The organism is Bacillus sp. NPDC057893 (assembly GCF_042796455.1).
In the GTDB taxonomy this organism is placed as follows: domain Bacteria; phylum Bacillota; class Bacilli; order Bacillales; family Bacillaceae_G; genus Bacillus_A.
Map to the genome: position 1 here is coordinate 305,582 of NZ_JBHVNG010000004.1, position 56,347 is coordinate 361,928.

The following is a 56,347-nucleotide window of genomic DNA, read 5'->3' on the forward strand; positions in this document are numbered from 1 at the left end:
GTATCTTTATATTTTGCTACTTCTTGTTCTAATCGGTGCATTTCATGCGACATATTAAATAGTTTTTCATTCAAAGCGACTTGATTTGTAACATCAGTTTCAGAAACGACTGCTCCTATAATTTCATCGTTACAATAAACTGGATTTGAATTAATTAATACGAACAAGTCCGGACGAGGCTGATGGAACTGAGCGATTATGCTTTTTCCGTCATGTAATGATTGTAAAATTTCTAAATCTTTATAATCAAAAAAACGTGTAATCGGTTGTCCGATAATTTCGTTATGTTTGACTGAAAAGATTTTTTCAGCGCCATCTGTCCACGTACGAACGCATTCTTTCTCATCAATGACGGTAACAGAAGAATCAGTCGTTTGAATGACAGTGTTATAAAAAGCTAGCAGATCATTGTAAGATTTATAAAGAAATGGAATCATTTGTTGAGCAGTTATACAGCATATAGGCTCTAGATTTTCGTTCACAATTACAACTGCCGAATTGTTAGAAAAAGCTTCGATTAACGTAGTGAAAGAGTCCTCTTCATAAATAACTGCGCAACTACATTCTTCAGTAGATGAAGGAAGGTAATAAAAATTTTTACCTTCCTGTTTCATGTGCTGAATGGTGCTTGTACAATCAATTGATAAAATTTTTATAAACTCTTTTATTGTTGGAAATGAAAATGTCATAGTGTCCTCCTGGTATGTATAAAAATTTAGACAGTGATAAAGAAATAATACACCTATTTACGATAAATTTAAAATATTTTTACAAATAAAAATTATTTCATATAAATAGTTCTGTATGTAGAGTTGGCACACCAATTGCATAAATAAAAAATGAGAGATTTAGGAGAAAGGAGGAGTGCTATATATGAGGCACTGTGACGTTTTAATAATAGGCGGTGGAATTATAGGATGTTCTATCGCTTATTACACTTCAAAATACGGAAGAGACGTAACGATCATTGAAAAAGGAGAATTTGTCAGTGGAACGTCTTCACGGTGTGACGGGAATATTTTAGCGATTGATAAAGACCCAGGGTTTGATAGCCAAATGTCGTTAGTAAGTCAAAAATTAGTAACAGAACTAAGTGAAGAGTTGGAGCACTCATTTGAATATAGGGCACCTGGAAGCATTCTCGTTTGTGAATCAGACGAAGAGATGGAGGCAGCGCAGCAATGGGTGAATCGTCAAAAAGAAGTGGGCTTACCGTTTCGCATGCTTGACAGGCAAGATATAAGAGAGGAATCACCATTTTTTGCGGATGATTTATTAGGTGGTTTAGAATGCGCAACTGATTCGACTGTAAATCCATATCTTCTTGCTTTTTCCCTACTTGCAGAATCGAAGAAATTTGGTGCGAAAGTTTTTAATCATACAGAAGTAAAAGAAATGAAAAGAGATATAGATGGTTCCTTTATTGTAGAAACAACAAATGGGACGTTTACTGCGAAGCAAGTAGTGAACGCAGCCGGTGTGTGGGCTCCTAAAATTGGACAGATGTTAGATGTGACTATCCCAATTGAACCGAGAAAGGGACATATTATTGTAGCTTCAAGGCAACAACACGTAGGTTGCCGTAAAGTAATGGAATTTGGTTATTTAATTTCTAAGTTTGGTGGAAAACGAAAAGTGGATGCTTTAACTGAAAAGTACGGGGTAGCTCTTGTGTTTGAGCCAACAGAAAGCCAAAATTTTTTAATTGGTAGTAGTAGAGAGTTTGTAGGGTTTCATACGAGGATAAATAATGAGGTTATTAAATGTATTGCGAACAGAGCAATTCGTTTTTATCCGAAAATGGCAGATATGATGGTGATTCGTTCATATGCTGGTTTACGCCCGTGGACAGAAGATCATTTGCCGATCATTTCACGAGTGGAACATATTCCGAATTATTTTATTGCAGCAGGACATGAAGGTGATGGAATTAGTCTGGCAGCAGTTACTGGGAAAGTGATTGAAGAGTTATTAAATGAAAAAGAAACAATCATTCCTATTGAACCACTTCGTTTGAGTCGTTTTACAGAAAGGGTGTTAAACGGATGAGGTCACAAAGAGTCTTTACGACGATTGATACACATACGGGCGGGAATCCAACGAGGACATTAATTAGCGGACTTCCTAAGTTAATTGGAGAGACGATGGCAGAGAAGATGCTACATATGAAAAAGGAGTATGACTGGATTCGCAAATTGTTAATGAATGAGCCGCGTGGTCATGATGTAATGTCTGGAGCATTGTTAACAGATCCGTGTCATCCTGAAGCTGATATAGGCGTTATATACATAGAGACAGGCGGATATTTACCGATGTGTGGCCACGATACAATCGGTGTATGTACAGCTTTAATTGAATCAGGTTTAATTCCAGTAGTTGAACCGATTACTTCTTTAAAGCTAGATACACCAGCTGGCTTAGTTGAAGTGGATATTACTGTTCAAAATGGAAAGGCGAAAGAAGTTTCATTCTGTAACATACCAGCTTTTTTACTGAAAAATATTTCTGTACACGTCGAAGAAATTGGAACTGTAGAGGCTGATATTGCGTATGGGGGGAATTTTTATGCCATTATTGATGCGAAGTCAGTAGGCTTAGAGTTGGTACCAGAAAACGCATCTACAATCATTGATAAGGCTATTCATATTAGAAATACAATTAATGAGAAGTTTGAAGTTATTCATCCAGAGTATTCGTTTATAAGAGGATTAACACATGTTGAATTTTATACAAATCCTACTCATGAAAGTGCGCATGCGAAAAATACAGTTGTTGTTCCGCCAGGAGGAATTGATCGATCTCCATGTGGTACAGGAACATCAGCGAAGTTAGCTGTATTATACGCTCATAAAAAAATTGATATCGATGAAGAATTTGTTCATGAGAGTATTGTAGGTTCTTTATTTAAAGGGTGTGTTATGAATACAACATATGTAGAAAATATTGAAGCTGTAGTAACGAAAATTACGGGATCAGCTTGGCTTATGGGCATGCATAGATTTTTTTACAATGAAAAGGATCCACTTAAAGAAGGCTTTTTGCTAATTCCGCCGATGGAACATGAAACGGAGGATGTAAAATGAACATTCAAAAAATGTATACAGCAGTAGACGTACATGTAAATGGCGAGGCATTTCGTGTAATGAAAGACGTACCATGCAAATACTACTACAGTTTGGAGCAATTAAACGAACAATTTTCAGGTGAATTAGCAGAGGAAATGAAGCTTTTATTAAATGAACCACGTGGTTTTATTGGTTTAAATGGATGCGTTGTCGTTCCTTCTATTCATAATGAAGTGGATGCAGCGGTATTGTTTTTTAATCATGAAGGATCAATTCCTCTTCATTACGGAGGCATTGTCGCAGTAATAACGATGTTACTAGAAAGCGGGTATTTAAAAAAGAGAGAGTCCAATCAATACAAAATCGAAACGCTATCTGGCATATTTTCAGTCGATGCATATGTAGAGAATGATGAAGTTATATCTGTCTCGTTTGAAAGCAAACTATGCTATATGATTGAGGAAAATTTAAAGGTTGGTAATATAAGTTACTCTCTCATACAAGCAGATAAAGTATATGCAGTTGTAGAAAAGGGTGCATATTCGCCAGAAATTTATATTGAAAACATTTCTGAATTAAAAAAATGGGGAGAAGCTACACTTCAAGCTATACAAAAACAGTCACTTATAAAAAGACTTATTTTAGTAGATTCTACGCAAAAAGAAAAGAACCATATAAAGTCGATTACATTTCATGAAGATAACTTTATAGTACGTTCGCCAGGTTTTGTTTCTACTATTGTGTCCTATGTTCATGCTTTATTTAAAAATGATTATATAACGGATAAACCTTTTAAAAACGAAAGTATATTTAATAGTTTTATAACAGTAGAAAAAGTGAAGAAAGAAGAACAAGGATACATTTTTCGATTTGAAAGTAGAGGGTTTATTACAGGAATGCAGACGTTTCTATTAGACCCTACAGATCCGTTTCAAACAGGTTTCTTATTAAAATAAAATGTTAAAGGGAGAGATAAAGATGCAAAAAATTAAAGGGGCATTTCCAGTATTAATAACACCGATGGATGAATTTCAAGAGATTGATTGGAAAGGTGTAAAACAAAACGTAAACTACTTTATTGAGCAAAAAGTAGCTGGAATTATTATTAATGGAAGTACAGGGGAATTTGTTAGTTTATCAAAAGAAGAACGATTTAACATGGTAGAAACTGTATTGAAAGAAGTTGATGGCCGTATTCCAGTCATTGTTGGAACTGCAGCAGAAACGACGAAAGAAACGATTGAATATACGAAACATGCAGAGGCGCACGGAGCGGATTGTGCGTTAATTATAAACTCTTACTATTGTAAACCGAAGGAAGAGGAAATCTATTTTCATTTTAAGGAAATCTCAAACGCTGTAAATATACCAATTATGCTATACAATAACCCATTTACTTCTGGTGTTGATATGAGTAAAGAGCTAATGCTCCGTATTGGAAAAGAGTGTGAAAATGTTACACATATTAAAGAATCTAGCGGAGATATTCGAAAAGCGAGAGATTTAGTAAGACAAGGTGAAGGTGCTTTTCAAGTCTTTTGTGGATCTGAAGATTTAGTTATGGAATCTTATTTAGTTGGTGCAACAGGATGGGTTTCAGTAGCAGGAAATATCGTTCCAGGTCTCGTTACGAAAATGTATGAGCATTTTCAAAATGGTGAATTAGAAAAAGCGTGGGAAATAAACGATGCTATTTTACCTCTTTGCGAGTTTCTTGAAGGATCAGGGAAATATGTACAAATTGTTAAACGCTCAATGGAATTACATGGGCAAGTCGGAGGACCTTCACGTTATCCGAGATTAGGATTAACTGAAGAAGAAGATCAAAAGCTTCAAACGATTTTATCAGAAATTGCAGCTCATGCAGCTGTTTAAATAAGGAGGAGAGCATAGATGTTAACGACAAACATTGAGCTGAAACCAAAAGTCAAAGCGTTTTTAAATAAAGAAATTAAAATGTTTATTAATGGTGAATTTGTTCCTTCTATTAGTGGGAAGACGTTTGAAACTTACAATCCGGCGACAGAAGATGTTCTAGCCGTCGTATGTGAAGCGCAAGAAGAAGACATTGATATCGCAGTAAAAGCTGCAAGACTTGCTTTTGAAACAGGGCCTTGGGCGGAAATGACTACTGCTGAAAGAGCGCATCTTATTTATAAACTAGCGGACTTAATTGAAGAGCATAGAGAAGAATTAGCACAGCTGGAAGCTTTAGATAATGGAAAACCATACCAAGTAGTACTTGATGATGATATTGCAGCGACTGTAGAAAATTACCGCTATTACGCGGGATGGGCTACAAAAATTACCGGGCAAACAATTCCAATTTCAAAAGATTACTTAAATTACACACGCCATGAACCTGTTGGTGTTGTAGGTCAAATAATTCCGTGGAATTTTCCGCTCGTTATGTCTTCTTGGAAAATGGGTGCTGCACTGGCGACAGGTTGTACGATTGTATTAAAACCAGCAGAACAAACACCTTTATCTTTACTATATGCAGCGAAGCTTTTTAAAGAAGCTGGTTTTCCAAACGGTGTTGTAAACTTGGTACCAGGTTTCGGCCAAGAAGTAGGAGCTGCAATAGTAAATCATCATGATATCGATAAAGTAGCTTTTACTGGTTCAACAGTTACAGGGAAATATATTATGCGACAATCTGCGGAAACAATTAAACATGTAACGTTAGAACTTGGTGGTAAGTCACCAAATATCATTTTGGAAGACGCTGACTTAGAAGAAGCGATTAACGGTGCGTTCCAAGGAATTATGTATAATCATGGTCAAAATTGTAGCGCAGGATCTCGAGTTTTCGTTCATCGAAAGCATTATGAAACAGTCGTAAATGAACTTGTGAAAATGGCAAATGACGTGAAGCTTGGAGCAGGTATGGAGGCGGAAACTGAAATGGGACCGCTCGTATCTAAAAAACAACAAGAGCGTGTGCTAAATTACATTGAAAAAGGAAGAGCTGAAGGTGCTACTGTTGCAGCCGGCGGTGAACGTGCATTTGAAAAAGGTTATTTTGTACAGCCAACAGTATTCACAAATGTTACAGACGATATGACAATTGTTAAGGAAGAAATTTTTGGACCAGTTGTCGTTGTACTTCCATTTGATTCGACAGAAGAAGTAATTGAAAGAGCAAACCGCTCTTCATATGGACTTGCTGCGGGTGTATGGACACAAAATATTAAAACAGGGCATCAAGTTGCCAATAAATTAAAGGCAGGAACAGTGTGGATTAATGATTATAACCTAGAAAATGCTGCTGCGCCATTTGGTGGATATAAGCAATCTGGTATCGGACGTGAATTAGGTTCATATGCACTTGATAATTATACAGAAGTGAAAAGTGTTTGGGTAAATATTAAGTGAAAAGCTAGTCTGTGGAAGTCTGGCAGACGATTAATAGTGAGAAGTTAAAAGAATGATGAAATAGTAAGAGAAGCGGACAACTGGTAGGTAGGATAAAGGTTGTCCGTTTTCTTATATATAAAATTATTTTTTCAAAAGAATGATAAGGGGGATTTGGATGGAGAAGTTAGTAGAATGGTTAGTAGGGCAAGTATGGAGTATTGGTTTAGTTGTTTTCGCATTAGGAGCAGGAGTGTATTTCACAATTGCAACTCGTTTTTTACAAATTCGTTATTTTAAAGAGATGATTAAACTATTATTTGAAGGGAAAAGCTCAGAGACTGGGATATCATCTTTTCAAGCATTTTGTTTGGCGTTATCAGGTAGGGTTGGAATAGGGAATATCGCGGGGGTCGCGACAGCTATCGCTTTTGGCGGGCCTGGAGCTGTATTTTGGATGTGGGTGATGGCTCTATTAGGAGCAGCTAGCGCATTTGTTGAATCAACATTAGCACAAGTATATAAAAGTAAAGTAGGGAATGAATACCGCGGTGGTACACCATATTTCATTGAGAAAGGCTTGAAAATGAAATGGTTTGCGGTCATTGTAGCGGTGGTAGTAACACTTTCATATGGGGTTTTATTACCAGGAATTCAATCAAGTAGTATCGCAGTTGGATTTGAAAACTCTTCTGGCATTAGTAAATATGTAACTGGTATATTTTTAGTTGTATTATTGGCAGCGATTATTTTTGGTGGAGTAAAGAGAATTGCAGGCGTTTCACAAATGTTAGTTCCATTTATGGCAATTGGCTATGTAATTGTTACATGCATCATTTTAATTGCAAATATAACGGAAATTCCAAGTATGTTTGCTTTAATTTTCTCAAGTGCATTTGGCGTGAATGAAATGTTTGGCGGAATCGTTGGTGCAGCAATTGCATGGGGGGTAAAGCGTGCAGTATTTTCAAACGTTGCTGGTGTTGGAGAGGCGACATATAGTTCTGCTGCTGCGGAAGTATCTCATCCTGCAAAACAAGGCTTAGTTCAAGCGTTTTCCGTATATATCGATACAATTGTCGTATGTACAGCGACAGCTCTTATGATTTTAATTACAGGAATGTACAATGTAATACCGGAAGGAAAAAGTGCAATTGTACAAAACATAGGAAATGTGGAAGCTGGTCCAATTTATACACAACAAGCAGTTGAAACCGTTATGACAGGATTTGGGTCATTATTTATTTCAATCGCAATCTTCTTCTTCGCATTTACAACTTTGCTCGCTTATTACTATATCGCTGAAACGACGCTTACTTATTTAGATCGTGGGCTCAAATATAGCTGGTTAAAACCAGTATTAAAAATTGGGTTTTTAATTATGGTATACATCGGTAGTGTAGAATCAGCTTCGTTTTTATGGAACCTTGGAGATTTAGGAATTGGTAGTATGGCATGGTTAAACCTTATAGCAATCCTATTGTTAAGCAAAACTGCATTAAAAGTGTTAAAAGACTATGAAACGCAGAAAAAAGAAGGGAAAGATCCGGTTTTCGATCCTAAAAAAGTAGGAATTGAAGGTTTAACGATTTGGGAAGAGCGGAGTAAAGAGGTTGAAAGGAAAAGTTCTAAAGAAAAAGTATCGGCGGATGATAGTGTTAAATTTTAAACATGCAAATTCTAGAGTGAAAAAACTGAAAATTCACTCTTTAATCGAGGTTATCTATGGTTTTTTTTGACCTTAAACAAAAGGTTGTATTGATCTTAGTAAAGGGGTATTAGAAGTTTGTTATGTCTCAGTTGTAATTTCTGGAGAACTAAAATGTGCTGAGAGCGGATTCTAATGCAAGTGTGTATGGTGGAATTGAAAAGTCAAAGTCATTAAACGTGAGAAAGCTCTCCTTAAAATAAGCTTGTAAGGAGAGCTTTTTATTTTAGCCTAATTTTTTTGAAAAAGTTTTAATTGTTTCATATAATCGAGAGCTTTTGTTTTATTCCTCTGTTTAAAAACATATTGTGCCTCATTTACATCTCTATAATAACTATTAACTACTTCTTCAGAAAGTGTACCGTCAGAGATGGCTTTTTTAACCGCGCAGTGTGGTTCATTTGTATGCGAACAGTTAGGAAATTTACATTTCCTAGAGATAAGAACTATATCTTCATATCCAATATTTAAGTTACCTTCATGATTTATTAAGTCAAATCCTATTTTACTAATAAGTAATCCCTCCACTTTTAAATGAGTTTTTTAGAATCATATATACAAATTGTATCGTTTTTAAGTTATGCTTGTTTTAATATTCTGTATTCTTATAAATTGATTTCTCTACATCAGGGAGAAGGGTGTATATGCTCTTCCCAATTAAAGATTCTAATTCATTCTTAATTGTATAGAATCCTTTCCAATGTAAAGAGGTATGAGAGGTTGTGCCATGACGTAAACCAACAGAAACCAATCTTCTTTCAAGCGTAGTAAAACCATCCGCATCAGCGAGAGCGTCGCAAAGAGTAATTACTTTATTGTATAAGTCATAGTCACTATTTTCATTCAATATTTCAATTAACCGGCTTTCCATATAATCGGGAACAAGGCTCCACTCTGCTGCGATATCTATATGCTCATTTTTGCAAGGAAATGAATGCGTCACACATATAACGGCGTTTCCTATATACCCTAAATCATTCATATACATGTAACCATCATAGGAATGAATAACAGATTTAGTAAAACCTTTATATCTTCCTATATCATGCAGGAGAGCGGCATTGTATGCTATGTCAACATCTAAGTCATACCCATTTTTTATAAGTTCTACAATTATTTTTTCAGTTGCATTGGCAACATTAATTGAATGTTCGAACCAAGGACCTGGGTTTTGTTCATATGCCCAATCCAGTAATTCTCTCGCGTATGTTCTGTCTAAAATGTATTTCATAAAGTCATCCTTTCCCAAAAAAATCATATCTTAAATAAATTCATCTTACTATTCAGTTATTCCTTCTTTAATTTTTTCTCTTATAATTAGTGATAATATACAAATATATATTGAGCGAACAAAAGGGGGAAAAGTAATGCGGAATTTAGTAATTGAAGAAATTAAGCAACTAGAAAATGATATTGAAGAGCTTTCTAAACTTTTGAAAACTGTAGTAGATGATGGGGCGTCAATTGGTTTTTTACCTCCACTGGAACAAAAAGAAGCAACAAATTATTGGCAAACTGTATTAGCACCAGAAGTGATATTGTATGTCGCTAAAATAAACAATGAAATGGCAGGAAGCATTCAATTACATTTAGTTACAAAGCCTAACGGGACCCATAGAGCTGAGATTTGCAAGTTAATGACTCACCCGAATTTTAGACGAAATGGTATTGGGCGTTTACTTATGCAAAAAGCAGAAGAACGGGCAAAGCAAGAAAATAGGTCTCTTTTAGTTTTAGATACTAGAGAAGGAGACCCTTCTAATAGATTGTATAAGTCATTAGATTATCAGGAATCCGGCAGAATACCGGGGTATGCAATTTCTCCGAATGGTGAGTTAGATGCAACGGTTATTTATTATAAAATAATTTAGTTTTTTATTTGAAAAGGGAGATAATTTCAAACAACATATTTGTTATTATGTCTGTGTATTGATTTGAAAAAAGATTGATAATTTAAAATAAAGTTTGATAAATCCCTGTATAATAGTTTCTTTCTTTTGACCCTTTACCTTCATCTGGAATGTTTAATTTAAAGGGCCAGTCTGTAGAGAATTTTAACAGTTTTTTTAGATTTTGATTTTGAAGTCTTTGGTGAGTATTAAATGTTAATCTAAAAGATGGAGGGTGTTGAGATGTTAAAACTGTTTCAATATAACTGGCAAGTTCGTGATGAGTGGTTTACATTGTGCGAAGACATGCCGGATGAAGAACTAGTAAAGAAACGGGTCGGTGGGTTCGGCAGTATCCTGCATACCCTATTTCACATTGTAGATGTGGAATATATGTGGATCTTAGGTTTGCGCGGTGAACCAGTGCCTGAGGAGTCGTTGTTTGAAGATTATGCCAGCTTGCAAAAAGTGAAAAATCTTTCCGCTCAATACCACGAGAAAGTGAAGCCATTTGTGACATCTTGGACAAATGAAATGGATTCTCGGAAACTTTCAGAAACTGATTTCAATGAAGAACCGATTAGCTCAAGAGACGCACCAATCAGGCGCCGAGTCATTGAATGTACACACGGAGAGATAATACGTCATGTCATTGTCCACGAAATCCACCATATCGGCCAGTTATCTATATGGGCACGTGAAATAGGAAAGGAGCCTGTTTCCGCAAATCTGAGAGGAAGAGGGCTATTCGATAATTAGACTGCCTTTGCCAATTTCGCATTTAACAACGTAGTGCAAGTTCCATCTGTATTTTAATGAAAAGATTACCTTTGACCATCTAAATTATTTTAGAGGGTCTTTTTTTGTGAAAACGATGAAAAATATAGAAGAAACTGCAATTATTTATAAAAAAATGTGTCTAAAATATTGTCATATTTGCTTCTTTAAGATATCCTTTTCATGAAGAGGTGGAAATCATGGAAAAAGTACTAGTTTTCGGGCATAAAAACCCAGATACAGATGCAATTTGTTCTGCGATTGCTTATGCAGAATTGAAAAAAGAATTAGGAATGAATGCTGAGCCTGTACGTTTAGGTGAAATCAGCGGTGAAACTCAATTTGCGTTAGATCATTTTAAAGTAGAAGGACCGCGTTTTGTTGAGACAGTAGCAAACGAAGTGGACAACGTTATTTTAGTTGACCATAATGAGCGTCAACAAAGTGCTAACGATATCGAATCTGTTCGTGTGTTAGAAGTTATTGACCATCACCGTATTGCTAACTTTGAAACAAGCGATCCTATTTACTACCGTTGTGAGCCAGTTGGATGTACAGCTACAATCTTAAACAAAATGTACAAAGAAAATGGCGTTGCAATTCGTAAAGAAGTTGCAGGTTTAATGTTATCTGCAATTATTTCAGATTCTTTACTATTCAAATCTCCAACTTGCACAGAACAAGACGTAGCAGCAGCTCGTGAATTAGCGGAAATCGCTGGTGTAGATGCAGATAGCTACGGCTTAGAAATGTTAAAAGCTGGTGCTGACTTAAGCGGAAAAACAATGGAGCAACTAATCTCCCTTGACGCTAAAGAATTCCAAATGGGTAACGCGAAAGTTGAAATCGCACAAGTAAACGCTGTTGATACAAACGACGTTCTTGTACACCAAGCGGAACTTGAAAAAGTTATCTCTGCAGTAGTAGAAGAAAAAGGTTTAGACCTATTCTTATTCGTTGTAACTGACATCTTAACTAACGATTCTGTTGGTCTTGCGATCGGCAAAGCAGCAAATGTTGTTGAGAAAGCATACAATGTAACATTACAAAACAACACAGCTACTTTAAAAGGTGTTGTATCTCGTAAAAAACAAATCGTTCCTGTATTAACAGAAACATTCCAAGCTTAATATTATTGAGTATGGATAAACAGAAAGGACAAGTAGTCGGATTGGCTGCTTGTCCTTTTTTATCGTTTATTCATAAGATCGTTTCTTATTTATATAAAATGTAATAATAGCAGCAATAATGAAAATAGGTATTGCGTACGCTTGCCCAACAAAGAATTTCCAACCTGCAGTATTATAGCCCTCAGACGCTGGAATGATAATCGCGATGATACAAACAATAATATAGGCTAATAATGCTGGGAGTATATTTTTCATAGTTGTTCACCTCCTTTTCATACTACATTTATATATTATACTATTGAATAGCGATTGGGAGATTAAGTATGCTTGATTTTACGAAATCTTCACAAATTCACTAAAGGATGAGGTATATGCATGCTGTATGAAAGTGACTTTAGTACGGTGTGTTTATGTAATAATACATATGCTTAATAGACCGTTCTAAAAGAAATTAAACCAAATATAGAAGATAATGTAATTTTTTCTTTCAAGATTAGTATATATTATTCTGTAAAAAATGTACTGAAAAATTGATATTTCATAAGAAATATAGAAGCGGGGTAAGAAATAACGATGAAAAGGTTATGCATAATTCCATGCGGAAAGAAGAAGGTCTGGGATAATTACCCAGATTACGGAGAGGCAGAGGCAAAAGATGTATATATTAGTCCATTCGGAAAAGCATGTCAGGCGTATGCAACTGAGTTTTTCGAGAACTGGGTTATATTATCAGCAAAGCATGGATTTTTAAGACCAAATGATATTGTACAGGAAAACTATGATCTTGCATTTGATTCAAAGAGTGATGAGGTTATTAGTATTGAACAATTAAAACAACAGATGATTGATAAAGGCTTATTTCAGTTTGATGAAATAGTTTTACTTGCAGGGAAGAAACATAAAAAAGTAGTGACGGAGCTATATCCAGAAGAAATCATTACATATCCATTAGAAGGATGTAGAGGGATTGGGTATATGTTGCAGAGGTTGAAGGGGGCTGTGGAAGCACAGCAGGAAATATAGGAATGAATTAGTACTTGATTCAAATTACATCACATTTATACATTTTAATTAGACTAGTAAACAAGCCATTTCATCCTTTTAAACATAGAATATGAGGAATTCTATTATGTATTAGGAGGGAATCATATTCATGGGAAATAATTGTCGTTGTAGACAGTTCCGGGATTGTAATAGATTTTGGGATGATCTAATGTTTGGAAGATGCAGACGTAGAGATTGTGACGATTGCCGTTGTAAACGTAAACGTCATTGTGATTGTGATGAATGTCGTTGCAATCGTAAACGTGATGATGATGACGATAAATGTCGTAAGTGGTAATTTTTTTGAAAGAGTACTTAGAAGTAAGTACTCTTTTTTTGTATGAACCTTTTAGATTCCATTTTGAACGGATTTTTTTACAATTTCCCATGTATCTTGCTTTTTAATCTTTATAGTTACATTAGTTCCGTTAGATTCCTTATAAAAGATATAGCCATTGTTTGAGTTCACATATGTTATGGGTTCACCTATGCAATCTCGTGAACAAGATTTATTGATGAGCTCAATTAATGATAGTTCGCTCGGATCGGTTTTACTTGCATCTATTACGATATCAAGGCTCGTTTTACGATAACCTTGTAAGTTTACATGAAAAGTGTTTTCAATTTCTCCTGTAATGCTAGTATTCATTACTTCAACTGAATTTTTCTTTTCTTGAAGAAATCCGTTTTCATAAAGTAATTTTGTATATCCAAGCCATGCGATTAAAACTAGCATGAAAAACATACCAGACATTTTTAGTGTTCGAAGCCGTTTACTAACAATTGTTTCTGAGTATTTCATTCGGTCTAATCCTCCAATGTTTTTAATTTAAATTATGCCTGGGTACATACATTTAGAAGAGGATGAAAGGTAACGAGTTCTTGATTCAAAAAAGAAAACATCAAAAATTAGATGCTTTCTTTTTGAATGATTATTGTTATCTGTTAGTTACTTGTTTCATAAGCGGTCTTATTTCTTTAACAGGTGGTTTTTTATCATAGGCATCAACGTAAGAAAAGTAATAATTTAAGTTTCTAAGAAGTCCTTTTCCTATTTTAGCGCTTAAGAAGGGGAATACTTGTCCAGTATAATCATCGAGAGATTTACAGTAGTATTTTTCGTCTAAATATATACTGTATTTACATGTTAGTTCTACTAATGAGTTACCTTCATCATCAAATACTTCCTTAGAATCAATAATGTCTATTAATGCGAATTTTTCATTCAGATAAACTTTCTTCTTTTTCTCGTGTTTATTTGTGAGGATAAATACGAGACCAATGGCGTTAATCAAACTATTTCCTCCTATAAAAAACGGATATTAATAAAATATATCGATATACGTTAAATGTAAAGAGGAGTGGTGAAATATCATTGACAGAAAACTAAATAAGCCGATTTGTTTTTTCAAATCGGCTTATTATTATTGAAATACTTGCGGAAATTGTTTTACGACTGCATCTGTTATAGTATCAGCCATTTCTAATGCTTCTTTTTCAATTTTATCGTACAGTTTTATGCTTGCCTCATAATCTTTATTTAGGAAGGCAAGTGCTTCCGCTTTCGTAAGCGCTAAATGTTCATAAAACATTTTTCTAAATTCTTCTTTTTCTATATATGGGTTGATACTGTTTAGAAACTCAACAATTTCGTCGGCATTAGAATACCATTTTTTTTCTATAGATGAAGCGGCATTTTGATCACCAGCTTTTGCGGCTTTAACAAGATCAGCAGCGATTGTTAAGTGGTCTTTAATTAATGCACTATATTTTTTTACTGCATCTTCACCATAGAATGGTTCAAGTGAAAGTCCCATGTGAATTGCGTTTTGTAGAAGACGTCCAACAGTAGCGTTTACGTCTGGTAAATTAAAGATGATACTTATAATAGCTAATCGTGTCCAAGCGACGTGTTGTTCCCATAAAGAACGCATATATCCTTTTAAAAAATTTTCGTTTTTACTAATCCGGTAACTTCGTACGAATGAATCGAAGCTGCCATTAGTGATGTGGTAAGGGGAGTAATATGATTGCCAATAAGTATACATAAATAGTTACACTCCTTTGAACATGTATACCTCACAATATGATAAACGTTATTTTTAAGTTACGTGTCCAAGAGTTTTTTTGAGAGTTGGAAAAGGAGAAAGCTGAAGGTTGAAGGGGAATGGAAAACACAATTATGATATATATGAATCAAAAGAATTTTAAATTAATTGAGGTCCTGCAAGGGAAATTGCAGGACCTCAAAAGGGTATTGCCGAGATGTCGGACTCGACTACGTAATATTAACATAAAATTCTTCCAAAATAACCTGGTAAATGTGTCCAAATGAGAAGGGTGCTTTTTAATAAAGTCAAAGGGATCTGCCTCCCGCGGCAGATCCCTTTAACTAGATAATGTTGATGAGCAAAAACTCATCTAGAGTACTTTTATAGTAACAAATGAAATTTACTTTGTGTATTGAGAAAAAATGAATTGCTTGTATGAATGTAGCGGATTTATATTTTTCCTTTTGGAATTATAATCATTTGTGAAGAGCGGAATAGGGTTCTAAAATAGAGAAAAGACTTTTCAGCCAGGATACCATAGATTGCAATATGTAAGGATAAAAAAGACCTGCTAATTTAAGCAGGTCAACATAAGGGGTTTATCTAACAGATTATTATATATGGTAACAACTGTATTGTAGTAAGTCTATAAGTTATATGTTGAGAAAATTTGTTTGAATGATGTATATTTGGCACATGTATTAACGTTTAAAAAGTTGAGAAAGGAAATTCATAAGCTTGCTATAAGAAAATAAGGGCTGATACTTATAAAATGATTCATATTTCCACGCATCATTATTAGAAAATTGGAGTTTTTCATTTGACACTTTAGGCTTGATGGAACTATTGTAACTACGTTTCATAATTTAACCTCCTCAAATTCACATGTATACGATTAGTAATATTCTATGAAGGTAAATAAAATGAATATCTATATTGAAATTCTTTCTTTATGGGTACTAGATTTGTGTTTTAAATGTTGTAAAACATAGAAAGTAACTTAAAACATCGATATTAATTAATATCCAAAATGAAGAGAAACTTAGAATAATGAAAAAGGATGGTGAGAATCAGTTTGAGGATAGATTATATAACTCTGTCATTCAGCACTTTCATGACGCAAAAGTGATGATATAATAGGAATAGATGAAAGATAAAGAAAAGCAGGTGACTCTTTTTTGTTTACAAAAGCACAAGAACTTTTAGCGTCTTATTTCGGTTATTCGTCATTCCGAAGAGGACAAGATGAAACAATTAAAAATGTATTAGATGGGAAAGATACAGTTTGTATTATGCCAACGGGCGGTGGTAAGTCAATTTGCTATCAAATTCCCGCATTAGTATTCGAAGGAACGACATTAGTTATATCACCTTTGATTTCACTTATGAAAGATCAAGTAGATACATTAATACAAAACGGTATTTCCGCTACATATATTAATAGTTCTATTTCTATTACAGAAGCGAATCAACGAATTCAATTGGCGAAACAAGGACATTACAAATTGCTTTACGTGGCGCCTGAGCGTCTTGATTCTATGGAGTTTGTTGACCAACTTATCGATATGAAAATTCCAATGATTGCGATTGATGAGGCGCACTGTATTTCGCAGTGGGGTCATGATTTCCGTCCAAGTTATTTACATATACATCGCATATTAGATTATCTTCCAGAAAAACCGCTCGTTTTAGCTTTAACGGCAACGGCAACACCACAAGTACGTGATGATATTTGTAGCACGCTTGAAATTAATCAAGAAAATACAATTATGACAACGTTCGAGCGCGAGAACTTATCATTTTCAGTAATTAAAGGACAGGATCGTAATGCGTATTTAGCAGATTATATTCGTCAAAATCAGAAGGAATCTGGGATTATATATGCAGCTACAAGAAAAGTAGTCGATCAGTTATATGAAGATCTAGGGAAAGCAGGAGTTTCAGTATCGAAATATCATGCAGGTATGAGCGATCACGATCGAAATGAACAGCAAGAACTCTTTTTACGAGATGAAATCAGTGTTATGGTAGCGACATCAGCGTTTGGAATGGGGATTGATAAATCAAATATTCGTTACGTTATTCATTATCAACTTCCAAAAAATATGGAAAGTTACTATCAAGAGGCAGGACGTGCTGGTCGTGACGGATTAGATAGTGAATGTATTTTGTTATATTCTTCTCAAGATGTGCAAGTACAACGCTTTTTAATCGATCAATCAACTGGAGAATCACGTTTTTCAAATGAACTAGAAAAATTGCAAAATATGACCGATTACTGTCATACAGAACAATGTTTACAATCATTTATTTTGCAATACTTTGGAGAAGAACCGAAGGAAGATTGCGGCCGTTGTGGTAATTGTACGGACGACCGTGAAAGTATTGATGTAACGAGAGAATCACAAATGGTTCTATCTTGTATGATCAGGACAAACCAACGATTCGGAAAACAAATGATTGCACAAGTATTAACTGGATCGAAAAATAAGAAAGTCATTGAATTTAATTTTCATACTTTGCCAACGTATGGTCTTTTATCAAACCGTAGTGTAAAAGAAGTCAGTGAGTTTATTGAGTTTTTAATTTCAGACGAGTTGATTGCAGTTGAACATGGTACATATCCGACATTAAAAGTAACGGAAAAAGGGAAAGAAGCACTACTTGGTAAAGTGAATGTTTTACGCAAAGAACGAGTAGAAACGAGACAAATTGTTCAAGACCATCCTTTATTTGAAGTGCTTCGTGAAGTGCGTAAAGAAATTGCGCAAGGAGAAGGTGTACCACCGTTTGTTATTTTCTCTGACCAAACGTTAAAAGATATGTGTGCAAAAATGCCACAAAGTGACTCCGAACTCCTAACTGTAAAAGGAATCGGAGAACACAAACTTGTGAAGTACGGGTCTCACTTCTTACAAGCAGTTCAGCACTTCATTGATGATAATCCAAACTATGCTGAAACAATTAAGACAGAAGTTGTTTCAGAGCGTAAAAAATCAGGAAAAGCTTCAGCGAATTCTCATATAGAAACGTATGAAATGTATAAACAAGGCATTGATCTAAATGAGATTGCGAAAGATAGAGGTCTATCAAGACAAACGATTGAAAACCACTTAATCCGTTGCCATGAAGATGGTATGGAAGTAGAGTGGCAAAGCTTTGTTCCAACAGAGTATGAAGCTCTTATTGAAACTGCCGTACAAAATGCAGAAGGTGGTTTGAAATCTATTAAAGAACAGCTTCCAGATGAAGTGAGTTACTTTATGATTCGTGCATATTTACAAATAAGAAAGTAGAGACATATAAAGGGGATAGGGATATATGTATCATGTTTTCGTGTATGGCACGTTAAGAAAAGAGCAAACGAATGCTCATTATATGCGAGGTGCAACATGCATCGCAGACGGAGCATGGACGTATGGCAAATTATTTGATACAAACGAAGGGTATCCTGCAATGATTTGTTCAAACGAGGAAAAAGTATACGGGGAAGTTTATGAAGTAAATAGTGATGTTCTGCAAAAATTAGATGAACTTGAAGAATATACAGGTAATGCAGAGAGTGATTTATATGACCGGATTACTCAAACTATTTATTTTGGGGATATAGAAATACATGCATATGTGTATGTTGCTCAAGATAGAGAAATGTTAAAGAAAGTTATCATTTCTGGTGATTGGGTGGAGTATCAAAAAGAAAAATAAAAGCAGCTATAGAATGATGTGAAAGCAGATAGTGGAATAATCCATTATCTGCTTTTTGAATTTATACTTTTAAAATTTTTATTATTTTGATAAATTTTAAATATAGGGAAATACTAAGGGGGATTTCTATCAAATTGATATTCCAGAAGAATTTGATGTAGTAAGTTATTTAGACGGATTTGGTGTAGGAACAGATGAGGAACAATTGATTCTATTAAAACGGATTAAAAATTGGATGAAGGATGATGGTTATGCATTAATTGATATCTATCAACCATTGTATTGGAAAGCAGTGAATGGGAGAGAAATGTCACTTGGTACAGCGATGCGAAAGTATGAGTATGACAGTATAAATGAAAGAATGCTAGATCATTGGTGGAATCCTAATTATCCAAATAATATTGTGACACAGTCTTTACGTTGCTATACAGTTGAAGAGATTAGCAATTTATGTGCTGAAGCAGGTTTAAGTATTGTAGGATTCTTCCCAGGCGGAGCATTTGATTTTGAACAATCGCGATATAAAGAGCAAGCTTCACTATATGATTGCTTATCTTATCGTATCGTATAAAAGAAATAAAGAAATAAAGAAATAAAGAAATAAAGAAAAGGTAGGGCTTATCCTTCATACACATTAAGATAAGTTTATGTGTATGAGGGGTATTTCAAATTTGTAGAATCTAATAAACAAATACGACGAAAATAGTTGATATTCACTTGTTTGTTAAACGAATCAGATCTTTTTAACTAATCACTCCAAATTATTAGGCAGCATATATCGTTGTGATTATTTGAAAACTAATACTAGTTCATTAAAAATAGATAAATTCATATTAAAAACGCCATCCTTTTTGTATATTTCTATAAAAAGAATAGCGTTTTTTTCGTTATACGGATACAAATTTACATTATCTTGATAATAGTAATAGGGCGAGAATCTATTATGTTTAACCAATAATAAAATGACACAATTGACAAAACATGCATCGATGTTATAATGATACATTATTATCAAGGTAACAAAATAGCATTTTTTACATTAAGGATGTGAAATTATGAAACAAATAAATGAAAAAAACACAAAAATTAAAGTTGAACGTGTGCAAACTGGTATTAGGATGGAAAAAAGTATGGTAAAAGTTTTGAAAGCGATGGCAGAATATCATGATATTTCGCTAGGCGTTCTTCTTGAAAGAATCGTTCTACATTCTTTTGAAAATAAACCTGTATTTAGCGATGCAAGTCTTGAAAAAGTTAAAGCTATAAAAGAAGTTTACGATATGGATTATGGCCTAGAAATAAGTCGTCAGTGGAATGATTCGGATAACTAGAATGATTATTTTCACACACAGTGCCATCTAGATTTTTTGTAAGCAATCTATGAAGTAAAGAAAATAAAGAGAGAGAAAATTTTGTTTTAAGGATACTTCAAAATCTGAGATAAAGAGGCATGTTTTTGTATTTTTATTTATTTCGGAAAATTCTCAATCAAACTATTGACTTTATAAATGGATTTTTAATACAATTGTATCTCGACTGAAAAAATTGGAACGGACAGGAGGGAATCATCAAATGAGTAACATATTTGAAGAAGAATTACAGAAAATGAAAGATATTTTAAGTACGATGGATGAGCAATTAGAGCAACTTGAAAAAATCCCAGTTTATTATGGAGAAGATTTTAAAGAGCAAATTCTTGAAAGTATGAGGGAGTCTAATAGGCAAAACTTACGTATCGGTGTGCAAGAGCCATACTTTGGAAGATTAGACTTCCAGGAGGATGGAAAAGAAGATGTTATGCCGATTTACATCGGTAAAGTAGGGGTTTCAGATAAAGATACGATGAAACCGATGGTCATTGATTGGCGAGCACCTGTCGCTAGTATGTTTTATTCATTTACTGGTGGAGAAGAATTAGCATTTTATCATTCACCAGACGGATTAGTAGAAGGCGATGTTTATTTAAAACGAAACATTTCCATTCGACAGAGAGAACTAGAACGTGTTGTTGATACATATGTAAAAGGAAATGAAGATGTCTCGCATGCTGATGATTTTCTTCTATATCGATTAGGTGAGAATAAAGATAATAAATTAAAAGATATCGTTTCGACTATACAATCGGAGCAAAATGATATTATTCGTGCGGAAAGAAACTTACCATTATTAATTCAAGGGGTTGCAGGGAGCGGAAAAACAACGATCGCTTTACATCGCCTTGCTTTTTTAATTTATGAATATCGTGAACAACTTGAAGCGGAGAGAATGATCGTATTTGCTCCAAACAGTTTGTTTTTAGACTATATTTCGAGTGTACTTCCTGAGTTAGGGGTAGGAAATATTAGTCAAACAACGTTTCCAGATTGGGCATTACGTACGTTAGATGGTTCGGTGAAACTGAAGCAAACAGAAGAAAAATTGAAAGAAGCTTTTTCAATTAATCGCGATGAAAAAAAGGTTATGCTTGGTAAATTAAAAGGCACGCTGGAATTTAAGTCGTTTATTGAAGAAAGAATGATTCAATTTGAAAAAGAATTAGTGCCAACAAAAGATTTTGAGGCATGGGATAAAGCAGTTATTCCAGTGGAAGACGTTAAAAAATGGATGCAAGTCGAATATAAACATTATCCATTAAAGAAAAGAAGAGAACGTTTAGTCGGCCGTATGAAGCGCTGGATTGAAATTGAACTTAAAAAGTTTGGAGAAACAAACGAGAAAAAATTACTAAAAAAAGAAGCGACAAAGAGATTGAACACATATATGAATTTTTGGCCGAAAATGAGCCCGCTTTCACTGTATAGTTCAATGTTGAAGAGTAAAGAAATACTCGAGGTTTTACCTGAAGAGCTTGTTCAAGAAACAGAAAAGAATTGTCGTAAAAAAGAAGTGTATGTAGAAGACTTGTCAGCTTTAATTTACATACATCATCGCATAACAGGCATTGAAATCGGACAGAAGTTCCATCACGTCGTTATTGATGAAGCTCAAGATTTTTCACCATTCCAAGTTTATGTATTAAAAGAAATTACACTAGGTAATTCTTTCACTATATTAGGTGATTTATCTCAAGCGATTTATGATTATCAAGGAATTGAAGACTGGGGTGCTTTTAAGGAAGTATTCCAAGAAACAGGTTATTATGAACTGACGAGAAGTTATCGTTCTACAAGAGAAATTATTGAATTCGCGAATGAAATAATTAAAAATGCAGAGATTCCAGTAGGACTCGCAACACCAGTTTTCCGTAGTGGGGAAGACGTGAAAGTAATCCGGGCAGAGGACCAATTTACTGAAGTTTTAAAGACATTACAGCATTTGCAAAATGAAGATGTGAAAACAATCGCGGTAATTGGAAGAACAGATGATGAATGCCGTGATATATATGAGAAGTTAACAGATGCAGGGTTGACTGTTAACTTCATTGAAGCAGATCAAAGTAAGTATGAAGGTGGTATTTCGGTAGTACCTGTATATTTGGCGAAAGGGTTAGAATTTGATGCTGTACTTCTAATCGACGTTGATGGAGAACATTACAAAAACACAAAACATGATGCGAAATTATTGTATGTCGGATGTACGAGATCGCTTCATGATTTATGGATTTTCCATAGCGGTGAAGCGTCGCCTTTAATTAAAGGATTAAAATAAATGTAAAAAGAGGATTTTCTAGTAGGGCATGAAAATCCTCTTTTTTATATTTAAAAGCTAGATGAATTAACGACCTGAGCGGTTGTTTAAATAATACAATATGATATTCTCTAATTCCTTAATCTGTTCTTTTTCCCATAGACGAATAGCATCTGCCGGATTTTGTGTATGCTTTAGCCAATCTAGAACTAATTTTAGTTGTTCTTGCATTTGCCCAATTTTTTGTCCTTTTATGTTCTCATCCTGAATTTTATCAATTAATTGAACCATAAAGGGAAGTTTTTCAATACATTCGCTTAAATCCCCGCAATACCCTGATGGGAATTCATGTGTCCCAAACTCTAAGTAATTAATATAGTAAGAAACAAGACGTATCATCGCCTTTTGTTCTGTATCGCCACCTATTTCAATTGCTTTTCGGAAAAGTGTTTCTAAATCATTGTCATCATTGTCTGTTATTGCAGAATACATATAAAGTCCCATCCATCTAAAAGGTCTTGAATCATAAGGTTCTTTTTCTATCCATTGACTTAGTATGTCTATTAGAAAACGATTTAGTGGGAAAGTTAACACTTCATTTTTTTCGTTTGATGTATCTAAAATAGTAAACAGCGTAATAGCAAACTCTTCTTGATTTTTAGATTCCCATTTCTTTGCATTTGTAATAAATGTATCTAAATGTTTAAATGCTAATTTTCGAAGTCCTGCTTCGAGCTGCCGACAGTAAGAAATAAAATCGTACCAGTTCTTATTTGTATTCATATGTATAATAATGCTTTGTAAAGTAGTGTGATTTTTATTTTTCAATATTGTATCTCCATCCTGTTAAAATGAAATTTTAATTGGGTAATGTAATAAAAAAGCTCAATGGAGTTATATGCATTAATATGTGCGTTTAAGTATAAATCTTGGTGATGGAAGTGTTTCTTGTTCTGCTTCAAAATACGCAACTTGATTTGTAATTGAGTATAGAATAGAAGGCATTCCCATTCCAACAGCAGCCTCTAATGCGTCCAGCAAAGGGAGTGTTTTCCCATCGATTTTAGTGTCCCATGATATGGCGTAGCAAGAATCATCAGCCCCATGTTTTTTTAACAGACGACCTATATCAATTGGACACGAATTAGGTTTAGGAATTTTAATCATATATTCTTCACGTAGCGTAGTTCTGTAATTATGGCAAAGGCGACCGATCGCATCTTTACGTTTTTTTGAAGAAGAAAGCTCAAATAGTACTCTATCTTGAAGGCGCTTAGTAAAAAATGATTTTACAATGATCTCTTCTAATTTTTTATCCATTAAGATTCTCCAATCAACTAATCATTTGTTGGAAATTTTAGTATTATTATATCATTACATATATTAAAAAAGGGGAAAAGCTATGATTACAAAAGTAATAACAAAAAGAAATTGGGAAATCGCAAAAACAATTGGAGAGATTAATGAAGCCTCACTTAAAGAAGAGGGATTTATTCATTGTTCATTATTAGACCAAGCTTTAAAAGTGGCTCAAAAACATTTCAGTCATGAAGAAGATGCTTTATTACTTACAATTGATCCATCCCTTGTAAAAGCAGAAATAAAATATGAACTTGCTTCAAACGGTCAAGAATACCCGCATGTATATGGAGTAATCAATGTTGAGGCGATTGTAGAGGTTGTCCCATTTTCTAAAGAAAAAGGAGAGTTTATATTACCAGAGGTACATAGTTAAAAGTATTATTGGTATTTAAGTTTGTTAGTGAGCTGCAAGAAAATAAGAAAAGCACAAATTATATAGTTTGTGCTTTTCTTATTTTCTGATTTTTATAAAAATCGGTTGTTTTTGTCACAACTATACTGTACGATACATAGTATAAAACACATACTGTATGACATATAGTAATAAAAATGAGGTGAGTGAATGGATACTTTATTAAATTCATTAATTACTGAGCTAAGAAGAGGGACATTGACATTAGCGGTTTTAAGCCAACTAAGAACGCCGCAGTATGGATATTCACTTGTCCAATTGTTGGAACAATCAGGAATCATGATAGATCAAAGTACTTTATATCCGCTACTTCGCCGATTAGAAAAGCAGGAGCTAGTGACGAGTAGTTGGGATAAAACGGAGAGTAGACCTCGTAAGTATTATGTTTTAAGTGAATATGGATTAGAGATATTTTTGCAATTGAAAAAGGAATGGATAAAGGATTCGAAAGAACTTTATAACCTATTAAAGGAGGAGGACAAGAATGAGTTTGATTGATATGTACGTCCATGAAGTTGAGAAGCGATTACCTGAAAAAAATCGTGAAGATATTACGCTTGAATTACGGTCGACAATAGAGGATATGTTACCTGATGATTATAATGAGGAAGATGTAAAGAGCGTTCTCGAAAAATTGGGGAGCCCAGTTTCATTGGCTAGTGGGTATTTGGATAGACCGATGCATTTAATTGGACCACGTTATTTTGATGTATATACGACATTATTAAAAATGATTATACCAATTGCAGCTGTTATCGCACTCATTTCAATGGTTGCAGAAAATTTTATAGGCTATACTGGTGATCAAGCAGTATTAAATGTTATTTTACAATTGATAGGTAAAGGCATTGGCGAAATTGTCGAAGTAGGCCTCCATGTATTTTTCTGGTTGACACTTGTATTTGCTATTTTAGAAAGAACAGATAAAGACAGAGGTACCCAACCGTTGACGACAAGTTTAAAAAAATGGACTCCTGATGATTTGAAAAATATCTCGTATGTTCCAAAGAAAAAGTCGATCTCAAAGTTTGAAGTTTTTGGAGGTTTGATGTGGACAGCAGTTTGGGCTACACTTTACTTTTATGCGAATCATCTTGTTGGCGTATATAATGGCACAGCAAATGGACTGAAGTTTGTCGCGCCAACTTTTAATCAAGATGTTTTACTCCAGTACTGGCCAATCGTTGTAATTATGATCGTTTTCGAAATAGGTATATCACTTTATAAGTTAGTACAAGGACAATGGACGCAAAGGTTGGCAATTGGGAATGCTATTCTTCAAGTAGCCGGAACGATAGTATTCATTGTAATTGTAGTAAATCCGCATTTATTTAACGAAGGATTTATTACGTATGTGGCAAATGTGTTTACTATTTCCCTAGAGGGATTTAAAACGTGGTTAGTTGGCGGTGGAATTATCTTTTATACGTTGTCCGCGGCGATTAATATATTTGATGGTTTCCGAAAAGCTAGTATTCGTATGTGGAAATAAAACAGAAATTTCGGTAAAATAAAATTGTTAAAAAAATAGTGAAAGAAGATTAACATTATGAAAGGAAGAAAACAATGATAAGGGAAGCAACTAAAAGAGATGTAGCATATATTTTTGATATTTATAATGATGCAATACTTTATACAACAGCTGTATATGCGTATAAACCTGTGACCCTTGAAAATAGAATAGATTGGTATGAACAAAAAAAGGCTGATGGCTATCCAATTTTCGTATACGAACTAGATAATAAAGTAGTAGGATTTGCGACATTCGGCCCATTTAGAGTGTGGCCTGCCTACAAATATTCAATTGAACATTCTGTGTATGTTGATAAGGAATATAGAAAAAATGGTATTGGGTCCTCTTTGATGGAAGAATTAATCGCAACTGCAAAAGAAAGAGAATATATGACCTTAATTGCTGGAATTGATGCGGAAAACGAGAAAAGTATTGCCTTGCATCAAAATTATGGATTTGTTCGTGCCGGAACAATACAAAAAGCTGGTTATAAGTTTAATAGATGGCTGGATTTAGCCTTTTATCAATTGGAGCTTAACGGGCCTGAAAATCCTATAGAAGAATAGAAGTTTTTCGTGAAAATTTATATTTTTAGGTAGCAAGGAGTAATTCATGCTACCTCTTTTTATTGTAGTAACAAATATAATCTGTCAAAAAAGGTTTTTTATATTCTATATTGAATTATTAGAAGGTGATATAACGATGTGAAAAGAGGAATGGAAATGGAAACTGTCATTCGAAAAATGAAAGAGATACAATCTGGTCATGTAGGAGTAGTTATTTATTCTACAAAAAACGAACGTATAGTTGCTTCATATAATGGTGAATTATATATTCCTTTAGCATCGGCAGCCAAAGTAGTAATTGGATTTGTAGCAGCACAAATGGTGAAGGAAAATAAACGTAATTGGAATGATATACTTCGTCACATTAAATTTAATCCACATGAAGATAGCGCACAGTTATATCCGCATCTACAAGGAAGAAGTACTTTAACACTTAGTAAAGCAGTAGAAGTGATGATAGCTTGTCACGACAGTTATATTGCTCACTCGGTTGTAAAGCACTGCGGTGGATGGGATGCTGTGAAAATAAATGCCCAAACGTACTTTTCAAAAATTTATATACAAGAGAATGCTAGAGATGAGAAAAATGTTGGAGAATTAAATCAAGTTCTTTCGCTTTTAGTACATATTTTTCAAGGTTATAAATCAGAACCAGCAGTATGGGAACCAATTATTAATGGAATGGTAAGACAACAAAGTGATTATGAAAGTATACCGTGTTATCATTTAGCTCATATGACAGGTGGATTGCCCACAGCTACAATAAATATTGGTATAATGGGAATGTTTAATGAACTCCCGTTTCTTTATGTAATTGGAGGAAAAGATTTACCCGAGCGAGTTCATAATATAGAGGTTGATGAAACTATTACAACAGCTTTGAAATACATATACAAAGAATATAGTGAAAGCATGCTAGGAGTGAGTGAGTGAGTGATTGAAACGAAACTTAAAGACTTCAACAATCATTATTTTAATTATAACAATTATTGCTCTTGAAGTTGGAATCGCACTATACGATCACAATTTTTCATTAGATACAATTTACTTTGCAGCGATTCTTATTTGTATTGTATTGCTTTTTGGTACACGTGTTTCTGAAGAGAGATAAAGTACATCGAAACAGAGACGAAGACAAACAGCTCTTATATTTTGGCCATCTATTTTATTATTAATTGTTAGTTTTGCAGTTATTAGTTATGTAAGAATAGGCTATGTCTCTGTACCAGGGATAATTGGTTTCTCATGTTTTGTTACATATGGCGGATTTATATTTATTAGTATTTTAAAGAAAAGAAATAAAAATTAAATGTAGCCTACTAAGTTGAAAGGAAGAGATATATATGAAACACATAGAGAATGGTACTCGTATTGAAGGAGAATACATTAAAAATAAAGTAATTCAATATAACATGTCTATTTTAACAGATGAAGTAAAGCAACCGATGGAACAAGTAAGTTTTGTAGTAAAAGATGAGGAAGGGAAAATTTTTGGCGGCGTAACAGGAACGATGTATTTTTATCACCTACATATCGATTTTTTATGGGTTGATGAATCAGTTCGCCATGATGGATACGGCAGTCAATTGTTGCATAAAATCGAAGAAATTGCGAAGGAAAAAGGGTGTAGACTAATATTACTAGATTCATTTAGTTTCCAAGCACCAGAATTTTATAAAAAGCACGGATACCGAGAATATGGTGTTGTTGAAGATCATCCGAAGGGGCATAGTCAACATTTCTTAGAAAAGAGATTATAATAATATTATGTATACTAACTAATAGGAGAAAGAAAAATGTACACGTATAAATTTCAGCATGAACAACTGATTTGTGCAGGGAAAATAAAGCAGCTTTTTGATTCTGTCGGCTGGTGGCCAGAAAGAAAAGAAATCGATATTGAAAAAATGTTAAAGAATAGTATAGCAATTGGAGTATGGGAAGAAAATAAATTAATTGGATTTGCTAGAGTTGTTACTGATGGTGTTTTTCGGGCGTATATTGAAGATGTTGTCGTACATGAAAGTGTAAGAAACAAAGGAATTGGTGAGAAGATGCTAACATTGTTACTGAAAGAGATTTCTCATATTGATATTGTTAGTCTATTTTGCGGAGAGAAACTAATAAAGTTTTATGGTGAACAGCAATTTCAAGCGACGAAGCAAATTGTGATGCATCGTAATCAAATAGTGAAAGAATAAGAGGTGCCAATTAGAATGAATGCAACAAGAGCATATTGCTTATCGAAAAGAAAAGCGACAGAAGATTCTCCAGATGGCTGGAGTGCAACATGTATGAGATTAAATAATAAAATATTTGCGATAGTGAATCATGAAGAAGGTGAAAAAGCTGCGATTACATTAAAGTGTGATCCAGAACTCTCTTTACGAATAAGAGAAGATTACCCAGAAACAATAATTCCTGGATATCATATGAATAAAAAGCATTGGAATACAGTGTATATACATAAGGATGTAGGACAAGAACAAATTAATAAAATGATTGATTGGTCGTATGATTTAATACTGCAATCGTTTTCAAAGAAAAAACAGCAAGAGTTATTGGATTAATATGTATTAGGAGTGGATGTAATGAAAGACTCAATCAAAGATACGTATGATAAATTAGCGAGTACATATAAAGAAAATCTAGATTTGGCAAATCCATATAACAGTTATTATGAAAGACCAGCGATGATGGAGATTATTCCAAAGAAACTAGAAGGGAAGAGAATACTAGATGCTGCTTGTGCCGCTGGATGGTATACTTCTCAATTCGTCGGAAGAGGGGCTAACGTTACAGCAATTGACGTAAGTTCTGAAATGGTAAAAGCCGCAAAGGAAAGTACAGGTGATAAAGCAACGTTTCTTTGTCATGACCTTCAAGAAACATTACCATTTGAAGATAATTCTTTTGATATGATTGTAAGTTCGCTTACTCTTCATTACTTGCAAAATTGGAGTAATGTATTTCAAGAGTTTCATCGCGTCCTTAAACCAGGTGGTTTATTTGTGTATTCCGTTCATCACCCATTTATGGATTTTACAAAGTTTCCGTGTGAAGATTATTTTAAAACGCAATTGTTAGTAGATACTTGGCGGAAACCTAATATTACAATTGAAGTAAGTTTCTTTAGAAGGTCACTTCAAGATATTATAAATGAAACAACGAGTAATTTTGTATTAGAAGAGTTAGTCGAGCCGAAACCGATTGAAAAGATGAAGGAAGTAGATGAAAAATCATATTATTATTTAAACACTAACCCGCATTTCCTTATTATAAAAGCGAAGAATACAAAGTGAAACCGTATATAAATAGCTAGTAAAATGATTATATTTTACTAGCTATTTGCAGTTTTAAATTATGAATTAGGAGCTTTTGAAATGAATACGAAACGAAATAGATTACGATATGCAATGTTTACTATAGTTGTTATTATTTTAGGTCTCAGCTCCAGAAAGTTTGCTTTTGCGTTACCTGATTTATTAAATGATTACTTAGGTGATGCTTTATGGGCACTAATGATTTTTACGGGATTTGGTTTCTTATTTCCTAAAATAGAAACGAAGAAATTAGCTTTTATTAGTTTGATATTTTGCTACGGGATTGAAATTAGCCAATTGTACCATGCACCTTGGATTGATAATATTCGTGCAACGACTATAGGTGGACTCGTTTTAGGTTACGGATTTTTGTGGAGTGATTTAGTTGCTTATACAATTGGTGTGGGAGTAGGAGTGCTTTGTGAATTTATTTTACGGAAGAAATAAGTGAATTTTAAAAGGGGTATTTGTATATGGAGGATATATTAGAGATTGCAAAGTTTTGGTTTCAATATAAAAATGTTACAGCTACTGAAATTCAGCCAAACATAACGAAGATTCATTGTAATAATAAAGCGTATATTTTAAAGGAAAAGGGATCGATTAAGCAGCTTCTAAATGAATTAAATGTATTAGAACAGCTTGATGGGAAAGGCATTAAAGTACATAAATTAGTGAAAATGAGAAATGATGAAAGGTACGTATTTTATAAAGAGAAGTATTATTGTTTGTACGAATATGTTGCTGGAAGTGTGCTAGAAATAAAAGATACAGAAAAGCTGATAAAGCTAGGGAGCACCATTGGAGATGAAATAGCGAATCTACATCAAGCACTAAATTCAGTGAACAGTATAAGCGGGTTAATAAAAAGAGATTTGTATAAAGTGGTATACGAATGGGCTTTGCCGATTTTAGAAAAGAATGAGCATGTTCATCAGGATGTAATTCAAAAAATGGATCAAATACATACAGCTTTAAAGGAAACGGCTCACTCATTACCGAAACAAATTATTCATCGTGATATGCACTTATCGAATGTAATTTTTCATGACAATGAATTTCAAGGATTTATAGATTTTGAGCTTTTAGAAAGTAATGTAAGAGTATTCGATTTATGCTACTGCTGTACAAGTATTTTAAGTGAGCTATTTAGTGATGAATCATTAAGAGGGAAATGGTTACATATTGTCAGCAAAATCTTTGAAGGATATTATAAACAAAGCATTTTAACGAGAGAAGAACTACAATCCATTTGGTATGTCATGCTTTCTATTCAGGTTATCTTTATTACTTATTTTGTTCAGTTACCAAATTTATTAAAGTTGAATGAAGAGATGTTCTTCTGGATTTTTGCAAATAAGGAAGATATTGAAGAATCTATAGTAAGGACCGTATTAATATGAAAAAAATAATATTAATTGGTTCTGGTGGTTCAGGAAAATCTACATTAGCAAAGCAGTTAGGAAATAAACTAAAAATACAGGTGTATCATCTTGATGCGTTATTTTGGAAACCGAATTGGGTAGGTGTCCGAGGGAGGAACAAAGAACAGTTCAAAATAACTTAATTCAAGATGAGAAGTGGATTATTGATGGGAATTACGGCGGGGCAATGGATATAAGACTGAATGCAGCTGACACAATTATCTTTCTTGATATTCATAGAACGATTTGTGTTTATCGTGCTTTTAAAAGAATTATGCAATATCGGAATAAAACAAGACCGGATATGGGTGCTGGATGTGAAGAAAGGTTTGACTTACAATTTTTCAAATGGATATGGGAATATCCTAAGACGAAAAGACCTGCAATTTTAAAAAGACTCGATCAATTAAATAAGGATAAAAGAGTTATTATTTTAAAAACACCAAGTGAGGTTCAACGATTCTTAAAGTAAGTACGGTAAGTATAAGTTGATGCATTAAAAGAATTAAATTATGTTCCATTTTGAATGGAGGGGTAATATTGAATGAAATCATTCGCTCGACTGATTCTTATATGGTAAAAGTTCCAACAGGAGAGGTAGTATTAAGAGATGATCGAATAAAAAAAGAATGGAAAGTTCAAGTTAAACCGTTTCTTCTTGCGAAATATGCTGTAACGATGGGATTATATGATGCTATTACGAATAATACACCAAATATATTCAAAGATAATAATAAACCAGTTGTAAGTATCTCATGGAATGATGCGATTGTGTTTTGTAATTTAATTTCAAAAAAAGCGGGATTAAAAGAGTATTATTCTATTAGTGATAGCGGTCAAATTGTTAGTTGTAATTTAGATTCAAATGGCTACCGATTACCTTCTGAAGCAGAGTGGCAATATGCGTGTAAGGCAGGAACTACTGGATACATATATGGAGAGCTTAAAGAGATTGCTTGGTATAATGAAAACTCAGATGGACATATTCATGAGGTCGGTAAAAAAGAACCGAATGCATGGGGATTATATGATATGTTAGGGAACGTTTGGGAATGGTGTTATGATCTGTATGATGAAAAGGTGTATGGATCGTACCGAATTTTCCGGGGTGGTAGCTGGGCTGAAGGAGCGAGAGGTTGCGGCGCTACTTGTCGCCGCCGTAGCCATCCTACATTTCATATAGATGATCTTGGTTTTAGGCTTGCTAGGTCAATTTAGTAGTAAAATGATCCAAATAACAAAGCAAAGAGTATGGAGAGTATCCATACTCTTAACAACATAGAAATGATTTAACTTAAGGAGTGTTTATAATGGCTAGAGTTTTGTTCATTAATGCTGGATCAGAAGGTCATATTAATCCAACAATTAAAGTTGTAGAAGAACTTATTTCACGCGGGGAAGAGGTAGTTTATTTTTCAATAGAAGCTTTCAGGGAGCGTATTGAGAAGACAGGTGCTATTGTACGAACAATTGATGATCAAAAATTTTTACAAGCTTTTCTTTCCGGTGGCCGAAATTATTTACATGAAAGAATAAATGGTCTATTACATACAGCGGGTGTTGTAATACCTAGTGTTTTAGAACAAATTGAAGGAGAACATTTTGATTACATCATTCACGATTCTATGTTTGGCTGTGGACATCTAATTGCTCAAATTCTTAAGCTTCCAGCAATTAATTCGTGTACATCTTTTGCACAGGATGAAAAATCGTTTACAAGAATGTTAGAACATCTTTCGAAAAATATCCCAGAGGAATCTATTGAAAAAATAAAAAATGATTATCAAAACTTAACAATAGGAATTAAAGAAAAATATGGTGTTGAAATTAAATCTCCTTATGAAATTTTCTATAATCCTGCACCACTTACAATTGTTTATACAACTAGGGAGTTCCAACCTTTTGGAGAAAATTTTGATGAAACGTATAAATTTGTAGGACCATCTATTTCTACACAGTTAATAAAAGAAAACTTCGATTTTACTGCAATCGAAGGAAAAAGACCGATTTATATTTCACTAGGTACGGTTTTTAACGAGGCCATTACTTTCTATAAACTTTGTTTTAAAGCGTTTGAGAATACCGATTATACTATTGTTATGTCTATCGGTGAAAAGACTAAAATAAGTGATTTAGGTGAGATTCCTAAAAACTTCATTGTGAAAAATTATGTTCCACAAACTAAGGTGCTTACATATACAAAATTATTTATTACACACGGTGGGATGAACAGTACACATGAAGGACTTTATAATGGAGTGCCACTAATTGTAATTCCGCAAAGTGCGGATCAGCCAGTAATCGCAAGGCAAGTTGAGAATCTCGGAGCGGGAGTTACATTACAAATGCAAGGATTAACGGAGAGTCAACTACGTGAGAGTGTGGATCTTGTATTAAGAAAATCATCATTTAAAGAAGCTGCGTTGAATATGAAGGAATCTTTCCGGAAAACAGGTGGTTATAAGCAAGCAGTTGATGAAATTTTAAAATTTACAGGTCGGTATGAAATGTAATATTAAACTTAAAGTTATATTTGAGAACAGTGCCTATATTGCCTAATATAGGGGTTTTTCTGTTATATGAATTGAGGTAATTATGTGGAAAGAATGAAGGCACTAAAAGTGAATCTTGAGGATTTGAGAGAAATACCATTTTTCCAAGTACAAACAAATTACAGAATTAGGTTTGGTACAGAGTTGATTGAAAATAATCTGAAACTATTACGAGAAATATTGAGTGGAATATTTATAGAAAATGATAGAATCGATGTTTCATTTATTTCAGGTTATATAGCGTACGATAAAAGTAAGAGAACTTATGAAAAAACAAGAATAGGGAAGTTTGTTGAAATTAAAAATTGGGAAGAAACAAAAATAACAGAAGATGGTCTTGAAAGTACAGTAATTTTTACTACGATCAAAGGTGTATATAAAGATGAAGTATATAAGTATTGCAAGTATATAGTAAATGGTGGCCAGCAGGCATATATTTGTTATATATAAATTCAGATGTAATTGATATTATTTCAGTAGATGCAAGTTTAATAGGAAAATTAAAATTTCAATACAGAGAAGAATATGATAAGTTTTATGAAATAGAAGAATTAGAGTAGGCTACAGAAGGGTATTATATGAATCCATAATGCAGATTCATATAATACCCTTTTTATTACGACAATTCTTTAATCATAAGTATATGCGCAATTCGATCTTCCATAAATACATCAGAAGAAGTTTGATAGCCTAATTTTTCATAAAATCCTTCAGCTTGTGTTTGACCGTGTAGTTTCACTTCATTTGCTTCTTTGTTACGAGCAATTTCTTCTAATGCTTGGATTATTACTTTTCCTAATCCGTATTTGCGATAGTCTTTTAAAATGCAAATTCTTTCTAGTTTACCCATTCCGTCAACGAATCGTATACGGCCAGTTCCTACAGGAAGTTCATTATAATAAACTAAAATATGTTTACATTCTTCGCCAATTTGGTCGTATGTATCGAATTCATCTTCAAGAGGAACACCTTGTTCTTTTACAAATACTTCTTTTCGAATGTGAAAGGCAGTTTCTAAATCTGTAAGTTCTATTATGAGTTTTGATTGCAAATTGTTCAGCCCTTTCTAGTGTGATATGAATGTGTTTTCATAGTATATCATACTGTAATGCTATAAAAGAAAAAACTGACTTGAAAAAGTCAGCCTTTAAAATGATTAACATTCTTTTATACCGTTTTCTGTTCCGATGATCGCTTTGCTCGTCATATTGATAAATAATCCTGTTTCAACTACACCGGTAATCATCTTTAACTCTTTATTTGTATCATTTGGATTCAATATTTTGTTTGTAAAAATACAATCAATAATGAAATTACCGTTATCGGTTATAAATGGTCCACCATCTTTCATACGTAAACGTGTTTCGCATCCTATAGATTGAACTTTCTTTTCAGTTTGTTTCCAAGAGAAGGGGATGATTTCAATAGGAAGTGGAAAAGTGCCTAAATGTGAAACGATTTTGGATTCATCTGCAATAATTATAAGCTTTTCAGAGGAGGTAGCGACAATTTTTTCGCGAAGTAATGCACCACCGCCACCTTTTATTAATTGTAAATCATTATTGATTTCATCTGCACCATCGATTGTAAGATCGAGTATGTCGGTTTCATTTAAAGAGATTAAAGGAATAGCTAGTTGTTTTGCTAATACTTCAGTTTCTTTTGATGTCGGTACAGCTTGAATGGATAACCCTTCTTGCACACGTTCACCTAACTTTTGTATTGTCCAATATACAGTTGAACCCGTACCAAGTCCAACCTTCATTCCATCTTTTACAAAGTCAGCAGCATATTCACCGGCTAGCTGTTTTAAATTCATCCTTTTACTCCGCCGGACGTGGTCCAGCATCTAAACCGGAACTTTCAACTGTAAGTATTGGGCGCACAGTAATATCTTTATGTACACGCATTTGGCACGATAATCGTAAGTGGTCTTCAATTCCTTTTTCCGTAATAGCTTGTTTTTCATCATTTGTAGCTTCACAAAAATCACCTGCAATGACTTCAACTCTACAAGTTGTACATCTTGCTTTGCCACCGCAACGATGAAGAATGTGTACACCGTTATCTTCAAGTGCTAATACTAGTTTTGTCCCTTCTTCAACATCAAAAGTTCCAGTACCTTCAACTGTTAATTTTGGCAAATTGATTCCTCCTCATGTAAAATGCTATATAACATATTTATGACCCGTATTCATGAACATAAACATAAAATTAATTATAAGCCCCGTAACTTTTTTATTTGTTCAATCGTTTAATAAGTAAGCGCTGAAAAGGAGTGGTTATTTTGTGCACAAAAGTAACTCCAGTTTTAAAGGATCATATCGATATGAATCATTCAAATATAAATTTTTTAATTGAACATTATGCAGAGGTAAAAAGATACTGTACGTTTTTGACGAAAAACAAATGGGATGGGGAAGACCTTGCCCAAGAAGCAATTTGCAAAGTTCTTCAAAAGTATAGTGAGAAGGAAATTTGTATAACGCTTCTGTATAAAATTGCTCGAAATCAATGGTTAGATCAAATGAAATCAAAATCCGTTCAAGAAAAGTTAGAACAGCAAAATACATTTGAAGAACCACATGGGAAAATTGCAGATCTGCATGAAATGGTAGGGAAAGTATTGTCTTCGTTAAATGTGCAACAATCTGTAATTTTATTATTGAAAGATGTTTTTCAGTATAGTATCGCGGATATTGCTAAAGTATGTTCGGTATCAGAAGGTGCAGTGAAAGCATCGTTATTTAGGAGTAGAAATAGGCTGAAAACTGTAAGTGAAGAAGGCATTGAAATAGTGGAGTACACGGATGATGTTGAGATCGTTGTAACTTCTATTCGTGAAGAAAGACCTGAATTGTTGACGAAACTTCTCCCAACAATAGACTTTACTAAGTTACCATCAATACAACCGGTGTTATTATTCAGTATGAAAAAACCTTCTTCTTACAGTTGTATGCTTAGTGCGGCATAAAATAGATGGAGGGATTTAATATGAATGCAATTCCTTACGTAGTAGAACAAACGAAATTAGGAGAACGCTCCTATGATATATATTCAAGATTATTAAAAGACCGAATTATTATGATTGGTTCAGAAATTAACGATCAAGTTGCAAGCAGTGTAGTAGCACAATTATTATTTTTAGAAGCGGAAGATGCAGAAAAAGATATATTCCTGTATATCAATAGTCCGGGCGGTTCAACGACAGCGGGATTTGCAATATTAGATACGATGAACCTTATTAAACCAGATGTGCAAACACTTTGTATGGGTTTTGCGGCATCATTTGGTGCGCTTTTACTATTAGCTGGCGCAAAGGGAAAAAGATTTGCGCTCCCTAACAGTGAAATCATGATTCATCAACCTCTCGGCGGTGTAAAAGGGCAAGCAACGGAGATTGAAATTACTGCAAAAAGAATATTAAAGTTAAAACATGATATTAACAAAATCATATCTGATCGAACAGGGCAACCAGTAGAAAAGGTAGCTCATGATACAGAAAGAGATTATTTTATGACGGCAGTAGAAGCGAAGGAATATGGAATTGTTGATGCAGTTATTGAGAAAAAATAACATGAAACAGGCTAGAGAATATGATAAATTCCCTAGCCTGTTTTTGTCATTCTTTTACCCATTCATCAACTAAAGCTTGATTTTTTTTAATCCATTTTCGCGCGGCTTCTTCCGGATCTTTCGTTTTATTTAGCATGACCATTAAAGTACCTAGTTGTTCATCGTTCATTTTCCATTGATCAAAGTATTTTACAATATCCGGATGATCTTTTTCGAAACCTTTACGAACTGAGTAATAAATGTCATCTTTTTCACCATATACTTTCTTAGGGTCTTTTAAATATTTTAAGTCAAATTCTGAAAATCCCCAATGCGGATTCCAAAGCGTAACAGCGATTGGTTTCTTTTTCGTATACGCCTTCTTTAGTTCGCTCATCATCGCAGCTTCTGAAGATTGGACAAGTTTTAATTTTATATCATATGCCTTCATTGCTTTATCCGTTAAATTCATAAGGCTACTACCTGGTTCAATCCCAACAATTTTATTATCTAGCTCATCTTTATGTGCGTTTAAATCTTCTATGCTGTTTATGTTTTTCATATAAGAAGGGACGACTAAACCTAGTCCAGTGCCTTCATACCATTTTGATTTTAAGACAATATCATCTTTATAACGAGCATTTAGCGGTTTATCCGTAACAGGCAGCCATACTTCTAAATTTGCATCGACATCACCACGAGCAACACCAGTCCAAATCGCAGCTTTTTCTAAATACATGAGCTCAACTTTATAGCCTTTTTCTTCTAATAAAACTTTCCACATGTTTGCAGTTGCAATATTTTCTTTCCAACTTGTTACACCAAGTTTAATTTTCCCTTTCGAATTTGCATTTGTTGCATTACATGAAGTGAAAATCATAGTAATAAATAATGCAAGGCATATAAGCCATATTTTCTTTCTCATTGAAACCCTCCTAAGAAACGTTTGCCTCTTTAAATAAATGTATAAGTAAGCATTCTTATTATGAACGGAAACGAAAATTTTAAAGAAAGCTTATGAATGTCATTTTTATGTAATATTTCTTTGTAAAATCGCAACACTATGTAAATAGATGGGTAGAAAAGGAGTAGTGACATGGATAATACAAAGGTACGTGTTGAAAATGTAACAAAAGTATTTGGGAAACATCCGCAAAGAGCGCTTACCTTATTAAAAGAAGGAAAAAGCAAATCCGAAATTTTAAAAGAGACAGGAATGAACGTTGGTGTGAAAAAGGCAACGTTTGAAGTATACACCGGAGAAATTTTCGTTATTATGGGTTTATCCGGTAGCGGGAAATCAACGCTAGTTCGAATGCTAAATCAATTAATCAAACCGACAGCGGGGCATATATACATAGATGGTGAAGACATCGCAACGATGGGAAAAGAAGAGTTACGAAGAGTGAGAAGAACGAAGATGAGCATGGTGTTTCAAAAATTCGCTTTATTTCCGCACCGTACAGTGATACAAAACGTTGCGTACGGGTTAGAAATTCAAGGAGTTCCAGTAGAGGAACGAGAAAATAAGGCGTTAGAATCGCTACAGTTAGTAGGGCTAGATCATCATAAAGATAATTACCCAAGTCAACTTAGTGGTGGTATGCAGCAGCGTGTTGGAATCGCAAGGGCACTAACGAATAATCCAGATGTATTACTAATGGACGAGTCATTTAGTGCATTAGATCCATTAATTCGAAAAGAGATGCAAGATGAATTGTTAGAGCTACAAGATAAAATGGAAAAAACAATTATATTTATTACACACGATTTAGATGAAGCGCTTCGCATTGGAGATCGTATCGCATTAATGAAAGATGGAGAAATCGTTCAAATTGGAACGCCGGAAGAAATTATGATGAGCCCTGCCAATGAATTTGTAGAGAAGTTCGTGGCGGACGTGAATTTAGGAAAAGTAATTACGGCGGAATCTATATTAAAACGACCGGAGACTTTATTAATTGACCGTGGACCTCGTGTCGCACTTCAAATTATGAGGAATGCGGGTGTTTCTACAGTATATGTTGTAAACAAAAAGTATGAGTTCTTAGGTATATTAACCGCAGATGATGCGAGTAAAGCAATGCAAAAACAGTGGCCAATTGCTGATTTATTACTTAACGATATTCCGCACGTTTATTTAGATACTTTACTTGAGGAAACGTATGCAAAAATGGCGGAGATGAAATATCCGTTACCAGTAATTGATGAGAAGAAAAGGCTAAGAGGAATTATTAAACGTGAAAGTGTCATTCAAGCTCTTGCAGGTAACATTGAGGAAGAGGTGAAAGACGATGAATAGTATACCGCGTATTCCATTAGGGGAATGGGTTGATTCATTTGTTGCGAGTTTATATGAGCACTTTGAAGGCTTGTTCCGAGGATTTTCTTATATTATCGGTGGATTCGTTGATTTACTCACTAATTTTTTAATAATAATACCAGCCATATTGATGATTATTATCCTATGCTTCCTCATTTGGTACACAACGAGGAAATTATCTTTAGTCATTTTTACGCTCATTGGATTATTATTTATTTTAAATATTAACTACTGGGCACAAACGATGCAAACATTAGCACTCGTACTTACGTCTGTTATTATTTCAATTATTGTCGGAATTCCAATTGGCATTTTAGCATCTCAAAATGAACGTTTCTCAAAATTTTCAAAACCGACATTAGATTTTATGCAAACAATGCCAGCATTCGTTTATTTAATACCAGCCATTACGTTTTTTGGTGTAGGAGTTGTTCCTGGTATTATTGCTTCCGTTATTTTTGCTATGCCGCCGACAATTCGCTTTACAGACCTAGGGATTAGACAAGTTCCAGAAGATTTAATTGAAGCAGCGAATGCATTTGGATCCACAGCATCACAAAAACTATTTAAAGTACAATTACCGCTGGCAACCGGAACGATTATGGCTGGCGTGAACCAAAGTATTATGCTTTCGTTATCAATGGTTGTAACGGCTTCACTTGTAGGGGCACCAGGACTTGGAGTTGATGTATACCGCTCCGTCACACAAGTAAATATCGGAATGGGATTTGAAGCGGGACTAGCCATTGTTGTCATTGCGATTATATTGGACCGCATTACACAAGGATTTCATCAAAAAAGAAGATAACAAAAAAACACACTTTAGTATACAAAGTGTGTTTTTTTGTTTGAAAAGATCACATACGTACAATAACAGAACCGCCAGCTGGTGCACAAACTTGGTTTTGCTGTTGTTCCATTGATTTAATTAAATGATTATTTTCTTCTATTAATGAGATTAATTTCGCTAATTGGCTTTCAAGACTTGCGATACGCTGCATCATATATTGTGAATCATGATGCAGTGTATTCCTTACGGGATGGGGGGAATAAACATATTGTTGATTTATATTTGGATTCCAATGAGGATGCATTTGAATCGTTCCTCCTTAAATAAATTACTGATCTTTCTTATAGTAAATGCCTATGTATAATTAATGGTTACTTGAAATTTTTTCATTATAAAAGGAGTATGTACAGAAAATGGAAAATGTTATATGTAAAGTTAAAGTACATTTTTTGGAAATATTCAAATGAGATAGTGAATGTATGTAATTTAGGGAGAAATGATGAGAGGAGATGCAATTTTGGCTAAAAATAAAAAAAGAAATGATGCTTTGGCAATAGGTGTCGGTATAGGGATTGTAATCGGTGTATTTCAGGGGTATTTTACAAAAAATTTAGTAATCGGAATTGTGATTGGGATCATAATTCCGATTGCATTTTTGAAGAAAGAATGAGGTGTAAATTTATTTCAAAAATTGCCGTATTAAAAGAAAGAATTTTCGGAATACAAATCCTGTTTTTCCTTTTTTTATGATATTATAAATAAAAAGGATGGTGATGGATATGTCAACTAACAATCAAGTAGAACAAAATTGCTTTATTTGCGAAAAACATAGAGGAAACATTACAGTTCCAGGTGGAGCTATTTACGAAGATGAACTCATTTACGTTGGACATGTCCATTGGGATGCAGAAGAAACATATCTTGGTTATGTAATGATTGATATAAAGAGACATGTACCTGGTCTTGCTGAATTAAATGAAGATGAGGCAAAGGCATTCGGACTTATATCAAGTAGAATAAGTAAAGCGCTAAAAGAAAGCGAAGGTGCAGAACATATTTATACTTTCGTTTCAGGTAATGGTGTACCACATATGCATATGCACATTATACCGCGTTATCCAAATACACCCAAAGAGTTTTGGTCACCGACTGAAATAGCAAATTGGACTGGTGCACCCTATGGAGATTCAGAGAAAATAAAAAAACTATGCGAAAGAATACGAAAGTATATGGTGAATGAGTATGCATACAACAAATAATACACAATATTCATGGGTTGGAAGTAGAGAAATGTGTTTAGACGAAGTTTCAGTCAAGCAATATGGTGATATTGTACTTGGTAAATACGGCGGAAATATAAGTGCCGGAGCAAAAAAGAATGAAGACGGTGCGTTAGTTTGGTCAAATGATGATTGGGAATTTGCAGCTATTTTAGACGGGCATAATAGCGCAGAAAGTGTTGGTTTAGTAGTACATACAATCGAAAAAGAATATGAAAATATAAAGATAATGATGAATGAACCAATTGAAACAGTATTTCGATCAGTTGAAAATCATATACTTACAATTTTTCAATCTTCCTCATTTAAAGAAAAGTGCCAAAAGGTTAAAGGTGAAACAGCTTGCTTAATATGTGTAAGAAAAGAAAATTACATATGGTGGCTATCTATTGGAGACTGTCTAGTTTATGTATTTCATGATGAATTACATAAATTAGGGCAATACGCACTAAATCAACGTCATTTTTATGAATGGATTGGTAATGTAAATACATTTGATTTATCTATTCCATGCTATTCATCAGGAATTCGTGAATTACGTACTGAAAAGAATCTAATTGTAATGGTGACAGATGGTGTATTGGAATGTGGGGAACGACGATATGAAACACCTGTAAATGTGTATAATGCTATGAATAGAAATGATAAAACACTTAAAGAAAATATTCACAATGTTTTAGAACACGTGCATCATCAGTTGGGACGTGATAGTGCGACAATTATTAGTTGGGACGTTGAAAATAAAAGGAATGCTACGTATCCGAGTGATCAGCCTGAGAAAAGGTAAAGGAGGAGTCCTTTCTGCTTCTTTTGAAAAAAATTGTCTTATCGTCCACTTTATTTTAAATAATTCAATGAAGTAATAGGGGGAATGGAAATGAGAACCTATACGTTTTGGATTATAATTTTTGTTTTTTGTATAGCTGTCTATTTTTTTGATAAGTTTTTAAGAAAAAAATTGAATATGCCAAAGAGAGGTTTTTGGGGATATAATAAACATGTAAATAGTTTACATAAAAAATTGGAAATAGGACTACTTTTTATTTATTTAATAACTAGTTTTATTTTTATCTTTAAATTCGAAAGTGTTAATATTGCTTATGTCATTTTCACTTATTTAGGGGGTACGTTAATCTTAAGAGCATTGATGGAATGGAAGTATGATAGAGAATCGAAAGAATATATATTTTCGATAATCGGGGTATTCACGTTTATTTTTATGACTTCAATACTATTTTACTTCTTTCCATCTGCTGCATAATAAAAATGATTATTGATGGTACAAATAATGAAATCATGAGGTAAATAATAACCATTTATCTGTTCGATGATAAATGGTTATTATTTACGTTAAAGTTACATCTTCTTAAAACTCTTCAAAACAAGAAACTCCCACAATCTCCACGGAAGAATTTTCTTCGCAAAGATCATAAATTTGACACCTTTTCCAATTGGATACCGTAATGTAGTACGTTTCGCTTCGGCAATCTCAACGATTTTATTGGCAATATCTATCGGATTACCAAATGTATCGCTACCGCTATTAATATGTTTTTGTATTTTATCCATATATTCTTTGTAAGGAGAGGTAGTATCAGATTTGTTTTCAGCTAGTTGTTTACCAACTTCCCATATGTTCGTGTTATAAGAACCTGGTTCAATTAAGGCAACGTCTATTCCAAAAGGTTTTACTTCTAAGCGAAGTGATTCACTCCAGCCCTCTAATGCATATTTTGAAGAAACGTAAGGGGATAGACCAGGGAATCCAACTTGGCCACTAATGCTGCTTATATTAATGATTTTTCCACTTTTCTGCTCTCTCATATATGGTAAGACAAGTTGAGTGATTGATATAGCTCCGAAAAGATTCGTTTCAAATTGTTTACGGTATTCCTCTACTGGAATTTCTTCTACAAAACCACCGTTTGCATATCCAGCATTGTTGATGAGAAGGTCTACTCTGTTTATTTCTTCTAAAAATAATTGGAAGCTATGTATAGAACTCTGGTCTGTTACATCTAATTGTTGCACTTTAATATTTTGTTGTAAGTTAATTTTAGTAGCTTGAGATATTAAGTCTACTTGTTTTTCAAGATTTCGCATTGTAGCAATGACAAAATAGTCTTTTTTTGCAAGCTCAAGTGTCGTTAAAAATCCGAATCCACTTGATGCTCCTGTAATAATCGCGATTTTTTTATTCATTGTTCGCTCGCTTTCTTTTTCTTTTATCATAACGAGTTATAAAGAGAAAATCTATTTATTGTATAAAGATATTTGATATAATTGAAAATAATTATCAATTAAATTTTGATTTTCACATAAAAGGAGTGTGGGTTTCATGGAGACTAACGGTTTTCATGATATTTTTCATAAATATTTTTATGGTTTACAAGTTGTAGAGGAAAGACATATGAATGTTCCAAAAACAATAGGTATGGGTGAAATACGAAGATGGACTTCATTTTCAGGTATGGAAATTGTGTTATCAAATTATCAATTTCATAATAACCATCGCATCCAGTTTGCATCTGATGCAGCAATGGTGGAGCTTAATTTTTGTTTACAAGGGTTCGGAGGAGTGCAAGTTGGTCATTCTTCGTATGAATTAATGACTGGAAATAGCTATTTATATTTTATGAATGATTTTGATGTAGTATTTGAATATGAAAAAGAAACGCCTCTATATTCATTAGCGATTGGGATTCCTGTACAATTGTTTAATCATTTCATGATGAATAATGCTATTGAAAAAAGTCTTGATTTTCATTCTATATTAGGAAATCAATCTTTTAAAAAATTTCAAAATCCAATTGATTCTATAACATCTAATCTTATTAAGAGAATGATAGAGCATCCCCCAAAGGATCGTATTAGTCAACTAGAATTAGAAAGTAAAGCGCTCGAATTGCTTTCTATACATTTGGGGAGAGTGTTGCTTAGTGATTGTGACGCAAATAAAAGGAGTCAATTATCAAAACAGGATTTGAATAAAATAAAACAGGCTGAAGAAATTTTACTTCAACGAATGGAATCACCCCCATCATTATTAGAATTAGCTAAAATAGTAGAGTTAAATGATTATAAATTAAAAATTGGGTTTAAAGAATTATTTGGGATGTCCACATTTGCATATTTACGAGAAAAGCGTATGGAACATGCGATAGATTTACTGCGTTCGGGAAATAGTAATGTGACCGAAACGGCATTTGCAGTTGGATACAATAATGTCAGTCATTTTTCAGAGTTATTTCGTAAAAAGTATGGAATGAATCCATCAGAACTTTTACGTATTTATTAACGTAAAACAGGAATAATCCGCTATACCGTAAATTCCTCCGTCATTTGGTAGTTGCTTTTTGTAATGGTCATTATAATTATAAACAACATCCAATTGGAAATAACTTTTTATGGAGGAATTTAAATGAAAGAACGGAATGAAAGTCATTTTTGGATATTTGTATTAACAGGAATGTTTCTTATTATAACAACGACCGGATTTGCTCGTATGGCATATGGAATTATATTTCCATTTATGCAAGAAGGACTCCATTTATCTACAGCTCAAGCAGGTATGTTAGGAACTATACTCTTTTTAGGGTATTTATTAACAGTCGGAACATCTGGAATACTTACTATCCGTTTTGGAGCAAAATCAGTTTTATTAATAGGAAGTTGGCTCGTCGTTATAAGTTTAATAGGATTAGCATTTGTTTCCTCATTTTGGATAGCCTCTATTTGTATGTTATGTGCTGGGGCTGGTAGTGCCCTTGTATATACACCACTTATGTCAATGACAGTAGGATGGTTTCCAGATAAAAGAGGAACCGTAATGGGGATTTTATTGAGCGGTGCTGGCATAGGCATGTTATTTAGTGGAATAATTGTTCCTTATGTAGTACGTATATTTCCAGATTATAGTTGGCGTGGTGCATGGTTTTTGTTTGGTATTATTACATGTATCGTTGTATTCGTCACTTCAATTGTTTTGAAAAATCCAGAAGTTACTGAAGATGAGGGGGAAAGGAATAATAAGTCGTTTTTATGGAAAACGAAAGAGCTATACATCATTGCATGGATGTATTTTATTGTGGGCGTTGTTTATTTAATTCCAAATTTATATCAAACTAGTTTTATGATTAATAATGGTATTGCGGCATCAATTTCGGGAACTGTTTATGCGATTGCAGGAATGTTTTCAATCATAGGAGCTCCTGTCTGGGGATTGATTTCGGATCGGATTGGTATAAAGAAGACCTTATGTATTGCACTTTTATTAGCTGTAATAGGTGATATGATTCCAATTATATTTGGACATATCATTGGCTTTATCATATCGGCAATTATTTGGGGTTCCAGCCTCGGAGGTATCCTTTTATTAATTCAAGTTGCGGCATCAAAGCAAGTATCTCCGAAATATGTCTCAATGGCAATTAGTTTTATATCCGTTTTCTATGCAGTTGGTCAAATGATTGGACCAGGACTTGCAGGATGGATTATCGGGGAAAGTGGTTATACAACAGCTTATGGATTAGGTGCTTTCGGTTTCTTTATGTGCATATGTTTGGGATTAAGGCTAAAAAGAGGGGATCTGGCAAACTCAGCGTATATAGAGAAGTGAGTATTGTCTTGAAATGAATCTTTTTAACGGGGGGAAGCAAAGTGTTCCATGTTAAAGACGTATTAGCAGATCAGTTATTAGCAAATGCGAATGATCCCAGTTGGTATATTCCATTTTCAGATGCAGTTAAGGATTTATCTGAGAGAGAAGCTTTTTGGAAACCGAATGAAGAGTGTAATAGTATAGCTGAAATTGTACAACATTTACTGTATTGGAATACAACGTGGCAAACTAGGTACAAAGAATCAAATGTTAATGCTGTGCCCGCTATTGGTGATAATAACAAAAGTTTTATGCTATCAGATAATCAAACATTTGAAGAGTTAAGAGAAAAACTATTAGAGAAACTGTTACAATGGCAAAGTCTCATAAATGAAGACAAGGTTGAAAGTGATGTAATTGGATTTCCTGTATCTGCGAAGTGGTGGGAAGTATTAGCTAATGTAACGACTCATAACGCGTATCACATTGGTCAAATTATTTACATTCGGAAATTACAGAAGAGTTTTGATAATGAATAAGATAATAATTCTCAAATTAGGTGAACAAAAGTGGACAAAACGAGACAGATGTCTCATTTTGTCCACTTTTTTATTATGAAAGAAAAGAGAAAACCTATTAAATCAGGGATTAGAATTTGGCACAGTACTTGCAATATAAAAGATGAACAAGAAAATAGGAGGGCTGGACATGTTAAAAACAACTGAAAGTAAAGGGAATGAAATTACGAAAGAACAAGCTCGTTGGATGTATGAAAAAATGTTAGAGATTCGTAAGTTTGAAGACAAGGTGCATGAATTGTTAGCGCAAGGCGTTCTGCCAGGTTTCGTTCATTTATACGCTGGTGAAGAAGCAGTAGCAGTTGGTGTATGTGCCCACTTAACAGATAGTGACAGTATTACAAGTACGCATAGAGGTCACGGCCATTGTATCGCAAAAGGTTGTGATTTAAATGGCATGATGGCCGAACTTTTTGGGAAAGCGACAGGGTTATGTAAAGGTAAAGGTGGTTCAATGCATATTGCCGATTTAGATAAAGGAATGCTTGGTGCGAATGGGATTGTAGGCGGAGGTTTTCCACTTGCTTGCGGTTCAGCATTAACAGCTAAATATAAAGGAACGAAAGATGTAAGTGTTTGCTTCTTCGGTGACGGAGCAAATAATGAAGGAACATTCCATGAAGGGGTTAATTTAGCAGCGATTTGGAAGTTACCAGTTATTTTTATCGCAGAAAATAACGGTTACGGTGAAGCAACAACATTTGAATATGCGTCAAGTTGTGATTCCATTGCAGATCGAGCGAAAGCTTACAATATTCCAGGTGTTCAAGTAGATGGAAAAGATTTACTTGCAGTGTATAAAGCGGCGGAAGAAGCAGTAGAACGTGCGCGTAATGGCGGTGGTCCAACAATAATTGAATGTATGACATATCGTAATTACGGTCATTTCGAAGGTGAAGCGCAAACGTATAAAACTTCAGAAGAAAAAGAAGAACATTTAAATGAAAAAGATGCGATTGTGAATTTCCGTAAGCATTTAATTCATGAAGCTTTATTAACAGAATCTGAACTTGTGGATATGGAAAAGGCAGTAGATGAAGCAGTGCAACAATCAATTGAATTTAGTGAAAATAGTCCATATCCGGAAGATGAAGAATTATTAAAAGATGTATACGTTTCTTACAAATAAGAGGAGGGTGAAAAATAATGACTAGAACAGTAAGTATGTCAACGGCAATTAATGAAGCGATGAAAATATCAATGCGTCGTGATGAAAATGTAATTTTAATCGGAGAAGATGTTGCAGGCGGTGCACAAGTGGATCACTTGCAAGATGATGAAGCATGGGGCGGTGTACTCGGTGTTACGAAAGGACTTGTACAAGAATTTGGCCGAAATCGTATTTTAGATACTCCAATTTCAGAAGCGGGTTATATGGGAGCGGCGATGGCAGCTGCGGCAACAGGTTTACGTCCGATAGCTGAATTAATGTTTAATGATTTTATCGGAAGTTGTCTTGATCAAGTATTAAACCAAGGTGCAAAGTTCCGCTATATGTTCGGTGGTAAAGCGAAAGTGCCAGTTACAGTACGTACGATGCACGGTGCTGGATTTAGCGCAGCGGCACAGCATTCACAAAGTTTATATGCGTTATTTACGAGCATTCCAGGTATAAAAGTTGTCGTTCCTTCCACTCCTTATGACGCAAAAGGCTTATTATTAGCGGCAATTGAAGATGACGACCCAGTAATCTTCTTTGAAGATAAAACACTTTACAATATGAAAGGCGAAGTACCAGAAGAGTACTATACAATTCCTTTAGGAAAAGCAGATATTAAACGTGAAGGTTCTGATGTAACAATCGTTGCAATTGGAAAACAAGTTCATACAGCACTTGCAGCTGCAAAGCAATTATCGGAAAAAGGACTCGAAGTAGAAGTAATCGATCCACGTTCTTTATCACCGCTGGATGAAGATACGATTTTAGCATCTATTGAAAAGACGAATCGCCTGATTGTTATTGACGAAGCAAATCCAAGATGTAGTATCGCAACAGATATTGCGGCAATTGTAGCGGATAAAGGATTCGATTTGTTAGATGCACCTATTAAACGAATTACAGCACCACATACACCAGTTCCGTTTTCGCCACCACTTGAAAAGTTATATTTACCAACGCCGGAGAGAGTAATTGAAACTGTATCAGAAATGATCGGAGACCAATCTTTATTACATGTGTAATAAAACGATGAGAAGGGAGAGAGAAACATGGCTGTAGAAGTTGTAATGCCGAAGTTAGGTATGGCGATGAAAGAAGGTATTATTACGAGCTGGAATATTAAAGCAGGTGATAATGTAGAAAAAGGTGAACTAATTGCTAGTATTAACTCGGAAAAAATCGAAACTGAAATAGAAGCACCAGCTGATGGAACTGTTCTTGATATAGCTGTAAGTGAAGATGAGGGAGTGCCGCCGGGTACTGTAATTTGCTACATCGGTAAACCGGACGAAAAAGTAGAAGTTCATGAAAACATACATGTTGTAGAAGAAAAAACATCTAATCCAGAACCTAAAAAGGTACAACATCCAGAACCATATGCGATAGATGTGACGAAGCAAAGAGTTAAAATATCTCCAGTAGCAAAGAAAATTGCAAAAACTGAAAATCTCGATATTAGATCATTAATTGGTACAGGACCTGGCGGAAGAATTACAAAGGTAGATGTATTAAAGGCGCTTGAAGAAAGAGTAGCAATTCCAGAAGTACTTGAACAAGAAGAAAGTAAAGTCATTCCTATTACTGGTATGCGTAAAGCGATCGCAACTCGAATGCATGCAAGCCTGCAAAATAGTGCGCAATTAACATTAACGATGAAAGTAGATGTTACAGATTTAGTAGCTTTACATAAAAATATGGCTGACATTGTACAAAAGCGATATGACAATAAACTAACCATTACAGATTTTGTTTCTCGTGCGGTTGTATTAGCACTTCAGGAGCATAAAGAAATGAATAGTGCTTATATAAATGATACAATTCATCAATTTGAGCATGTGCATTTAGGAATGGCAGTAGCGTTAGAAAATGGATTAGTCGTTCCAGCTATTCGCCTTGCAAATAATTTATCTTTAGTAGAGTTATCTAAAGAAATTAAAAAAGCTGCACAAAAAGCAAGAGAAGGTAGTTTAAGTAGTGATGATATGCAAGGAACGACATTTACAATTAGTAATTTAGGAAGCTTTGGAATTGAATACTTCACACCGGTATTAAATACACCTGAATCTGGTATTTTAGGTGTCGGCGCAATTCAACACGTTCCAGTATATAAAGGGGAAGAATTACAAAAAGGAAGCATGTTACCATTAAGTTTAACATTCGATCATCGTGTATTAGATGGTGCACCAGCAGCTGCATTTTTACGCACAATTAAACAATATTTAGAAGAACCTGTAACAATTCTTCTATAAAAAGAAGGTGAGAAAATGAGTAAATTAGTTGTAATTGGGGGCGGACCAGCTGGCTATGTAGCAGCAATCACTGCTGCTCAAAATGGTAAAGAAGTTGTTCTTATTGATGAAGCTGACCTTGGTGGAACGTGTTTAAATGTCGGGTGTATGCCTACGAAATCATTGTTAGAGAGTGCTGAAGTATACGATATTGTTAATTATGCGAATCGTTTTGGAGTATTAGTAGATAAGCAGAATGTATCAATTGATTGGAAACAAATATAGACGAGAAAATCACAAATCGTTACGCAGCTCGTCCAAGGTATACAATATTTAATGAAGAAAAACAAAATTAAAGTAATAAAAGGTAAGGCGGAATTTGAAACGGATCATCGCTTGCACGTATTACAAGGCGGCAAAGAAGAAATAGTAGATGGGGATCAATTTATTATCGCGGTTGGGTCGGAACCGATCGAACTGTCGTTTGCTCCATTTGATAGGAAATGGATTTTAAATAGTAGCCATGTAATGTCTCTTGAAAACATACCAGCTTCATTACTTATCGTTGGCGGTGGTGTAATAGGTTGTGAATTTGCAAGTATATATAGTCGCCTTGGAACGAAAGTAACGATTGTTGAAATGGCACCGCAATTACTACCTGGTGAAGATGAAGATATCGCAAGCATTTTAAGAGAAAAACTAGAAAATGACGGCGTAGAAATTTTCACAGGGGCAGCTTTAAAAGGATTAAATAATCATAAAAAGCAAGCGATGTTTGAATATAAAGATAGTATTCATGAAATATCTCCAGAGTATGTTCTTGTATCTGTCGGCAGAAAACCACGTGTGCAACAATTAGGTTTAGAAAAGGCAGGAGTTCAATTTTCAAATAAAGGGATTACTGTAAATGAGCATATGCAAACGAATGTACCACATATTTATGCTGCGGGTGATATTATTGGGGGTATTCAACTTGCTCACGTGGCTTTCCATGAAGGAACGACGGCAGCATTACACGCGTGCGGAGAAGCTGCGAAAGTAAATTATCATGCTGTACCACGTTGTATTTATACAAGTCCAGAAATTGCAAGTGTCGGTTTAACCGAAAAAGGAGCAAGTGAGCAATATGGTGATAATTCCCATTTACAGCTAATGGAAAAGCTCTTATTATAGGAGAACAAACGGGTAAAGTAAAGGTCATTGTGGAGTCTAAATATCAAGAAATTGTAGGAATCTCTATTATTGGTCCTCGTGCAACGGAATTAATTGGACAAGGAACGGTTATGATTCATACAGAAGTAACTGCTGATATAATGAGAGATTATATTGCAGCGCATCCTACTTTATCTGAAGCAATCCATGAAGCATTATTGCAGGCGGTAGGACATGCTGTGCATGCTTGAATGTGAAAAGGCCAGTCTTAAATTGACTGGTCTTTCTAGTGTTCAATGCAATATTTATAAAAGAACTATAACTTTTAGTGCTTTCGATAAACTTCAAGTAACTTTTACAGGAGTGACGAAATGTTCTATACCGGAAAATTTTGAAGGTGCTTGGTGGCTATACCATGAAATAGAGCTTACTGAAGATGGTCTCGAACTGGGTGTTTTATTTGATTGTCCATTTAGAGAAGTGAAGATTTGTGCAAAGGATGTATTGCTTGAGAAAAAATGACTTAGATACATGTATATTAACTAATAATAAAGGGAGTCTCTGTAGATGATATTTACAAGTTCGATAATAAAAAAAACAGTCATTAAAGACTGTTTTTTTATTTTGATGCTAGATTATCAAGCTTCCAATATGTATTTGTTAATGGAGCAACTTTACTATCTATGTACAAATACATATTATTTAAATCTTTTGGTGAAGTTTTCATATTAAATAAAATGTCGGTAGTTAAAGAGAACTCAGATGGAACTTTTTCAGCGTTCTCATTTTGTATAAATTCACCTTCGTATTTTTCACCAGTTTTTTCATCTTTTATGAAATATTTTATTTCTGTAAGATCTATTGTTTGTCCGTCAGCACGAGCGTTATTAATTGTAACACGAGCTGTAAGGCGCCACTCTTTGTCTATTTTTTTAAATTTTGCATTTTCAACTGTTGCTCTATAGTATCCGTTTTTAAATATCTCCCCATAGTGCATTGCATTCTTTTCGAGAGCGCTCTTTTCTTGTTTTGGTGTACCACTTCCATTACATCCTGCCATTATCCCTGTAAATAATAATGCTGTACAAGTTACTTTAATTAAAGATTTCATAGTAATTCCTTTCTGTATTAAAAAGTAAAACATAGGAATAATTTTACATCACCAGGAAAATAAATAGAAGTTTTTTTATGGAATATGCAAATGTGCATATATCCGGTATTAAAATTGATGAAATAGAAAGAGAGAAAAAACTCGCATAAAGCTGGGAAAATAAGAATTGAAAATATTGTAAAACGGAAGAAACGTGCATATAATTAACATAAAGTTTAAGTTTCTGAATCTTCAATAACGGTGGTGAAAACATGTTTACTGAAGAACGTCGAGAGAACATTTTAGATCTGCTTAAGAAAGATGGAAGAGTAATCGCAAAGGATCTTGCGGAAAGGTTCGATATGTCTATCGATTCTATAAGAAGAGATCTGTCAATAATGGAGAAAGATGGTTTATTAAAAAGAACGCACGGAGGTGCCATTGAACTTGCTCGAGTGAGAAACTTAACTGCGGAACCATCTAAACGTTATAGTGAAGGTACAATATACGAGGAAGCAATTGCAAAAATGGCTGCTTCGTATATAAAAGAAGGTGATTCAATTTTTATTGGCGGGGCTTCTATCCATTATGCAATGCTAAAATATTTACCTGAAATATCATTTACAGTTATCACGAATTCTATAGAAATAGCTAGTCAACTAAGGAAAGATAAAGATGTTGATACGTATTTAATAGGTGGTAAGGTAAAGCCTTCTGGGAATATTACAGATACACTTGCTTCCGAAGCGATTAGTAGTTTTACTATTGATATTTATTTTTCTACAGGTGGTGGCATTTCATTAAATGGTATAAGTACCTCAACACCGGAGGTTGCTCATTTCGGAAAAACAGTAAGCAAAATTGCTCGAAGAAATATTTGTTTAGCACCCCATAATAAACTTGGAATTGATTGTTTTATAAAAGGGGAATCCCTTAAAGAAATTGATCTGATTATAACAGATGAAGAAGCTCATAAAGAAGTAATTCAAGAGTTTGAGAAGCAGGATAAAAAAATGGTAATAGCCCAATCTACTGAATAACAAAGGAGTTTGCAATGATTATAAAAGAGCAAGAGTTTTATAAAAATGGACTAGATTATACAATTCGATCTGCAACTTTCCAAGATGCAGATCAGTTATCGGAAATACGAGTACAGATTGATGGAGAAACTGAAAATATGGATAGAGAGGCCGGAGAGGGATTTATAGATACGGAAGGGTTTCAAAAAATAATCAAAACTGATAGTGAAAAAATGAAAAATCTCTTTTTAGTTGCAGAAGTGCACAATCGAATCGTTGGATTTTCAAGATGTGAAGGCTCGGACTTAAAGAGATTGTCTCATAAAGTAGAGTTTGGCGTTTGTATTTTAAAAGAGTTTTGGGGATATGGGATTGGCGAAAATCTTTTACAAGAATCTATCAATTGGACTGATGCAAATGAAGTGAAAAAGATAGCGCTACAAGTGTTAGAAACAAACGAAAAAGCAATTCAGCTTTATAAAAAATTAGGTTTTGAAGTAGAAGGCGTTCTGAAAAATGATAAGAGGCTGTCGGACGGTAAGTATTACAATACGGTTGTAATGGGTAGGGTGAATAGTACTTTTCATAAAAGAGGTGAAGAAGTATGTTTTACAGAAGGAAATACTATATAGTGAAAAACGAATTCGTTGAAATATTTAATAATCATTTCAATGATACAAATTTACCAAATCAATTAAAGTACGGTTCTCGTTTAATAGGGCGCTGGATGAAAGATAATAATGATGGTACGACTGAAATATTTACAATATGGGAATATGATAGTTATGAAGATTATGTAGAAATCGAAACGAAAATTAGAAATGATAAAATGCACGGTAAAAAAATATATGATTGGTATGAAAGGAATGGTGGGAAAGAATATGTTTTACAGGAGTACATATTGGAGATGAGAAATGAGGAGTTAATATGTACTGTAAAGCAATAGAGGAGTGAAGTGTAGTGGAAATTAAAACAAAATTATTTGTTAGTTTAGCATCTACTATTTTATTTATCGTTGCGGTGGTGATATTCTTTTTTAATGATAATCCGATAAAGTGGTTTTGGGTCTGTATTTTACTAGGATCAGTTATACAAAATATAGTTCTACTAAAAAGGCATTCAGAATCGCATTAAGATATTCGAATTACTAACATATTTGTGTCGTCTTTCCAGTTTTATTGAAAACGCTTTTATCCAGTTTTATTATAAGGATATGTTTTTATAAATCTCCAAAACAATTAAAGGGGAGATGATACAATGTTAGCTTCATCGTATTACTTACATACATGGAAAAAGTTTGTGGATGAAGGTGTACTCGATTCAGGCCGGATAAATAAAAGAATTTCAGAGTCATGGCATCGCTGCAAACAAGCAAATGTAAATCCTCATATGAGTAAAGGTCAGAACATTTTGACTTCTGATGTTTTTCAAAATCAAAAACAAAGGAGTGAAATTTTTCTTGATATAGCATTACCTCACTTACAAAATATGAATAAAACAATAGATGAACTACAGATGATGGCACTATTAATTGATCCAGATGGATATGTACTTTCATTAAGTGGCAATAAACAAACGTTAAAACGAGCGAAACACATTAATTTCATTGAAGGTGTGAAATGGACTGAAGCTGCGGTTGGGACGAATGCTATTGGTACAGCGTTAGAAATTGAAGAGGCTATTATGATAAGTGGCACAGAGCATTACTCTGTCGCATCTCATAGCTGGAGCTGTGCGGCCGCTCCCATTCATAACGATGATGGGAAATTAATTGGTGTTCTAGATTTCTCCTGTCCAATTGAGTTTTCACATCCATATATGATCGGTATGGTAACTTCGATTGCACATGCGATTGAACGCGAATGTAGTATTCGAGTACATCAAAATGAACTTCACTTAATTCACCGTTTTTTAGATGTAATTGATAGTGATGAACAAGTAGTTATTTGTAATCATCGTGATGTTATCGTTTCAGCAAGCAAAAGAGTTCGTGAGCGAATATCTAATTGGTCACGAATGAAACTTGAAGATTTATTGCAAAATGGATTGAAAATCAAATTAGAAGTACCAGTATATAGTAATGATAGATTAATTGGGAAATGTATTTATGTAAAGGAGCATAAACAAACGAATTTTTATTCTACTTTCCCATTAATAAAAGGGATTTCTTTTCCAGGAGTTATTGGGACAAGCAACGCATTTCAACATACATTAGAAGAAATTAAGCTTGTTTCACCGACTGATGCTAGTGTATACGTATGTGGTGAAACAGGTGTAGGGAAAGAATATGTAGCGAGAGCGATTCATGAAAATAGTCCAAGAAAAAATGGTCCTTTTATAGCTGTTAACTGCGGTTCATTGCCGAAAGAATTAATGGAAAGTGAATTATTTGGTTATGCTGAAGGAGCGTTTACAGGTGCACGGCGCCAAGGATATAAAGGGAAATTCGAACAAGCGGACGGAGGGACAATATTTTTAGATGAAATTGGTGAAGTACCGCCAGAGATGCAAGTAGCATTATTGCGTGTTTTACAAGAACGGACAGTAACCCCAATTGGCAGTTCAAAAGAGGTACCGCTAAATATTCGTATTATTACTGCGACACATAAAGATTTACTGAGATTAGTAGAAGCAGGGAAATTCCGTCAAGATTTATATTATCGTTTACATGTGTATCCGCTATATGTTCCATCGTTAATGGAAAGAAAAGAGGATATTCCGTACTTCATACAACATTTTTGTGAACGAAAGAATTGGAATGTTGTATTTCCAAAGAGTATTTGTAATCAATTTTCACAACATGCATGGCCCGGAAATATTCGGGAATTATTAAATGTATTAGAACGTATTTACATTTTGTCGCAAGGACGGGAAATATGCGAAAAACAAATCTCTTTTTTATTACAAACTATGATGGGAAATCAACATCAACTTGCATTGCAAGTAGAAAATAAAACGGAGCATACATTAAATTTCCGTGAAAAAATACAACGTGATAGTATGATTGAAGCGCTAGAAAAGACGAATGGAAATGTTTCGTTAGCTGCAAAACTATTAGATGTGCCACG

63 protein-coding genes and 6 pseudogenes (2 of these 69 cut by a window edge) are annotated in these 56,347 nt (G+C 34.2%); 52 read left to right on the forward strand and 17 right to left on the reverse strand.

What is annotated here, in order from left to right; all coding sequences use genetic code 11:
• A protein-coding gene (locus ACFVQC_RS20060) for a sigma-54 interaction domain-containing protein (RefSeq protein WP_377899025.1) crosses the window boundary here: on the reverse strand, positions 1-689 show its start. 973 nt of this gene lie to the left of the window's left edge; only the first 689 of its 1,662 coding nucleotides appear in the window; the start codon lies at positions 687-689; the stop codon falls past the left edge of the window.
• 184 nt (positions 690-873) lie between these two features.
• On the opposite strand from ACFVQC_RS20060, the gene ACFVQC_RS20065 reads away from it, so the two are divergent.
• From ACFVQC_RS20065 to ACFVQC_RS20090, 6 genes are all read left to right on the forward strand, one after another.
• Complete coding sequence (locus ACFVQC_RS20065; RefSeq protein WP_201040326.1) at positions 874-2,049, forward strand: NAD(P)/FAD-dependent oxidoreductase; 1,176 nt, start codon at positions 874-876, stop codon at positions 2,047-2,049.
• Positions 2,046-3,083 (forward strand): proline racemase family protein, encoded by a 1,038-nt coding sequence (locus ACFVQC_RS20070; protein WP_377899026.1) that lies wholly within the window; start codon positions 2,046-2,048, stop codon positions 3,081-3,083. Before ACFVQC_RS20065 ends, ACFVQC_RS20070 begins: the two co-directional genes overlap by 4 nt.
• Positions 3,080-4,021, forward strand: a complete 942-nt coding sequence (locus ACFVQC_RS20075) for a proline racemase family protein (RefSeq protein ID WP_377899027.1) — start codon at positions 3,080-3,082, stop codon at positions 4,019-4,021. The genes ACFVQC_RS20070 and ACFVQC_RS20075 overlap by 4 nt, the downstream gene beginning before the upstream one ends.
• Positions 4,022-4,043: 22 nt before the next feature.
• Positions 4,044-4,940 (forward strand): 4-hydroxy-tetrahydrodipicolinate synthase, encoded by an 897-nt coding sequence (gene dapA, locus ACFVQC_RS20080; RefSeq protein WP_377899028.1) that lies wholly within the window; start codon positions 4,044-4,046, stop codon positions 4,938-4,940.
• Positions 4,941-4,958: 18 nt separating this feature from the next.
• Positions 4,959-6,443 (forward strand): aldehyde dehydrogenase family protein, encoded by a 1,485-nt coding sequence (locus tag ACFVQC_RS20085; RefSeq protein ID WP_377899029.1) that lies wholly within the window; start codon positions 4,959-4,961, stop codon positions 6,441-6,443.
• Between the two features lie 157 nt (positions 6,444-6,600).
• Complete coding sequence (locus ACFVQC_RS20090) at positions 6,601-8,091, forward strand: alanine/glycine:cation symporter family protein (RefSeq protein WP_377899030.1); 1,491 nt, start codon at positions 6,601-6,603, stop codon at positions 8,089-8,091.
• A 270-nt stretch (positions 8,092-8,361) separates the two neighbouring features.
• On the opposite strand, the gene ACFVQC_RS20095 is transcribed toward ACFVQC_RS20090, so the two are convergent.
• Positions 8,362-8,658, reverse strand: a complete 297-nt coding sequence (locus ACFVQC_RS20095; protein WP_377899031.1) for a hypothetical protein — start codon at positions 8,656-8,658, stop codon at positions 8,362-8,364.
• Positions 8,659-8,719: 61 nt separating this feature from the next.
• Positions 8,720-9,361 carry an HD domain-containing protein gene (locus ACFVQC_RS20100; protein WP_377899032.1) on the reverse strand — a complete coding sequence of 214 codons (642 nt, stop codon included), beginning with the start codon at positions 9,359-9,361 and terminating at the stop codon, positions 8,720-8,722.
• Positions 9,362-9,497: 136 nt separating this feature from the next.
• Between ACFVQC_RS20100 and ACFVQC_RS20105 the strand changes: the two genes are divergently transcribed.
• From ACFVQC_RS20105 to ppaC, 3 genes are all read left to right on the forward strand, one after another.
• Positions 9,498-10,001: a GNAT family N-acetyltransferase gene (locus ACFVQC_RS20105; RefSeq protein ID WP_377899033.1), complete on the forward strand. Its 504-nt coding sequence runs from the start codon at positions 9,498-9,500 to the stop codon at positions 9,999-10,001.
• 261 nt (positions 10,002-10,262) lie between these two features.
• Positions 10,263-10,778 carry a DinB family protein gene (locus ACFVQC_RS20110; RefSeq protein ID WP_377899034.1) on the forward strand — a complete coding sequence of 172 codons (516 nt, stop codon included), beginning with the start codon at positions 10,263-10,265 and terminating at the stop codon, positions 10,776-10,778.
• A 218-nt stretch (positions 10,779-10,996) separates the two neighbouring features.
• Positions 10,997-11,926, forward strand: coding sequence for a manganese-dependent inorganic pyrophosphatase (ppaC, locus tag ACFVQC_RS20115; RefSeq protein ID WP_377899035.1), 930 nt, complete (start codon positions 10,997-10,999; stop codon positions 11,924-11,926).
• A 66-nt stretch (positions 11,927-11,992) separates the two neighbouring features.
• Here ppaC and ACFVQC_RS20120 read toward each other — a convergent pair whose 3' ends face one another.
• The gene (locus ACFVQC_RS20120; RefSeq protein ID WP_377892672.1) at positions 11,993-12,181 is read right to left on the reverse strand and encodes a DUF4017 family protein; all 189 of its coding nucleotides are present in this window, start codon (positions 12,179-12,181) and stop codon (positions 11,993-11,995) included.
• A gap of 318 nt (positions 12,182-12,499) precedes the next feature.
• Here ACFVQC_RS20120 and ACFVQC_RS20125 point away from each other — a divergent pair, with 318 nt between their 5' ends.
• Together ACFVQC_RS20125 and ACFVQC_RS20130 are read left to right on the forward strand one after the other, a co-directional pair.
• Positions 12,500-12,949 carry a DUF6884 domain-containing protein gene (locus ACFVQC_RS20125; protein ID WP_377899036.1) on the forward strand — a complete coding sequence of 150 codons (450 nt, stop codon included), beginning with the start codon at positions 12,500-12,502 and terminating at the stop codon, positions 12,947-12,949.
• 130 nt (positions 12,950-13,079) lie between these two features.
• Positions 13,080-13,268, forward strand: a complete 189-nt coding sequence (locus tag ACFVQC_RS20130) for a hypothetical protein (protein WP_264541003.1) — start codon at positions 13,080-13,082, stop codon at positions 13,266-13,268.
• Positions 13,269-13,319: 51 nt separating this feature from the next.
• Here the strand turns inward: ACFVQC_RS20130 and ACFVQC_RS20135 are convergent, their stop codons facing one another.
• The 4 genes from ACFVQC_RS20135 to ACFVQC_RS20150 all read right to left on the reverse strand — a co-directional run bounded on the left by ACFVQC_RS20135 (position 13,320) and on the right by ACFVQC_RS20150 (position 15,884).
• Positions 13,320-13,772, reverse strand: a complete 453-nt coding sequence (locus ACFVQC_RS20135) for a hypothetical protein (RefSeq protein ID WP_002200237.1) — start codon at positions 13,770-13,772, stop codon at positions 13,320-13,322.
• Between the two features lie 136 nt (positions 13,773-13,908).
• Entirely contained in the window at positions 13,909-14,265 is a 357-nt protein-coding gene (locus tag ACFVQC_RS20140; protein ID WP_000606233.1) for a hypothetical protein, read from the reverse strand.
• A 129-nt stretch (positions 14,266-14,394) separates the two neighbouring features.
• Complete coding sequence (locus ACFVQC_RS20145) at positions 14,395-15,018, reverse strand: acetylglutamate kinase (protein ID WP_377899037.1); 624 nt, start codon at positions 15,016-15,018, stop codon at positions 14,395-14,397.
• Positions 15,019-15,722: 704 nt separating this feature from the next.
• Positions 15,723-15,884, reverse strand: coding sequence for a hypothetical protein (locus ACFVQC_RS20150; protein ID WP_377899038.1), 162 nt, complete (start codon positions 15,882-15,884; stop codon positions 15,723-15,725).
• 315 nt (positions 15,885-16,199) lie between these two features.
• On the opposite strand from ACFVQC_RS20150, the gene recQ reads away from it, so the two are divergent.
• The 5 genes and pseudogenes from recQ (at position 16,200) to ACFVQC_RS20175 (ending at position 22,374) form a co-directional block, all read left to right on the forward strand.
• Entirely contained in the window at positions 16,200-18,317 is a 2,118-nt protein-coding gene (recQ, locus tag ACFVQC_RS20155; RefSeq protein WP_377892668.1) for a DNA helicase RecQ, read from the forward strand.
• A gap of 25 nt (positions 18,318-18,342) precedes the next feature.
• Positions 18,343-18,726, forward strand: a complete 384-nt coding sequence (locus ACFVQC_RS20160; RefSeq protein WP_377899039.1) for a gamma-glutamylcyclotransferase family protein — start codon at positions 18,343-18,345, stop codon at positions 18,724-18,726.
• A 121-nt stretch (positions 18,727-18,847) separates the two neighbouring features.
• A pseudogene (locus ACFVQC_RS20165) lies at positions 18,848-19,297 on the forward strand (class I SAM-dependent methyltransferase); the annotation flags it as partial.
• A 484-nt stretch (positions 19,298-19,781) separates the two neighbouring features.
• Complete coding sequence (locus ACFVQC_RS20170) at positions 19,782-20,057, forward strand: hypothetical protein (protein WP_377899040.1); 276 nt, start codon at positions 19,782-19,784, stop codon at positions 20,055-20,057.
• 241 nt (positions 20,058-20,298) lie between these two features.
• Positions 20,299-22,374 carry a HelD family protein gene (locus ACFVQC_RS20175; RefSeq protein WP_377899041.1) on the forward strand — a complete coding sequence of 692 codons (2,076 nt, stop codon included), beginning with the start codon at positions 20,299-20,301 and terminating at the stop codon, positions 22,372-22,374.
• A 66-nt stretch (positions 22,375-22,440) separates the two neighbouring features.
• On the opposite strand, the gene ACFVQC_RS20180 is transcribed toward ACFVQC_RS20175, so the two are convergent.
• Positions 22,441-23,136 (reverse strand): hypothetical protein, encoded by a 696-nt coding sequence (locus tag ACFVQC_RS20180; protein WP_377899176.1) that lies wholly within the window; start codon positions 23,134-23,136, stop codon positions 22,441-22,443.
• 120 nt (positions 23,137-23,256) lie between these two features.
• Positions 23,257-23,673, reverse strand: a complete 417-nt coding sequence (locus tag ACFVQC_RS20185; protein ID WP_377892663.1) for a hypothetical protein — start codon at positions 23,671-23,673, stop codon at positions 23,257-23,259.
• An 82-nt stretch (positions 23,674-23,755) separates the two neighbouring features.
• Between ACFVQC_RS20185 and ACFVQC_RS20190 the strand changes: the two genes are divergently transcribed.
• The 16 genes and pseudogenes from ACFVQC_RS20190 to ACFVQC_RS20265 all read left to right on the forward strand — a co-directional run bounded on the left by ACFVQC_RS20190 (position 23,756) and on the right by ACFVQC_RS20265 (position 34,065).
• On the forward strand, positions 23,756-24,088 hold the full coding sequence (locus ACFVQC_RS20190) for a DUF952 domain-containing protein (RefSeq protein WP_377892662.1): 333 nt from the start codon (positions 23,756-23,758) through the stop codon (positions 24,086-24,088).
• Between the two features lie 189 nt (positions 24,089-24,277).
• Positions 24,278-24,625 carry a PadR family transcriptional regulator gene (locus tag ACFVQC_RS20195; protein ID WP_377892661.1) on the forward strand — a complete coding sequence of 116 codons (348 nt, stop codon included), beginning with the start codon at positions 24,278-24,280 and terminating at the stop codon, positions 24,623-24,625.
• Positions 24,612-25,619: an HAAS signaling domain-containing protein gene (locus tag ACFVQC_RS20200; RefSeq protein ID WP_377899042.1), complete on the forward strand. Its 1,008-nt coding sequence runs from the start codon at positions 24,612-24,614 to the stop codon at positions 25,617-25,619. Before ACFVQC_RS20195 ends, ACFVQC_RS20200 begins: the two co-directional genes overlap by 14 nt.
• A 74-nt stretch (positions 25,620-25,693) precedes the next feature.
• Entirely contained in the window at positions 25,694-26,206 is a 513-nt protein-coding gene (locus ACFVQC_RS20205; RefSeq protein ID WP_377899044.1) for a GNAT family N-acetyltransferase, read from the forward strand.
• Between the two features lie 156 nt (positions 26,207-26,362).
• Entirely contained in the window at positions 26,363-27,139 is a 777-nt protein-coding gene (locus ACFVQC_RS20210) for a serine hydrolase (RefSeq protein WP_377899177.1), read from the forward strand.
• 4 nt (positions 27,140-27,143) lie between these two features.
• Positions 27,144-27,515 (forward strand): annotated as a pseudogene (locus ACFVQC_RS20215) (hypothetical protein).
• 34 nt (positions 27,516-27,549) lie between these two features.
• Positions 27,550-27,966, forward strand: coding sequence for a GNAT family N-acetyltransferase (locus ACFVQC_RS20220; protein ID WP_016095582.1), 417 nt, complete (start codon positions 27,550-27,552; stop codon positions 27,964-27,966).
• Positions 27,967-28,002: 36 nt separating this feature from the next.
• Positions 28,003-28,407: a GNAT family N-acetyltransferase gene (locus ACFVQC_RS20225; RefSeq protein ID WP_377899045.1), complete on the forward strand. Its 405-nt coding sequence runs from the start codon at positions 28,003-28,005 to the stop codon at positions 28,405-28,407.
• Between the two features lie 15 nt (positions 28,408-28,422).
• On the forward strand, positions 28,423-28,776 hold the full coding sequence (locus ACFVQC_RS20230; RefSeq protein WP_377899046.1) for an MmcQ/YjbR family DNA-binding protein: 354 nt from the start codon (positions 28,423-28,425) through the stop codon (positions 28,774-28,776).
• Between the two features lie 21 nt (positions 28,777-28,797).
• Positions 28,798-29,508 carry a class I SAM-dependent methyltransferase gene (locus ACFVQC_RS20235; RefSeq protein ID WP_377899047.1) on the forward strand — a complete coding sequence of 237 codons (711 nt, stop codon included), beginning with the start codon at positions 28,798-28,800 and terminating at the stop codon, positions 29,506-29,508.
• Positions 29,509-29,589: 81 nt separating this feature from the next.
• Positions 29,590-29,976 (forward strand): ribosomal maturation YjgA family protein, encoded by a 387-nt coding sequence (locus tag ACFVQC_RS20240; RefSeq protein ID WP_377899048.1) that lies wholly within the window; start codon positions 29,590-29,592, stop codon positions 29,974-29,976.
• Between the two features lie 26 nt (positions 29,977-30,002).
• The gene (locus tag ACFVQC_RS20245) at positions 30,003-30,932 is read left to right on the forward strand and encodes a phosphotransferase enzyme family protein (RefSeq protein ID WP_377899049.1); all 930 of its coding nucleotides are present in this window, start codon (positions 30,003-30,005) and stop codon (positions 30,930-30,932) included.
• A pseudogene (locus ACFVQC_RS20250) lies at positions 30,929-31,425 on the forward strand (DNA topology modulation protein). Before ACFVQC_RS20245 ends, ACFVQC_RS20250 begins: the two are co-directional and overlap by 4 nt.
• 101 nt (positions 31,426-31,526) lie before the next feature.
• Entirely contained in the window at positions 31,527-32,171 is a 645-nt protein-coding gene (locus tag ACFVQC_RS20255; protein WP_377892690.1) for a formylglycine-generating enzyme family protein, read from the forward strand.
• A 92-nt stretch (positions 32,172-32,263) separates the two neighbouring features.
• A complete protein-coding gene (locus ACFVQC_RS20260) occupies positions 32,264-33,466 on the forward strand; it encodes a macrolide family glycosyltransferase (RefSeq protein ID WP_377899050.1) in 1,203 nt (400 codons plus the stop codon).
• A gap of 84 nt (positions 33,467-33,550) precedes the next feature.
• A pseudogene (locus ACFVQC_RS20265) lies at positions 33,551-34,065 on the forward strand (phosphatase).
• Between the two features lie 56 nt (positions 34,066-34,121).
• On the opposite strand, the gene ACFVQC_RS20270 reads toward ACFVQC_RS20265, so the two are convergent.
• The 3 genes from ACFVQC_RS20270 to ACFVQC_RS20280 form a co-directional block, all read right to left on the reverse strand.
• Positions 34,122-34,556 carry a GNAT family N-acetyltransferase gene (locus ACFVQC_RS20270; protein ID WP_377899051.1) on the reverse strand — a complete coding sequence of 145 codons (435 nt, stop codon included), beginning with the start codon at positions 34,554-34,556 and terminating at the stop codon, positions 34,122-34,124.
• 105 nt (positions 34,557-34,661) lie between these two features.
• Positions 34,662-35,324, reverse strand: coding sequence for a ribose 5-phosphate isomerase A (gene rpiA, locus ACFVQC_RS20275; RefSeq protein WP_377899053.1), 663 nt, complete (start codon positions 35,322-35,324; stop codon positions 34,662-34,664).
• A gap of 4 nt (positions 35,325-35,328) precedes the next feature.
• On the reverse strand, positions 35,329-35,649 hold the full coding sequence (locus ACFVQC_RS20280; protein WP_002147392.1) for a 2Fe-2S iron-sulfur cluster-binding protein: 321 nt from the start codon (positions 35,647-35,649) through the stop codon (positions 35,329-35,331).
• 143 nt (positions 35,650-35,792) lie between these two features.
• Here ACFVQC_RS20280 and ACFVQC_RS20285 point away from each other — a divergent pair, with 143 nt between their 5' ends.
• Positions 35,793-36,479 carry an RNA polymerase subunit sigma-70 gene (locus ACFVQC_RS20285; protein WP_377892643.1) on the forward strand — a complete coding sequence of 229 codons (687 nt, stop codon included), beginning with the start codon at positions 35,793-35,795 and terminating at the stop codon, positions 36,477-36,479.
• Positions 36,480-36,499: 20 nt separating this feature from the next.
• Positions 36,500-37,081: an ATP-dependent Clp endopeptidase proteolytic subunit ClpP gene (gene clpP, locus ACFVQC_RS20290; RefSeq protein WP_002147396.1), complete on the forward strand. Its 582-nt coding sequence runs from the start codon at positions 36,500-36,502 to the stop codon at positions 37,079-37,081.
• Positions 37,082-37,127: 46 nt separating this feature from the next.
• On the opposite strand, the gene ACFVQC_RS20295 is transcribed toward clpP, so the two are convergent.
• Positions 37,128-37,985, reverse strand: a complete 858-nt coding sequence (locus ACFVQC_RS20295) for a glycine betaine ABC transporter substrate-binding protein (RefSeq protein WP_377865454.1) — start codon at positions 37,983-37,985, stop codon at positions 37,128-37,130.
• 171 nt (positions 37,986-38,156) lie between these two features.
• Here ACFVQC_RS20295 and ACFVQC_RS20300 point away from each other — a divergent pair, with 171 nt between their 5' ends.
• Both ACFVQC_RS20300 and ACFVQC_RS20305 read left to right on the forward strand, forming a co-directional pair.
• Entirely contained in the window at positions 38,157-39,362 is a 1,206-nt protein-coding gene (locus ACFVQC_RS20300; protein ID WP_002147401.1) for a quaternary amine ABC transporter ATP-binding protein, read from the forward strand.
• Positions 39,355-40,191 (forward strand): ABC transporter permease, encoded by an 837-nt coding sequence (locus ACFVQC_RS20305; RefSeq protein ID WP_377892642.1) that lies wholly within the window; start codon positions 39,355-39,357, stop codon positions 40,189-40,191. The genes ACFVQC_RS20300 and ACFVQC_RS20305 overlap by 8 nt, the downstream gene beginning before the upstream one ends.
• A 49-nt stretch (positions 40,192-40,240) precedes the next feature.
• Here the strand turns inward: ACFVQC_RS20305 and ACFVQC_RS20310 are convergent, their stop codons facing one another.
• A complete protein-coding gene (locus ACFVQC_RS20310; RefSeq protein ID WP_002147404.1) occupies positions 40,241-40,477 on the reverse strand; it encodes a hypothetical protein in 237 nt (78 codons plus the stop codon).
• Positions 40,478-40,672: 195 nt separating this feature from the next.
• Here ACFVQC_RS20310 and ACFVQC_RS20315 point away from each other — a divergent pair, with 195 nt between their 5' ends.
• From ACFVQC_RS20315 to ACFVQC_RS20330, 4 genes are all read left to right on the forward strand, one after another.
• On the forward strand, positions 40,673-40,843 hold the full coding sequence (locus ACFVQC_RS20315; protein ID WP_377899054.1) for a glycine zipper domain-containing protein: 171 nt from the start codon (positions 40,673-40,675) through the stop codon (positions 40,841-40,843).
• Positions 40,844-40,940: 97 nt separating this feature from the next.
• Positions 40,941-41,432, forward strand: a complete 492-nt coding sequence (locus tag ACFVQC_RS20320) for an HIT family protein (RefSeq protein WP_377899055.1) — start codon at positions 40,941-40,943, stop codon at positions 41,430-41,432.
• Positions 41,416-42,240, forward strand: coding sequence for a PP2C family serine/threonine-protein phosphatase (locus ACFVQC_RS20325; protein ID WP_377899056.1), 825 nt, complete (start codon positions 41,416-41,418; stop codon positions 42,238-42,240). Before ACFVQC_RS20320 ends, ACFVQC_RS20325 begins: the two co-directional genes overlap by 17 nt.
• Before the next feature lie 90 nt (positions 42,241-42,330).
• A complete protein-coding gene (locus ACFVQC_RS20330; protein ID WP_377899057.1) occupies positions 42,331-42,714 on the forward strand; it encodes a DUF4181 domain-containing protein in 384 nt (127 codons plus the stop codon).
• A 95-nt stretch (positions 42,715-42,809) separates the two neighbouring features.
• On the opposite strand, the gene ACFVQC_RS20335 is transcribed toward ACFVQC_RS20330, so the two are convergent.
• Entirely contained in the window at positions 42,810-43,655 is an 846-nt protein-coding gene (locus tag ACFVQC_RS20335) for an oxidoreductase (protein ID WP_377899058.1), read from the reverse strand.
• Positions 43,656-43,791: 136 nt separating this feature from the next.
• Here ACFVQC_RS20335 and ACFVQC_RS20340 point away from each other — a divergent pair, with 136 nt between their 5' ends.
• The 8 genes and pseudogenes from ACFVQC_RS20340 to ACFVQC_RS20375 all read left to right on the forward strand — a co-directional run.
• Complete coding sequence (locus ACFVQC_RS20340) at positions 43,792-44,751, forward strand: helix-turn-helix domain-containing protein (RefSeq protein WP_377899059.1); 960 nt, start codon at positions 43,792-43,794, stop codon at positions 44,749-44,751.
• Between the two features lie 123 nt (positions 44,752-44,874).
• Positions 44,875-46,071 carry an MFS transporter gene (locus ACFVQC_RS20345; RefSeq protein WP_377899060.1) on the forward strand — a complete coding sequence of 399 codons (1,197 nt, stop codon included), beginning with the start codon at positions 44,875-44,877 and terminating at the stop codon, positions 46,069-46,071.
• A 41-nt stretch (positions 46,072-46,112) separates the two neighbouring features.
• Complete coding sequence (locus ACFVQC_RS20350; protein WP_002085139.1) at positions 46,113-46,592, forward strand: DinB family protein; 480 nt, start codon at positions 46,113-46,115, stop codon at positions 46,590-46,592.
• A 169-nt stretch (positions 46,593-46,761) separates the two neighbouring features.
• Positions 46,762-47,760: an acetoin:2,6-dichlorophenolindophenol oxidoreductase subunit alpha gene (acoA, locus tag ACFVQC_RS20355; RefSeq protein ID WP_377899061.1), complete on the forward strand. Its 999-nt coding sequence runs from the start codon at positions 46,762-46,764 to the stop codon at positions 47,758-47,760.
• Positions 47,761-47,777: 17 nt separating this feature from the next.
• On the forward strand, positions 47,778-48,812 hold the full coding sequence (acoB, locus tag ACFVQC_RS20360; protein ID WP_377899062.1) for an acetoin:2,6-dichlorophenolindophenol oxidoreductase subunit beta: 1,035 nt from the start codon (positions 47,778-47,780) through the stop codon (positions 48,810-48,812).
• Between the two features lie 27 nt (positions 48,813-48,839).
• Positions 48,840-50,039, forward strand: coding sequence for a dihydrolipoamide acetyltransferase family protein (locus ACFVQC_RS20365; RefSeq protein WP_377899063.1), 1,200 nt, complete (start codon positions 48,840-48,842; stop codon positions 50,037-50,039).
• 15 nt (positions 50,040-50,054) lie between these two features.
• Positions 50,055-51,421, forward strand: a pseudogene (lpdA, locus tag ACFVQC_RS20370) (dihydrolipoyl dehydrogenase).
• A 70-nt stretch (positions 51,422-51,491) separates the two neighbouring features.
• Positions 51,492-51,692, forward strand: a pseudogene (locus ACFVQC_RS20375) (DUF4085 family protein); the annotation flags it as partial.
• A 97-nt stretch (positions 51,693-51,789) separates the two neighbouring features.
• Here the strand turns inward: ACFVQC_RS20375 and ACFVQC_RS20380 are convergent.
• Positions 51,790-52,281: a hypothetical protein gene (locus ACFVQC_RS20380; RefSeq protein ID WP_377899064.1), complete on the reverse strand. Its 492-nt coding sequence runs from the start codon at positions 52,279-52,281 to the stop codon at positions 51,790-51,792.
• 251 nt (positions 52,282-52,532) lie between these two features.
• Here ACFVQC_RS20380 and ACFVQC_RS20385 point away from each other — a divergent pair, with 251 nt between their 5' ends.
• From ACFVQC_RS20385 to ACFVQC_RS20400, 4 genes are all read left to right on the forward strand, one after another.
• Positions 52,533-53,300 carry a DeoR/GlpR family DNA-binding transcription regulator gene (locus ACFVQC_RS20385; RefSeq protein WP_377899065.1) on the forward strand — a complete coding sequence of 256 codons (768 nt, stop codon included), beginning with the start codon at positions 52,533-52,535 and terminating at the stop codon, positions 53,298-53,300.
• A 14-nt stretch (positions 53,301-53,314) separates the two neighbouring features.
• Positions 53,315-53,911, forward strand: a complete 597-nt coding sequence (locus ACFVQC_RS20390) for a GNAT family N-acetyltransferase (RefSeq protein ID WP_377899066.1) — start codon at positions 53,315-53,317, stop codon at positions 53,909-53,911.
• Positions 53,884-54,225, forward strand: coding sequence for an NIPSNAP family protein (locus ACFVQC_RS20395; protein WP_377899067.1), 342 nt, complete (start codon positions 53,884-53,886; stop codon positions 54,223-54,225). The genes ACFVQC_RS20390 and ACFVQC_RS20395 overlap by 28 nt, the downstream gene beginning before the upstream one ends.
• Positions 54,226-54,536: 311 nt before the next feature.
• Positions 54,537-56,347: the 5' portion of a sigma-54-dependent Fis family transcriptional regulator gene (locus tag ACFVQC_RS20400; RefSeq protein ID WP_377899068.1), read on the forward strand. It continues 40 nt past the right edge of the window; 1,811 of the gene's 1,851 nt are visible here — the first part of the coding sequence; it begins with the start codon at positions 54,537-54,539; its stop codon lies beyond the right edge, outside the window.

Bases quoted from the DNA above. Each gene is read 5' to 3' on its own strand.
- ACFVQC_RS20065 (WP_201040326.1), top strand. From the start codon at position 874: ATGAGGCACTGTGACGTTTTAATAATAGGCGGTGGAATTATAGGATGT.
- ACFVQC_RS20070 (WP_377899026.1), top strand. From the start codon at position 2,046: ATGAGGTCACAAAGAGTCTTTACGACGATTGATACACATACGGGCGGG.
- ACFVQC_RS20075 (WP_377899027.1), top strand. From the start codon at position 3,080: ATGAACATTCAAAAAATGTATACAGCAGTAGACGTACATGTAAATGGC.
- dapA (WP_377899028.1), top strand. From the start codon at position 4,044: ATGCAAAAAATTAAAGGGGCATTTCCAGTATTAATAACACCGATGGAT.
- ACFVQC_RS20085 (WP_377899029.1), top strand. From the start codon at position 4,959: ATGTTAACGACAAACATTGAGCTGAAACCAAAAGTCAAAGCGTTTTTA.
- ACFVQC_RS20090 (WP_377899030.1), top strand. From the start codon at position 6,601: ATGGAGAAGTTAGTAGAATGGTTAGTAGGGCAAGTATGGAGTATTGGT.
- ACFVQC_RS20100 (WP_377899032.1), bottom strand. From the start codon at position 9,361: ATGAAATACATTTTAGACAGAACATACGCGAGAGAATTACTGGATTGG.
- ACFVQC_RS20105 (WP_377899033.1), top strand. From the start codon at position 9,498: ATGCGGAATTTAGTAATTGAAGAAATTAAGCAACTAGAAAATGATATT.
- ACFVQC_RS20110 (WP_377899034.1), top strand. From the start codon at position 10,263: ATGTTAAAACTGTTTCAATATAACTGGCAAGTTCGTGATGAGTGGTTT.
- ppaC (WP_377899035.1), top strand. From the start codon at position 10,997: ATGGAAAAAGTACTAGTTTTCGGGCATAAAAACCCAGATACAGATGCA.
- ACFVQC_RS20120 (WP_377892672.1), bottom strand. From the start codon at position 12,181: ATGAAAAATATACTCCCAGCATTATTAGCCTATATTATTGTTTGTATC.
- ACFVQC_RS20125 (WP_377899036.1), top strand. From the start codon at position 12,500: ATGAAAAGGTTATGCATAATTCCATGCGGAAAGAAGAAGGTCTGGGAT.
- ACFVQC_RS20130 (WP_264541003.1), top strand. From the start codon at position 13,080: ATGGGAAATAATTGTCGTTGTAGACAGTTCCGGGATTGTAATAGATTT.
- ACFVQC_RS20135 (WP_002200237.1), bottom strand. From the start codon at position 13,772: ATGAAATACTCAGAAACAATTGTTAGTAAACGGCTTCGAACACTAAAA.
- ACFVQC_RS20145 (WP_377899037.1), bottom strand. From the start codon at position 15,018: ATGTATACTTATTGGCAATCATATTACTCCCCTTACCACATCACTAAT.
- ACFVQC_RS20150 (WP_377899038.1), bottom strand. From the start codon at position 15,884: ATGAAACGTAGTTACAATAGTTCCATCAAGCCTAAAGTGTCAAATGAA.
- ACFVQC_RS20160 (WP_377899039.1), top strand. From the start codon at position 18,343: ATGTATCATGTTTTCGTGTATGGCACGTTAAGAAAAGAGCAAACGAAT.
- ACFVQC_RS20170 (WP_377899040.1), top strand. From the start codon at position 19,782: ATGAAACAAATAAATGAAAAAAACACAAAAATTAAAGTTGAACGTGTG.
- ACFVQC_RS20175 (WP_377899041.1), top strand. From the start codon at position 20,299: ATGAGTAACATATTTGAAGAAGAATTACAGAAAATGAAAGATATTTTA.
- ACFVQC_RS20180 (WP_377899176.1), bottom strand. From the start codon at position 23,136: ATGAATACAAATAAGAACTGGTACGATTTTATTTCTTACTGTCGGCAG.
- ACFVQC_RS20185 (WP_377892663.1), bottom strand. From the start codon at position 23,673: ATGGATAAAAAATTAGAAGAGATCATTGTAAAATCATTTTTTACTAAG.
- ACFVQC_RS20190 (WP_377892662.1), top strand. From the start codon at position 23,756: ATGATTACAAAAGTAATAACAAAAAGAAATTGGGAAATCGCAAAAACA.
- ACFVQC_RS20195 (WP_377892661.1), top strand. From the start codon at position 24,278: ATGGATACTTTATTAAATTCATTAATTACTGAGCTAAGAAGAGGGACA.
- ACFVQC_RS20200 (WP_377899042.1), top strand. From the start codon at position 24,612: ATGAGTTTGATTGATATGTACGTCCATGAAGTTGAGAAGCGATTACCT.
- ACFVQC_RS20205 (WP_377899044.1), top strand. From the start codon at position 25,694: ATGATAAGGGAAGCAACTAAAAGAGATGTAGCATATATTTTTGATATT.
- ACFVQC_RS20210 (WP_377899177.1), top strand. From the start codon at position 26,363: ATGGAAACTGTCATTCGAAAAATGAAAGAGATACAATCTGGTCATGTA.
- ACFVQC_RS20220 (WP_016095582.1), top strand. From the start codon at position 27,550: ATGAAACACATAGAGAATGGTACTCGTATTGAAGGAGAATACATTAAA.
- ACFVQC_RS20225 (WP_377899045.1), top strand. From the start codon at position 28,003: ATGTACACGTATAAATTTCAGCATGAACAACTGATTTGTGCAGGGAAA.
- ACFVQC_RS20230 (WP_377899046.1), top strand. From the start codon at position 28,423: ATGAATGCAACAAGAGCATATTGCTTATCGAAAAGAAAAGCGACAGAA.
- ACFVQC_RS20235 (WP_377899047.1), top strand. From the start codon at position 28,798: ATGAAAGACTCAATCAAAGATACGTATGATAAATTAGCGAGTACATAT.
- ACFVQC_RS20240 (WP_377899048.1), top strand. From the start codon at position 29,590: ATGAATACGAAACGAAATAGATTACGATATGCAATGTTTACTATAGTT.
- ACFVQC_RS20245 (WP_377899049.1), top strand. From the start codon at position 30,003: ATGGAGGATATATTAGAGATTGCAAAGTTTTGGTTTCAATATAAAAAT.
- ACFVQC_RS20255 (WP_377892690.1), top strand. From the start codon at position 31,527: ATGGTAAAAGTTCCAACAGGAGAGGTAGTATTAAGAGATGATCGAATA.
- ACFVQC_RS20260 (WP_377899050.1), top strand. From the start codon at position 32,264: ATGGCTAGAGTTTTGTTCATTAATGCTGGATCAGAAGGTCATATTAAT.
- rpiA (WP_377899053.1), bottom strand. From the start codon at position 35,324: ATGAATTTAAAACAGCTAGCCGGTGAATATGCTGCTGACTTTGTAAAA.
- clpP (WP_002147396.1), top strand. From the start codon at position 36,500: ATGAATGCAATTCCTTACGTAGTAGAACAAACGAAATTAGGAGAACGC.
- ACFVQC_RS20295 (WP_377865454.1), bottom strand. From the start codon at position 37,985: ATGAGAAAGAAAATATGGCTTATATGCCTTGCATTATTTATTACTATG.
- ACFVQC_RS20300 (WP_002147401.1), top strand. From the start codon at position 38,157: ATGGATAATACAAAGGTACGTGTTGAAAATGTAACAAAAGTATTTGGG.
- ACFVQC_RS20305 (WP_377892642.1), top strand. From the start codon at position 39,355: ATGAATAGTATACCGCGTATTCCATTAGGGGAATGGGTTGATTCATTT.
- ACFVQC_RS20310 (WP_002147404.1), bottom strand. From the start codon at position 40,477: ATGCATCCTCATTGGAATCCAAATATAAATCAACAATATGTTTATTCC.
- ACFVQC_RS20315 (WP_377899054.1), top strand. From the start codon at position 40,673: ATGAGAGGAGATGCAATTTTGGCTAAAAATAAAAAAAGAAATGATGCT.
- ACFVQC_RS20320 (WP_377899055.1), top strand. From the start codon at position 40,941: ATGGTGATGGATATGTCAACTAACAATCAAGTAGAACAAAATTGCTTT.
- ACFVQC_RS20325 (WP_377899056.1), top strand. From the start codon at position 41,416: ATGCATACAACAAATAATACACAATATTCATGGGTTGGAAGTAGAGAA.
- ACFVQC_RS20330 (WP_377899057.1), top strand. From the start codon at position 42,331: ATGAGAACCTATACGTTTTGGATTATAATTTTTGTTTTTTGTATAGCT.
- ACFVQC_RS20335 (WP_377899058.1), bottom strand. From the start codon at position 43,655: ATGAATAAAAAAATCGCGATTATTACAGGAGCATCAAGTGGATTCGGA.
- ACFVQC_RS20340 (WP_377899059.1), top strand. From the start codon at position 43,792: ATGGAGACTAACGGTTTTCATGATATTTTTCATAAATATTTTTATGGT.
- ACFVQC_RS20345 (WP_377899060.1), top strand. From the start codon at position 44,875: ATGAAAGAACGGAATGAAAGTCATTTTTGGATATTTGTATTAACAGGA.
- acoA (WP_377899061.1), top strand. From the start codon at position 46,762: ATGTTAAAAACAACTGAAAGTAAAGGGAATGAAATTACGAAAGAACAA.
- acoB (WP_377899062.1), top strand. From the start codon at position 47,778: ATGACTAGAACAGTAAGTATGTCAACGGCAATTAATGAAGCGATGAAA.
- ACFVQC_RS20365 (WP_377899063.1), top strand. From the start codon at position 48,840: ATGGCTGTAGAAGTTGTAATGCCGAAGTTAGGTATGGCGATGAAAGAA.
- ACFVQC_RS20380 (WP_377899064.1), bottom strand. From the start codon at position 52,281: ATGAAATCTTTAATTAAAGTAACTTGTACAGCATTATTATTTACAGGG.
- ACFVQC_RS20385 (WP_377899065.1), top strand. From the start codon at position 52,533: ATGTTTACTGAAGAACGTCGAGAGAACATTTTAGATCTGCTTAAGAAA.
- ACFVQC_RS20390 (WP_377899066.1), top strand. From the start codon at position 53,315: ATGATTATAAAAGAGCAAGAGTTTTATAAAAATGGACTAGATTATACA.
- ACFVQC_RS20395 (WP_377899067.1), top strand. From the start codon at position 53,884: ATGTTTTACAGAAGGAAATACTATATAGTGAAAAACGAATTCGTTGAA.